The 57,671-nt window shown below is 64.2% G+C and carries 44 protein-coding genes (1 of these 44 running past the window's edge); 25 read left to right on the top strand and 19 right to left on the bottom strand.

Annotated elements, in window-relative coordinates:
* The 3 genes in view from AB0H75_RS37375 to AB0H75_RS37365 are tightly spaced (each overlapping or abutting the next) and all read left to right on the top strand, a layout consistent with a single transcriptional unit that may run on beyond the window.
* On the top strand, window positions 1–60 hold the 3' portion of the coding sequence (locus AB0H75_RS37375) for a TIGR02678 family protein (RefSeq protein WP_367804388.1). Its footprint begins 1,191 nt before the window's first position; only the last 60 of its 1,251 coding nucleotides appear in the window; its start codon lies beyond the left edge, outside the window; it ends in the stop codon at window positions 58–60.
* Window positions 57–4,259, top strand: coding sequence for a TIGR02680 family protein (locus tag AB0H75_RS37370; RefSeq protein ID WP_367804387.1), 4,203 nt, complete (start codon window positions 57–59; stop codon window positions 4,257–4,259). The genes AB0H75_RS37375 and AB0H75_RS37370 overlap by 4 nt, the downstream gene beginning before the upstream one ends.
* On the top strand, window positions 4,256–5,581 hold the full coding sequence (locus AB0H75_RS37365) for a TIGR02679 family protein (RefSeq protein ID WP_367804386.1): 1,326 nt from the start codon (window positions 4,256–4,258) through the stop codon (window positions 5,579–5,581). Before AB0H75_RS37370 ends, AB0H75_RS37365 begins: the two co-directional genes overlap by 4 nt.
* A gap of 550 nt (window positions 5,582–6,131) precedes the next feature.
* On the opposite strand, the gene AB0H75_RS37360 is transcribed toward AB0H75_RS37365, so the two are convergent.
* The gene (locus AB0H75_RS37360; RefSeq protein WP_367804385.1) at window positions 6,132–7,145 is read right to left on the bottom strand and encodes an HNH endonuclease; all 1,014 of its coding nucleotides are present in this window, start codon (window positions 7,143–7,145) and stop codon (window positions 6,132–6,134) included.
* A gap of 126 nt (window positions 7,146–7,271) precedes the next feature.
* On the opposite strand from AB0H75_RS37360, the gene AB0H75_RS37355 reads away from it, so the two are divergent.
* On the top strand, window positions 7,272–7,571 hold the full coding sequence (locus AB0H75_RS37355) for a phosphoribosyl-ATP pyrophosphohydrolase (protein ID WP_367804384.1): 300 nt from the start codon (window positions 7,272–7,274) through the stop codon (window positions 7,569–7,571).
* A 240-nt stretch (window positions 7,572–7,811) separates the two neighbouring features.
* Here the strand turns inward: AB0H75_RS37355 and AB0H75_RS37350 are convergent, their stop codons facing one another.
* On the bottom strand, window positions 7,812–8,357 hold the full coding sequence (locus tag AB0H75_RS37350; RefSeq protein ID WP_367804383.1) for a GIY-YIG nuclease family protein: 546 nt from the start codon (window positions 8,355–8,357) through the stop codon (window positions 7,812–7,814).
* Between the two features lie 107 nt (window positions 8,358–8,464).
* The gene (locus AB0H75_RS37345) at window positions 8,465–10,348 is read right to left on the bottom strand and encodes a DNA/RNA helicase domain-containing protein (protein ID WP_367804382.1); all 1,884 of its coding nucleotides are present in this window, start codon (window positions 10,346–10,348) and stop codon (window positions 8,465–8,467) included.
* A gap of 300 nt (window positions 10,349–10,648) precedes the next feature.
* Here AB0H75_RS37345 and AB0H75_RS37340 point away from each other — a divergent pair, with 300 nt between their 5' ends.
* From AB0H75_RS37340 to AB0H75_RS37320, 5 genes are all read left to right on the top strand, one after another.
* A complete protein-coding gene (locus tag AB0H75_RS37340) occupies window positions 10,649–11,032 on the top strand; it encodes a hypothetical protein (protein WP_367804381.1) in 384 nt (127 codons plus the stop codon).
* Window positions 11,029–13,086 carry a hypothetical protein gene (locus AB0H75_RS37335; protein ID WP_367804380.1) on the top strand — a complete coding sequence of 686 codons (2,058 nt, stop codon included), beginning with the start codon at window positions 11,029–11,031 and terminating at the stop codon, window positions 13,084–13,086. Before AB0H75_RS37340 ends, AB0H75_RS37335 begins: the two co-directional genes overlap by 4 nt.
* A 187-nt stretch (window positions 13,087–13,273) precedes the next feature.
* Window positions 13,274–13,669, top strand: a complete 396-nt coding sequence (locus tag AB0H75_RS37330) for a hypothetical protein (protein WP_367804379.1) — start codon at window positions 13,274–13,276, stop codon at window positions 13,667–13,669.
* Between the two features lie 227 nt (window positions 13,670–13,896).
* Entirely contained in the window at window positions 13,897–17,334 is a 3,438-nt protein-coding gene (locus AB0H75_RS37325) for an ADP-ribosylglycohydrolase family protein (RefSeq protein WP_367804378.1), read from the top strand.
* Window positions 17,327–18,109, top strand: coding sequence for a carbohydrate kinase family protein (locus AB0H75_RS37320; RefSeq protein WP_367804377.1), 783 nt, complete (start codon window positions 17,327–17,329; stop codon window positions 18,107–18,109). Before AB0H75_RS37325 ends, AB0H75_RS37320 begins: the two co-directional genes overlap by 8 nt.
* A gap of 785 nt (window positions 18,110–18,894) precedes the next feature.
* Here AB0H75_RS37320 and AB0H75_RS37315 read toward each other — a convergent pair.
* The 9 genes from AB0H75_RS37315 to AB0H75_RS37275 form a co-directional block, all read right to left on the bottom strand.
* Window positions 18,895–20,259: a tyrosine-type recombinase/integrase gene (locus AB0H75_RS37315; protein WP_367804376.1), complete on the bottom strand. Its 1,365-nt coding sequence runs from the start codon at window positions 20,257–20,259 to the stop codon at window positions 18,895–18,897.
* A complete protein-coding gene (locus AB0H75_RS37310) occupies window positions 20,256–20,447 on the bottom strand; it encodes a helix-turn-helix transcriptional regulator (RefSeq protein ID WP_367804375.1) in 192 nt (63 codons plus the stop codon). Before AB0H75_RS37310 ends, AB0H75_RS37315 begins: the two co-directional genes overlap by 4 nt.
* Window positions 20,444–21,775, bottom strand: coding sequence for a replication initiator (locus tag AB0H75_RS37305; RefSeq protein ID WP_367804374.1), 1,332 nt, complete (start codon window positions 21,773–21,775; stop codon window positions 20,444–20,446). Before AB0H75_RS37305 ends, AB0H75_RS37310 begins: the two co-directional genes overlap by 4 nt.
* Window positions 21,776–21,896: 121 nt before the next feature.
* The gene (locus AB0H75_RS37300; RefSeq protein WP_367804373.1) at window positions 21,897–22,049 is read right to left on the bottom strand and encodes a hypothetical protein; all 153 of its coding nucleotides are present in this window, start codon (window positions 22,047–22,049) and stop codon (window positions 21,897–21,899) included.
* Between the two features lie 2 nt (window positions 22,050–22,051).
* A complete protein-coding gene (locus AB0H75_RS37295) occupies window positions 22,052–22,213 on the bottom strand; it encodes a hypothetical protein (RefSeq protein ID WP_367804372.1) in 162 nt (53 codons plus the stop codon).
* A gap of 12 nt (window positions 22,214–22,225) precedes the next feature.
* A complete protein-coding gene (locus tag AB0H75_RS37290) occupies window positions 22,226–22,561 on the bottom strand; it encodes a hypothetical protein (RefSeq protein WP_367804371.1) in 336 nt (111 codons plus the stop codon).
* Between the two features lie 13 nt (window positions 22,562–22,574).
* The gene (locus tag AB0H75_RS37285; RefSeq protein ID WP_367804370.1) at window positions 22,575–23,273 is read right to left on the bottom strand and encodes a DUF2637 domain-containing protein; all 699 of its coding nucleotides are present in this window, start codon (window positions 23,271–23,273) and stop codon (window positions 22,575–22,577) included.
* A gap of 4 nt (window positions 23,274–23,277) precedes the next feature.
* A complete protein-coding gene (locus tag AB0H75_RS37280; protein WP_367804369.1) occupies window positions 23,278–24,648 on the bottom strand; it encodes an FtsK/SpoIIIE domain-containing protein in 1,371 nt (456 codons plus the stop codon).
* Window positions 24,641–24,973, bottom strand: coding sequence for a hypothetical protein (locus AB0H75_RS37275; protein ID WP_367804368.1), 333 nt, complete (start codon window positions 24,971–24,973; stop codon window positions 24,641–24,643). The genes AB0H75_RS37280 and AB0H75_RS37275 overlap by 8 nt, the downstream gene beginning before the upstream one ends.
* A 143-nt stretch (window positions 24,974–25,116) precedes the next feature.
* On the opposite strand from AB0H75_RS37275, the gene AB0H75_RS37270 reads away from it, so the two are divergent.
* The 3 genes from AB0H75_RS37270 (at window position 25,117) to AB0H75_RS37260 (ending at window position 27,884) form a co-directional block, all read left to right on the top strand.
* Window positions 25,117–25,500 (top strand): GntR family transcriptional regulator, encoded by a 384-nt coding sequence (locus AB0H75_RS37270; RefSeq protein ID WP_367804367.1) that lies wholly within the window; start codon window positions 25,117–25,119, stop codon window positions 25,498–25,500.
* Between the two features lie 1,593 nt (window positions 25,501–27,093).
* Window positions 27,094–27,399, top strand: coding sequence for a winged helix-turn-helix domain-containing protein (locus tag AB0H75_RS37265; protein WP_367804366.1), 306 nt, complete (start codon window positions 27,094–27,096; stop codon window positions 27,397–27,399).
* 11 nt (window positions 27,400–27,410) lie between these two features.
* On the top strand, window positions 27,411–27,884 hold the full coding sequence (locus tag AB0H75_RS37260) for an NUDIX domain-containing protein (RefSeq protein WP_367804365.1): 474 nt from the start codon (window positions 27,411–27,413) through the stop codon (window positions 27,882–27,884).
* 140 nt (window positions 27,885–28,024) lie between these two features.
* Here the strand turns inward: AB0H75_RS37260 and AB0H75_RS37255 are convergent, their stop codons facing one another.
* The gene (locus AB0H75_RS37255; protein ID WP_367804517.1) at window positions 28,025–29,830 is read right to left on the bottom strand and encodes an IS481 family transposase; all 1,806 of its coding nucleotides are present in this window, start codon (window positions 29,828–29,830) and stop codon (window positions 28,025–28,027) included.
* 559 nt (window positions 29,831–30,389) lie between these two features.
* Between AB0H75_RS37255 and AB0H75_RS37250 the strand changes: the two genes are divergently transcribed.
* The 3 genes from AB0H75_RS37250 to AB0H75_RS37240 all read left to right on the top strand — a co-directional run bounded on the left by AB0H75_RS37250 (window position 30,390) and on the right by AB0H75_RS37240 (window position 35,099).
* A complete protein-coding gene (locus AB0H75_RS37250; RefSeq protein WP_367804364.1) occupies window positions 30,390–31,628 on the top strand; it encodes a DUF262 domain-containing protein in 1,239 nt (412 codons plus the stop codon).
* Window positions 31,629–31,753: 125 nt separating this feature from the next.
* Window positions 31,754–32,338 (top strand): HEPN domain-containing protein, encoded by a 585-nt coding sequence (locus AB0H75_RS37245; protein WP_367804363.1) that lies wholly within the window; start codon window positions 31,754–31,756, stop codon window positions 32,336–32,338.
* A gap of 1,069 nt (window positions 32,339–33,407) precedes the next feature.
* Window positions 33,408–35,099 (top strand): exonuclease domain-containing protein, encoded by a 1,692-nt coding sequence (locus AB0H75_RS37240; RefSeq protein ID WP_367804362.1) that lies wholly within the window; start codon window positions 33,408–33,410, stop codon window positions 35,097–35,099.
* 175 nt (window positions 35,100–35,274) lie between these two features.
* On the opposite strand, the gene AB0H75_RS37235 is transcribed toward AB0H75_RS37240, so the two are convergent.
* The 4 genes from AB0H75_RS37235 to AB0H75_RS37220 all read right to left on the bottom strand — a co-directional run bounded on the left by AB0H75_RS37235 (window position 35,275) and on the right by AB0H75_RS37220 (window position 38,708).
* Window positions 35,275–36,627: a hypothetical protein gene (locus AB0H75_RS37235; RefSeq protein WP_367804361.1), complete on the bottom strand. Its 1,353-nt coding sequence runs from the start codon at window positions 36,625–36,627 to the stop codon at window positions 35,275–35,277.
* A gap of 73 nt (window positions 36,628–36,700) precedes the next feature.
* Window positions 36,701–37,573, bottom strand: coding sequence for an IS3 family transposase (locus AB0H75_RS37230; protein ID WP_367804360.1), 873 nt, complete (start codon window positions 37,571–37,573; stop codon window positions 36,701–36,703).
* Window positions 37,570–37,869, bottom strand: coding sequence for a transposase (locus tag AB0H75_RS37225; protein ID WP_367804359.1), 300 nt, complete (start codon window positions 37,867–37,869; stop codon window positions 37,570–37,572). Before AB0H75_RS37225 ends, AB0H75_RS37230 begins: the two co-directional genes overlap by 4 nt.
* Window positions 37,870–38,165: 296 nt before the next feature.
* Window positions 38,166–38,708 carry a GIY-YIG nuclease family protein gene (locus tag AB0H75_RS37220; RefSeq protein ID WP_367804358.1) on the bottom strand — a complete coding sequence of 181 codons (543 nt, stop codon included), beginning with the start codon at window positions 38,706–38,708 and terminating at the stop codon, window positions 38,166–38,168.
* A 284-nt stretch (window positions 38,709–38,992) separates the two neighbouring features.
* Here AB0H75_RS37220 and AB0H75_RS37215 point away from each other — a divergent pair, with 284 nt between their 5' ends.
* The 3 genes from AB0H75_RS37215 (at window position 38,993) to AB0H75_RS37205 (ending at window position 44,030) form a co-directional block, all read left to right on the top strand.
* On the top strand, window positions 38,993–39,988 hold the full coding sequence (locus tag AB0H75_RS37215) for a hypothetical protein (RefSeq protein ID WP_367804357.1): 996 nt from the start codon (window positions 38,993–38,995) through the stop codon (window positions 39,986–39,988).
* Window positions 39,989–40,229: 241 nt separating this feature from the next.
* Complete coding sequence (locus AB0H75_RS37210) at window positions 40,230–41,972, top strand: DNA/RNA helicase domain-containing protein (protein ID WP_367804356.1); 1,743 nt, start codon at window positions 40,230–40,232, stop codon at window positions 41,970–41,972.
* Between the two features lie 384 nt (window positions 41,973–42,356).
* Window positions 42,357–44,030, top strand: a complete 1,674-nt coding sequence (locus AB0H75_RS37205; protein WP_367804355.1) for a DNA/RNA helicase domain-containing protein — start codon at window positions 42,357–42,359, stop codon at window positions 44,028–44,030.
* Window positions 44,031–44,275: 245 nt separating this feature from the next.
* Here AB0H75_RS37205 and AB0H75_RS37200 read toward each other — a convergent pair whose 3' ends face one another.
* Entirely contained in the window at window positions 44,276–45,295 is a 1,020-nt protein-coding gene (locus AB0H75_RS37200) for an HNH endonuclease (RefSeq protein WP_367804354.1), read from the bottom strand.
* A 30-nt stretch (window positions 45,296–45,325) separates the two neighbouring features.
* Here AB0H75_RS37200 and AB0H75_RS37195 point away from each other — a divergent pair, with 30 nt between their 5' ends.
* The 4 genes from AB0H75_RS37195 to AB0H75_RS37180 all read left to right on the top strand — a co-directional run bounded on the left by AB0H75_RS37195 (window position 45,326) and on the right by AB0H75_RS37180 (window position 53,222).
* Window positions 45,326–45,667 carry a nucleoside triphosphate pyrophosphohydrolase gene (locus tag AB0H75_RS37195; RefSeq protein ID WP_367804353.1) on the top strand — a complete coding sequence of 114 codons (342 nt, stop codon included), beginning with the start codon at window positions 45,326–45,328 and terminating at the stop codon, window positions 45,665–45,667.
* A gap of 170 nt (window positions 45,668–45,837) precedes the next feature.
* Window positions 45,838–49,524: an AAA family ATPase gene (locus tag AB0H75_RS37190; protein WP_367804352.1), complete on the top strand. Its 3,687-nt coding sequence runs from the start codon at window positions 45,838–45,840 to the stop codon at window positions 49,522–49,524.
* 879 nt (window positions 49,525–50,403) lie between these two features.
* Complete coding sequence (locus AB0H75_RS37185) at window positions 50,404–51,300, top strand: hypothetical protein (protein WP_367804351.1); 897 nt, start codon at window positions 50,404–50,406, stop codon at window positions 51,298–51,300.
* Between the two features lie 161 nt (window positions 51,301–51,461).
* Window positions 51,462–53,222 (top strand): hypothetical protein, encoded by a 1,761-nt coding sequence (locus AB0H75_RS37180; protein ID WP_367804350.1) that lies wholly within the window; start codon window positions 51,462–51,464, stop codon window positions 53,220–53,222.
* Between the two features lie 132 nt (window positions 53,223–53,354).
* Here AB0H75_RS37180 and AB0H75_RS37175 read toward each other — a convergent pair whose 3' ends face one another.
* Window positions 53,355–54,590, bottom strand: coding sequence for an HNH endonuclease (locus AB0H75_RS37175; protein WP_367804349.1), 1,236 nt, complete (start codon window positions 54,588–54,590; stop codon window positions 53,355–53,357).
* Between the two features lie 378 nt (window positions 54,591–54,968).
* Here AB0H75_RS37175 and AB0H75_RS37170 point away from each other — a divergent pair, with 378 nt between their 5' ends.
* The 3 genes from AB0H75_RS37170 (at window position 54,969) to AB0H75_RS37160 (ending at window position 57,652) form a co-directional block, all read left to right on the top strand.
* Window positions 54,969–55,220 carry a transposase gene (locus AB0H75_RS37170; RefSeq protein ID WP_367804348.1) on the top strand — a complete coding sequence of 84 codons (252 nt, stop codon included), beginning with the start codon at window positions 54,969–54,971 and terminating at the stop codon, window positions 55,218–55,220.
* A 256-nt stretch (window positions 55,221–55,476) separates the two neighbouring features.
* A complete protein-coding gene (locus AB0H75_RS37165; protein ID WP_367804516.1) occupies window positions 55,477–56,823 on the top strand; it encodes an IS110 family transposase in 1,347 nt (448 codons plus the stop codon).
* 73 nt (window positions 56,824–56,896) lie between these two features.
* On the top strand, window positions 56,897–57,652 hold the full coding sequence (locus AB0H75_RS37160; RefSeq protein ID WP_367804347.1) for an IS3 family transposase: 756 nt from the start codon (window positions 56,897–56,899) through the stop codon (window positions 57,650–57,652).
* Window positions 57,653–57,671 lie beyond the last annotated feature (19 nt).

Raw genomic sequence — 57,671 nt, 5'->3', positions numbered from 1 at the left:
CAGCAGTTCCAGGCCCCCTTGTTCACGGACGGCACCGATGAAAACGGAGAACCCACATGACCCTGCTGTCCAGTGCCCAGGAAGGGCTCGCCGCCGTAGCGCAAACGCCCCAGCACCATCCGCTCCGGTGGCGACTGCACCGCGCGGGCATGGTCAACGTCTGGTACTACTACGACACCGAGTTCGCCTTCTCCGGCGGACGATTGGTGCTGCGCGGCACCAACGGCTCGGGGAAGTCCCGGGCGCTGGAGATGCTGCTGCCCTTTCTCCTTGATGCCGACCGCCGCAAAATGGACGCCACAGGGTCGGGCCGGGTCCGTCTGGAAGACCTCATGCGAGCTGGAGGTGAGGAGCAGCCGAACAGGCTGGGCTACCTCTGGCTGGAGCTCATCCAGTACGGGGACGGCGTGAAGAGCCCGGACAACGCTGTCCGGCCCGAGTTCCTGACCCTGGGCGCGATGGTGCGTTTCGCCAAATCCACCGGCGAGGCGAAGGCCTGGTACTTCACCACACCGCAGCGTGTGGGCCAAGACCTCGTCCTGCTCGGAGAGGATCGAACACCCCTGTCGCGCGAAAGGCTGGCCGAAGCGATCGGCGCGGACCACGTCACCGACTCACCCGAAACCCACCGCGAACGCGTACGCGCCGCGGTCTTCGGGCTGACGGGCGACTCGGGCAAAGAACGTTTCGCCGGCCTCCTTCAACTGCTTCGAACGCTCAGGTCCCCCGATGTCGGCAACCGGATCGAGGAGGGCAGGCTCCCGCAGATCCTCTCCGACGCGCTGCCCCCACCGAGCGAAGCCGCACTCTCCCAGGCAGGCGAGCAACTCGATGGCCTCTTGGAGACACGCACCGCTCAGCAGCGGCTGGAGACGGCGCACAAAGTGGTCTCCGGCTTCCTCGACACCTACCGGCGCTACGCCGTGGGCGTCCTGGTCGAGACGGCCGAGGCCGCCCGAGCCGCCGCCGTCATCGCTGAAGACGCCGTACGGGAGGCCGGTGAGCTGGGCGAGAGGCACCTGCGGCTGGCCGACGAGCACGCCAGGACCGACGCCCAGGTGGCGGAGCTGACGATCAGCGAACAGGAACTGCGCAGGTCCGTTGACGGCATTCGCGGCTCCAAGGCGTACAGCGCCATGCGGGAGCTGCACGACCGCGAGGTCACGGTCCGCGCCCTGGAGAGTGCGGCGCTCTCCGCACTTGGCACGGCGAAGGCCGCCAGGGACGGCGAAACCAGCAGAGTACGTGCAGCCGACGAGCGCGCCGAAGAGGTGACGGACACCATCCGGGAGGTCATTTCCGCCGTGACGGAAGCCCATGACCTGCTGGCACAGGCCGGCGTACACGCGACCCTGCCGCAGGTCAGCTACGTACGTGAGGACGGCGATACGGGCGGCGCGGAGGTGGTCCGGCGGTCGTTGCACGCCGAACCCGAACCACTGATCCGCCCGGCGCCGACCCGCCTCGACGTGATGCCCCCGGACCTGTCCGATGCGATCGACCGGGTGGTCCGCGCCGAGCACGCCGCGAAGCAGCGCGATGTGCACGCGATCTCCCGTCGCGAACAGGCTCTTCGGCTCGACCAGCAGGCGCGCGAGGTGGAGGCGGCCGACAAACGAGCGTCGCGGGAGGAGCAACGGCTGGCGGATGCCACACGGGAGGCCGAGGAGGAAGAGAAGGCTCTTGACGAGGCTGCCCTCGCCCTGGCCCGCGACTGGTCGGCCTGGATTGCCCACGAGACGACGCAGAGGTTGCTGGGCGAGGTCGACTGGCGCTCCACCGCTCTGCATCCGGTGCTCGACGACGCCGGCACGCTGGCAGGCGACGACCTGGCCGGGCTACTCCCCGAGCTCGACCATGTCGCCTCGCATGCCGCCACAGCGGTGCGGGACCGGCTGTCCCTCACCCTCGCCGGCCTGATCAGCCAACAGGAGTCGGACGACGAACAGCGCGGGCATCTGGAGACGGAGCGGGACGAGCTTCTCGCCGCGCACGATCCCGATCCCCCGCGATCGCACTGGACACACCCCGCGTCCGGCGACCAGGTGCCCTTGTGGCGGGTCATTGACTTCCGCCCACATCTCGACGAGCGGCAACGCGCCGGCCTAGAGGGAGCCCTGCTGGCCTCTGGCCTGCTGACCGCGACGATCGACGCGACCGGCGGCCTCGTCGCGCCGGACGGCCACCTGTTGGTGCACCCCATCGGTCCGGTGGCCGCACACTCGCTGAACGAGGCAATCGTCGTCGAAGCCGGCTCACCTCTGCCGGCGGAGGTCGTCCAGAATGTGCTCGCGCGGATCTCCTGGGGCGATCAGAGCCATCCGACCTGGGTGGACCACGACGGCGCCTGGGGGAATGGCCCGTTGACCGGCCGTCACCGCACGACGGCGGCCCGGCACATCGGCGCCGCAGCCCGAGCCGCAGCCCGAGCGGCGCGGCTCGCCGAGATTGACGCGGCGCTCGCCGTTCTTGCCGAGGCGGCCACGACTCGTGCCGCCCGGCGGCAGGCTCTGCTCGACGAGCGCCGGACGCTTGACACGCACGTCCGCTCAGCCCCGCGCAGCCAGCCGGTGCAGACCGCACGTGTCGTGCTGACGGGAGCGGTCAAGCGGGTGGAGAAGGCCGAAACAGAGTCCCGCAAGGCCCGGGGAGAGGCCGTCAAGCTGCGCCGCGAATGGACGACAGCGCTCACTGCCCACCGTGAGGCTTGCGCGGCATTCGGCCTGCCCACCACCGTCGACGAACTCGACACAGTACGCGACCAGCTCAGGAAGGCCGGACGGCGATGTGAGAGCACGCGTCAGTTCATCGCTGAGCTACGACACCGTGTGGACCTCCACGGCAGAGCCGTGGCGGAGGCCCATGCGGCTCGCGAACAACGGCACAACGCTGAGGTCACGGCCGAGCGGCAGTGGGCCACCTGGCACGGGGAGGCCTCCGAACTTGCCGCGCTGAAGGCCAATGTCGGGGCGGCGGCCGACAGGGTGCGTGCGGAGCTGAAAGCCGCCGAGTCCTCACTCGAAGCGTGCAGTGGGCAGTTGACCGATCTCCGTCGCCGCATCGCCAAGCTGGCGGAGGAGAAGGGCACGGCCGAGGCCGAGGCGCGTACGGCACGTGACCGTGCCGCCCGCGAACGACGGTCGCTCACTGACGCGGTGGACCGGCTCGCGCACCGGCTGGCTCTGCCCGGCGTGGCGGCCGCGGCGATTGGACAGCCAGGACCGCAGGTGCCCCAGTCCGACGCCGACCCCGCCACTGTCAGGACCGCCCTGCAAGGTCTGCTGGCGGCGCTCGACCGACGCGGCGCGGCCGTCGACGAGAACGCGCTGATCCGGGCGCAGCAAACCGTGGAACGTGAGCTCTCCGGGGGCTTCGACGTGATCCCGACCGTGGACGGCGGTGTCCGGTTGATCGTGATCGTCGACGGCACCGGTCAGCGCTCGCTGCCGGAGGCCGCCGCCGAGCTCGGCCGTCAGTGCGAAGAGGGACGGCACGCGCTGAGCGAGCGCGAGAGGCGGGTCTTCACCGAGTTCGTTCTCGGGGGCGTCGCCGAAGAGCTCCGGCAACGGCTCTTGCAGGCCGGGGCCTTGATCAAGGCGATGAACACGAGCCTGAGCGGCATCAGCACCAGCCACGGGATCGGGGTGCGGCTGCGCTGGAACCTCGCCGACCACGTCGGACCCGCCGTCGCGAGGATCCGCACGCTCGTGTCCACCGCGGACGACGTCCGCTCCCCCGAGCAGACCAGAGAGCTGACCGACCTGCTCAACGCGCGCGTCAACGAGGAGTTCGCGACGGACCCCACTGCCGGGTACGCGACGCATCTGAGGTCCGCACTGGACTATCGAGCGTGGCACGAGGTGGAAGTCATCATCACCGGGCCCGAGCCAGGGCGCGAGCGGAAGATCAGCCGGCGGGCCAAACTGAGCCAAGGAGAGACGCGGTTCGTGTCGTATGTGACGCTGTTCGCCGCCGCCGACGCTTACCTGTCCGGTCTGCCGGACACGGCGAGGGCGCTGCGCCTCATCCTGCTCGACGACGCCTTCGCCAAGGTCGACGACCCCACGATCGGCGAATTGCTGGGGCTGCTCGTCCGGCTCGACCTGGACTTCGCCATGACAGGCCACGCTCTCTGGGGCTTCTTCGCCCAGGTGCCGGCGTTGGATTGCTACGAGATCAGGCGCGGGGAAGGCACGGCCGCGGTCACCACCCACATCCATTGGGACGGCCGCAACCGGCACCTGCGAGCGGCCCGATGAGCCCGTCCACCCCTCACCCGCTTCCTGAGCGCACTCGCCGCTACCTCGCCGATCCCTGCTTGACTCCCCTGTGGGCGGCCGCACGTACAAAGCTGGAAAGGGGCAGGCTGGCCGTCACCGGGACGGTCACCGTGACGCTGGACGAGGACGGCGCCGGCAAGCTCGCGGGCCTGCTCGGCAAGCCGGTCACCGCGGGCCGGGCGCGCGTCTCCCTCACCACGCTCGACCAGGCACTGCGGAAATCGGCCGCAGCGGCTGGCCTGGTCACGGTCGTGGAGCAGCTCACAGGCGGCGAACTCGTCGATCGCGCAGCAGCCCGGGAAAAGACCCGCGCCTCGTGGGCCGGCATCTGGCAACAACTCGATGCGGCCCTCGGGGCGGCCGGTCTTGCCGGCGCGGACTGGACCCCGGTCTTCGTCGAGGGGGTACGTCGCTCGGGAATGTTGACCAGAGCCGGCGTCGATGCCGCTACCACGGTAGTTCCTCAGTTCGCGGCCGTACTCCGGGAATGCGCAGCGGCCGGCGCCTTCGAAGCCACCGTCGTTCCCCATGCCGACTGGGAACTCGCTGAACTGGCCGGGCGGTGTCTTGGCGACGCGCACGGCCTGGACGACGGCAAACTCACCGCTTCGCTTCTGCTCCGTGCGGCCGCGGCGGCATTCGGCATCGCCACACCCGAGACAGCCGAGGAGCGATGTAACCTGTGGACCCGGTTAGGAGTGACCCCGGATCTGGTGTCCGGCACTGCCCTCGTCCTCAACCTCAGTCCGCCCGGGCCCGGCCCTTGGCCGGAAATGATGCGCGCCCGTACCGACATGGGTCTGATGACGCACCTGACTCTGCACGAACTGCGCGGAGCGGCGACCGGCGTACGACTGGCCACACCCGGAACTCAGGTGTTCGCCTGCGAGAATCCGCAAGTTCTGCAAGCGGCGGCGAGAGCGGGAGTATCCGTCCCCATGCTGTGCCTCGCCGGCAACCCGTCCCTTGCGGGATGGCAGACCTTGCGACGGCTCGTGCATGACGGCGCCCGGGTTCTTTATCACGGTGATTTCGACTGGCCGGGAGTGGCAATCGCTACACGCCTGTTCGCGGTCGGCGCGGAGCCGTGGCGTATGCGAACCGGCGACTACCTGGCGGCCGTAGCGACCTTGCCGCCGGACTCGGTTCTTACCCTCACTGGTACTCCAGCGCCGACCCCATGGGAACCGAACCTCACGGAAGCTATGCGCCGACAAAACCTCGCCATCCACGAGGAGACGCTCATGCCGATCCTGCTCACCGATCTAAGCGTCAACGAGACAGCGTGGAGCCTTCCATGAATTGTAGAAGCAGTGGCGCCAGGGGATACGAACCCTCAAGAAGACCCGCATCCGAAGAGCGGTAACGCGTCGCAGGGTTCTCCCTGCAAATACCGACTTGACCAGCACAAACGCCCGTCAATCGATGGACGATGGGAGGCCCTTGTCGAGGAGTTGGTGAACACTCGAGTACAACCGTATATCGCCCATCGGGTGGACATGTTGGACTCGAAACGACTGGAGCTCTCCTAAAGCGGGTGCCGCAGGTTCGAATCCTGCCGGGGGCACTCATCTCGACCAGGCATTTTGGCCTCTGACCTGCGGTTTCTCAGCCGCAGGTTTTTTGCTTTCCAGAGCCTCGGCATGCCGTTGAGGGTAGCCGAATGCAGCCGTAGGACAGCGCTCTGGGGACATACGGGGGATGATCTTGGCGGGTATCCCGCCTCACCCCTGCCTGGCTCATTCACAGCCGAGCTGTACCGAGCGTCCTGCTCCACTGCGTAGCTGACGAACTCTAGCGAACGCCCCGAGCAGGGGAGCAACAGCGAGTTCCCCGCCCATTCTCGCGCCGCTACTGGAACTGGTTACGCACTCCCTCGATGAAGTCCCACCAGTCGCCGACCCGTCCGCCTGAATAGCCGTGCCTCTTCAGCGTCAGATGGAGGGTTCGCTTCAGCGGATGCGGTGACTGCATGATCGCCTCGTTCCGCAGAGCCAGACGGGTGAGCTCGCCCCGCGAGGGCGGCCGGTTGCTCTTCTGGCCGTTGCAGGGTCTGTGCGCAGGGGCAAGGTTCCAGATGGCGTCCAAGTCGAGCTTCGTACCGCTCAGAAGCCGCTTGAAGGAGTATGGAAAGACGTGGTCGACCGCGATCTCATCGACGCCGGGAATGAGTGGCTGAGCACAGATGATGCACCGGCCATGCTGAAACCCGATCACTGCCTCAGTGACGCCAGCTACTGAGCGCCGACGTTCTTTGTCGGTGATCCGCAGCGTCGTCATATCGACCGCGACGCCCTCCTCCATCAGGCTTCGGCCAATGCCAGCGGCGAAGGAGGTCTCGACGATGCTCCATCTCGCGACCAACTCGGCCTGCAAGGTCGGTTTCTGCTCCGACAGGGCCACCTCACGGAGATGCTCTGCCAGCCTCACCACCCGTTCCCGAGAGCTGCCGGTCACCTCGTAGAAGCGATGAGGTACCTCAGCGCCGCCGTCGCCACGCAGATTGTGGAACTTCTGCATGACCATCTTCGGCATCGACTCCATGGCGGCAGCAAGCAGCCTCTCGGTGGGCGAGCCAAGCTGTATGGACTCCGCGGCTTCCTCCTGGGCCACAGTCAGGAAGTCCGTTCCGCCGGCAACACTCCTGGATGAGGCCTGCGGCGCCTGCGCCAAGTGCTTCACCAGACTCATGGCATACGGGCTCGCCAGGTCTCGTAGAGGGAGGTCGGTGCGTCCTTCGGCAGCGGCGCCCAGCAACGCCTCTCCCAAGGCGAACTTGTAGGTACGCGTGTTGGCCCCCATGAGCACAGCCAACCTCCATGAGGAGCGAGCGGCCGGCTCTTCGCGAAAGAACTCCACAGTCATCCGTACATACCAGCCTTGATCGCGTTTCGACCGGTTCAGGGTAGTTCGCGATCAGACGAATGTCACCGGGGCTCGATAGGCTCCGGAGCATTGCAGGTAGACGACCTAAAGGGAAGGGCATGGAGCATGGGAAAACTAGTTCGAGACAAGATTCCGGACATTATTCGCCGGAGCGGTAAAGAGCCGGCTGTTACCGCTCTGGACGACAGCGACTATCGCAAGGCTCTACTGACCAAACTGTTTGAGGAGGTCGAAGAACTCCGCGAAGCCTCCCCCTCCGAGGTCGCGGAAGAAATTGCCGACGTCTACGAAGTGCTGCGCGCGCTAGCCACGGTGCAGGGGCACGACTGGAGCGTGATCGAGAAGATCGCAGCCGACAAGCGCGAGGAGCGCGGAGCGTTCCACCATCGCCTCTACCTGGAGTGAAGCTACAGGCACCCTATGACAGCGTGCCCGATCTGCGACTACAGATCTGATGGGTATACCTGGTCAGCCTGCTATCCCAAGCAAATCAGAAGTCCTGCCTACCATCAGACCTCATGGTCCAGCGAATATCGAACCCACCACTGGGATTTGTTATCTCCCATACGACCTTCCTGACTTACGTCGATGTGCTTGAACTCATGAGCAAGAGATGCAAGCCCCTGACATCGACACTGCAGGATCTCAAGAACCGATGGGAAGGCTACGGGCCTGGGCACGAGCCGAAGCGCGGAGACCGCTCAAGTACGCATGAAAAGCGTGACGGCGGTTCTGATCCAGGTTGAGGGGGAGATCCAGCTGAGCGATCAGTACGGACTCTCCCGCCCAAGGCTCGTCATGAGGGACCCAGCACACACGAGCGTGCTCAGCCATCCACTCCGTGAGTTCCTTCTCGCCGGCCTTGCCGAAGGTCATCCGTTTTCCGCTGCCCACCCGTCGAAGCTCGAGCCCGAGCAGGCAACCGAGGCTGAGACGCAACGTGGAGCCTTCCGCGTTGCCGCGGAAGTGATACCGCACCCTGGTCCGGAGATTCTGCCTGCTGGCGCGGGTCGCCATGCGGCGGGGAGCGATTCCCACGTAGAGGAGACGGTCAGCAGGCAGGCTCGGGTGCGGAGGCCGGGTGAAGTACCACCCATAGATGCCCGCAGCGTCCGGAACCGGACTTGGGCGGGCGAGGACTTCGGCTGCTTCCCACAACTTGACCGGACTCAGCAATCCAGCAGCGTCCATCCTTGCCCTCCCGTCTTCTCTGTGTGGGGAAGGCTAGAGCACGTCACTGACACTGCGCACAAAGGCGGTGCAGCGGTTCCGGGCGGAATCGAACTCTGCCCAGTTGCTCATGCCTGCCCTTCCAGCAGTCCCGCGAGAAACTCTTGCGTCTCGGGATCGACCGAGTAGAGGGCGGTGCCCATCATGCCGCGGGTCAGCAGCACCTTGTAGGTGTTGCGGATCAATTGGTCCGCTTGTTCGTCACTGACGCCCTTACGCGTCAGCGCCGGGTCCTTGCTGGCGCTGCGTACGGTGACCAGCCTGCCGTCGCGGTAGACGAGATCCGGGCCGAAGATCACGCCGTTCCAGTCGTACTCGAAGCCCTGGGCCGTGTAGACACACCCGACCTGCTCGAAACCACCAGGCGCGGAGGCCCACAGGGCGCTGGCCGGCGCGTTCCCCACAGCGCGGTCGCCCTTGACGTTCCACGGCCGTGCCCAGTCGCCGATCCGGACGTCGGCGACGAGGCTGTCGTCGCCGTTCGGGTTGCTCCAGGGCCAGCAGAACCCCGCGGTGATCCGTGCCGAGTAGCCGGCCTCGAGCCGGGCCCGCAGCAGGGCCTCCAGTTCGTACAGGGACTCGGTGAGGGAGAGGGCGAAGTGATCGTCTCCCTTCCACACCTCTGGGGCCTCGCCGTTCAAGCCCAGCAGGCGGAGCACCCATTCCTCGTACGTGCGGCTCCCGCCACACCGGAATTGCGCGTCCAGATCGACCTGGTGCACGGCAAGGCCGAGGGAATGAGCGTGAGCGGTGATGTCGGCGACGCGCCCCATCTCACCCGGTCGTACGACCTGATGCTCGTCCAGCAGGAAGACCGGCACTCTCGCTGCGTGGATGAGCTCGTCCACCTGTGGCCGGCCCGTTCGCTGAGTCGACCTGGTGAACCTGTTCTCCGAGGTCTCGCGAATGCGGTGTGCCTCGTCGCAGATGAGGACGTCCAGATCGTTGGGCTTGGCGGCCATGAAGTTGTTGAAGTACTTGAACATGGCCTTCATCCGGGTCGACCCCTTGGCGACGACTCGCCTCATCGTCTCGGTGAAGGAGCGTGAACCGGTGGCGTGCAGGACCGAGTAGCCACGGTTGGAGACCTCGCCGAGCAGGGACAGCGCGATGACGCTCTTGCCGGAGCCAGGTCCGCCCGTGATGATCACGACCTGCTTGGAATTGCTCGCATGGGCCTTCTCCACCGCGTGCATGACCATCTCGAAGGCCAAGCGCTGCTCTGCCAGCAGGACGAACTGGTCGCGATTCTTGATCTCCCCGGCGGCGGCCTTGAGCAGTTGCTTGGACGGCCGGATGGAGCTGGAGAGCAGGCGATCGGCCGCGTCGGCTCCGGGCTCGGGCGCGAACTGCGCCTTGAGGTAGTCCACGAACTGACCACGGCGTGTCTTGCTGAAGAGCCGGGTGCGTTCGTCCTCGACGTGATCGTAGAGATCGTGGATGTCCAGGTCGTTGGCGTTGTGCAGGTAGGCCACCCCGCGTACCGCGTTTCGGTGCTGGTCCAGGGCCCCGACGAAGTCGGCGAGGTATTCGCAGTAGCCGCGTACCTGCACGACCGGGTGAAGCTTGGGCCGCTCGCCCATGCCCGGCACCAGGACTAGCTCGGCGTCGTCCTCGTACAGTTCGGCCTGGCTCCACTGCTTGAGCTCGACGATCAGGTAGGAGTCGGCACCCGTACGCCGGTCGCGTCCGGCCAGGATGACATCCGCCCGCTTGCTGGTTAACGGCAGCTGGTACTCGATGAGCATCTCGACGCCGCCCAACCCGGCCGCGACCAGATCTCGGGCCAGGATCGGGAGGCTCCGGTCCCAGGACCGGCGCTCCCCTCTGCCCGGATTGATGCCTTGGGTGGCGCGCAGGTTCTCAGCGATCACCTCGCTGAGAACACGCTCGGGCACCGACTCAGACACCAGCTGGACCAGGCTTTCCGCCGAATGCCGGAAAACGGCCACGGATGTACCCCCAGGCAGCACGAAAGACTCGTGCGGTATGGGGGCGTGTCCGCCACCAAGGCGGAAGCCCGTCGGGCCGCATCACCGATACGCCCAGAAGATTACCTAGATCTTCGTCGCTGCGCTGGGCCAAGGAGTTCGCGAAGCAGATCGTCTGGACTCCGAGGCCGTCACCAGGCTCTTCTCCCTGGTGATCGCCTGCAGACGATGTCAAGCCCCGGTCGGTCGCTACGCCGTCCTCTGGCGCGACAGAAACCTGCGGACTGCGGCTGGCCGGTCGTAACCGATGGCATGGCGTTCGTGGCCGAGCGTTTCTCCTTGTACGCAAGGCATTCGCTCCTTGGGTCAAATGCATTGGGAGGAATCACAAGAAAGTTGGTTACCGGGGCATTTGACCCGTGCGGGGTTATCGTCAGCTGGGGCCCTTGTCAGCTGCACGAGGAGATCGGCATGCCTGGTCCTGATCGCGAGCTCATGCAGGCGGCAGCGCAACGCATCCAGAAGCTGTCCGACGACAACTGGTGGGCTCTGCATGACTCCTGCCAGCTCATGGAAGCCGAAGCATGGGTGGGTCCGACGGGCAACCGCTTCGGACAGTCGGTGCACGACTGCCAGCGCGAGCTGCGCGCGATGCTTGCCCAGGCCGTCGCCATGTCCAGGGACGAGCTGGTGAAGACGAGATGAGCTTCAGCGGAGTCAAGCTGCCGGAGTTCGACACCCTCGTCACCCGACACACGGCGGCGGCCAGACAAATGGAAGAGCTCGCCTCGCGGTTATACGGGGAGCTTACGAGCGCCGGCCTCGACACCACCCCTGCGGAGCGGATCAGGAAACTCGCCGCACAGGTCGGTCAGGAAGCCGAAGACCTCCGCAACCGGCAGCGCATCGTCCGCGAGATAGAACGTCACAAGATCAATCTCGGAGCATCCGTAGCGACAGGATCTCTCATCGCGGTTCCGGACTCGCTCCGACAGGCCCAGGGACAGCTTGACGGCGCGCTGGCCGCCAAAGCGGCGATCGCCGCAGGCCGCGGTGACGCGAAGGCGATGGCGGAACTGCAGAGGTACGCGGGTCGCGTCAATGATCCGGACTTCGTGAAAACCTTCCTCGCCAAGCTGGGCGCCAAGGGCATGACCGAGCTCTCGGCCGCGCTCGGTTTACAGGTTCGCGCCAACGTGACCTCGAAACGCGACCCTCAGCAGGTGAAGCAGGTCCAGCAGGTCATGAAACTGCTGGCCACCGCACTGGCGAAGGGCACCGATCCTGAAGACCAGGCCTTTATGGGAGACACCTTCCTGGACCAGTTGAAGAAGGAAGGGCGGGCGGAGCACAAGGCCCTCGAAGTGACCTACGTCGGCTATCAGGCGCAGGCACTGATCTGGAGAGCTAGCGACGGCAAGCCACCCTTCTCCAAACGGTTCATGGAAGTGGTCGGCAGAGACGCCATCGTGCACCAGAAGGAGCTGTCCGACTCGCGCATCCCGTACGCCAACAGCATGGACCTGGCCACAGTGCTCGGAATAAGTGACTCCATGCAGCCGGGCGGGCCGCGAATGGGGCAGCCGGGAGAGCCGATCAAAGCGAGCGTCATCGATGACCTGGCCCAGGCGGCACAGTATTCACAGCCGGCTGCGCAGGCGTTGCTCTTCCACACCCCGAAGGGGTGGGACAAGTCGATCATGAAATACCTGCTCACCGATCGACTGGACGGCTTCAACATGACGGGCAACTACGCCCCGTTCGCGGGATTACTGCGAACGGCGCTGAGCGGCAAGGACAAGGAGTCACTCAAGTACGCGAACGAGGCGCTGACTATTCTGAAAGACGAGCTCAAGGGCGTCTTCGAACTCGGTGGTGACGGCAAGCTTCAGATTGCCAAACAGGATCAGCTGAAGCGCCTGTCATTCCTGGCCGGCCCGATCGGATCGATCATGGCGGCGCACATCGACCAGGTTTTCGGTGTTCTCGAGGATGGCGAACCAGGGCTGCGGGGAGTCCGCGCAGACGAGATGGATCGACTGCTGGCCTTTGTCGGATCCGACGCCGCTGCCACGAAAGCACTGGTGGAGGCCGAGATGCAGCGGATGCTGAGCATGATGCACGAGTCCTACAGACGGGACGGCGGGGAGCAGATCAACGAAGTACTACTACCGGAGGCGCGCTTCATGGGGCACATCCTCGAAACCCGACGACTGTACTTGTTGGCCCAAGCCAAGAGCGACGAGCAGGCCAGGGAGGAGATGAAAAGCCTGATCAACAGCGCGCTGAGCGAGTTGACCGGACCAACAGGTAAATTGGCCGCTCGCTTCGGGCTACTCGGCGAGAAGGCAAACGAGAAGCTCACCCCGATGGCATTCGAAAAACTGTCTGCGCTATTAGTCGACAGGATGCTCCAGGAGGGCATGACGACGGGGTCGGCCCTGCAGCAGGCGAGCAATGAACGCATGATGACCATGTCGATGATCAAAACAATGGTTCTCGGCACTCGTATCGCACGCGGTCAATGGAGCGCCGAGGCTCGCGCCGACCTCAAAGGAAAGTCCTTCGCCACAGACAGCCAGCCTCCCGCACTCAAACCGCTCGACGAAATCAGGGCGGATCCGGTCATGTTCGATGATTTCATCGCGTGGGCACGCTGGCACACTAAGGTCGAGAGCACTTTGCAGACAGTGAAAGAGGCGATGGACAACAGCGCCGGTGTCGATGTCCACGAAAGCTTCAAAGTCGAGACGTACTGATATGCGCACCGCTACTATGGCTGCCGCCCTCGGGGCTCTGCTCACCGTGGCGCTGATCCCCGCCTGTAGCAAGCAGAACGATCCTCCGCCTCCACCCCCCGCGACGACGGACCCGCGCCCAGTAAGCGACTCAGGCCCTTACTGGTGTGATGTCATCCCGCAGCAAGCAGTACGTCTGATCAGCGGCTTGTCCATACCGCTGAAGGAGAGCAAAGACGGCGTGCCGACCACTCACGGCGGCTGCTTGCTGAGGAATGAGTACGCCCGCTTCTCCCTCAACTGGTCCATCCGTGGCGGCGACGACGCGCTTGATCTCGCCCAGGAGAACTTCGGCCGCCGCCGACTGGCTGATCTGCCACCTGATCTCGGAAAGGGACTGGTCGCCTACACCGAGGACGAGCCTAGAACGCGTCCTTACGTCGCTTTCATGCTGTTCCGATGCGGAGACAAGCGCCCTTGGATGGGCATCGACTTCTCAGAAATAGCCAAGAATCGGAACGCAGTAACCGACCTGATCGCGTTGCTCCGCATAGCCCGCGACCGCTATGGCGAAGTGCATCAATGCACCCCCAAAGCGACCTAAATCAAGAGACCGGTCAAACATCCGCGTAACGATGGTACGACCGCTCGGATACGGAGGGCAGGAGCATCAACCTAGTGGCAGTGATTCATTACTCGGTGTAGAACCAATCGGAGCAGCGACACGGATCGGACGAGCAAGGAAGGTCCTGATTCATGCAACGCTGTTGATTCACTCGTCTACCCGGGACGGGACACCACATTGCTACCCACATACGCACAGGGCTGACCATGCCGATCTTCCAAGAAGGCACAGCCCGTTCAATCGTCGCGCACGACCGCTCGCTCGACCTGTTCGCCAACCGCTTCGAGCTGACCCGCCACGTCGTCACCCTCATCAACGACGACCCACCCCCGGAGCGGATCCTCTACCTTCACGGCCTCGGCGGCAACGGCAAGTCGCTGCTCCTCCGCCACCTGGAGAAACGCTCCTGCCTTCGCACAGACCGCTGGGCGGACCTCCGCGACACCCCCGACACCGAACTGCTCGACCGCCTGGCCGAGCACGGCCGCCAGGTGCCGGTGGCCAGGATCGACTTCGGCGCCCGGCCGGCGGGCGAGAACCGGCCGCAGGAGGCGTTCTCCGCGCTGTTCATGCTCAAGCGCCAGCTCGCCCACTACCGCATCACCACCCCGCGCTTCGACTTCGCCGCCATCACATACCTGCACAAACTGGGCTTCGACGTCGCCCACCGCATCCCCGAGCTGTTCCCCCGTACTGAGGTGGACATCGCGCTCGACATCGCCGACGCCATCCTGACGCTGCCGATCCTGCGCGTCGGGCACCAGCTCCTGCAACTGCTCAACGCGCGCATGGACGGGACCTTCACCCGCCGGCGCATGCGTCGCCGCCTCTCCCCCGAGGACGCCGAGCACATCCTGACCCTGGTCCCCGAGCCGGACCTCCTGCATGAGCTGCCGCGGTTGTTCGCCAAAGACCTCAACGACGCCGCTGCGGACCAGGCCCGGATCGTGCTGCTCTTCGACACCCACGAGGCGTTCTTCGGCGAGGCCATCGGCGATACCGACAGCCTCATCCACGCCGACAAGCTGATGCGCGACGAGTGGCTACGCTGCCTGCTCGGTCATCTCGACCTACGCGCCGGGATCGTCGCCATCGTGGCAGGCCGCACCCGCCCGCCGTGGTCGTCCGCGCCCGTCTTCCCCATCCCCGACCAGTACATCGACCACCGCCTGGTCGGCCCCCTCACCACCGCCGACGCGACGCAGTACCTCACCCTCGCCGGCGTCGCCGACCCCGCCATACGGACGACGCTCGTCGCCTACGCCTCCACCGCCCCGGACGAGGTGCACCCCTACTTCCTCGGCCTGTGCGCGGACGTGGCGCTGGTCGCCGGCCCCCGCCTCGACCCCGGCGACTTCGCGACGCTGATCGACAAGGAACGCGACCTGGCCCGCCGGCTGCTCCAATGGACGCCGGCCGAAGCCGAGTACGGCATCCTGGCCGCCAGCGCCTGCCGCGCCTTCACCGCCGAGACCTTCCACCACCTCGGCCAAGCGCTCGACTTCCCGTGCGACCGCAGCGCCTTCGGCAAGCTGACGGCCTTCTCCTTCATCTCGCCGCTACGAGGCGGCACGGCCAGCGGCGCCGGCGCGTACACCATGCACTCCATCCTGCGGCGGTCGCTGCAGCGCGTCCGCCCGGACGAGGTGCGCAAGGCTCACGAGGTGCTGGCGAGATACTACGGGGCACGCCAGGAGTTCACCGCCGAGTTGGAGGCCGCCTACCACCTGAGCCATCTCGACTCCGGCCAAGGAGTGGCGGCCTGGGTCGCGCTCATGGACCGCAGCCTCGCCACCGGCCGCTTCGACCGCTGCCGGGCCCTGGCCAACTTGCTCAGTGACCTGCGCATCGACCGCGACGAGGACAAAGGCCGCTGCCTGTACCGGGTGGCCCGCGCCCATCTCGGCCTCGGCAACTGGGCCCAGGCCGAAGCCCTGATCGACGGGCTTCCCTTCAGTTCCGCACACGCCGTCCTGGTACGCGCGGAGGTCGCCTTCTGCCGGGGCGACTTCGACCACGCCGAACACCTGGCACACGCGGCCCTGGCCCTCACTGGCGAGGACGCCCGCGAGGGCTTCCTGTTCCGGCTGGCCGAGATCGAGCTGTACCGAGGGCGATTCGCGGCCGGCCGCAAGAACGCCACCGAGGGCATGAACACCTCCTCCGACCAGGCACCGTGGCTCAAGCTCCTGGGGGAGATCGAATACTTCTCCGGCAACGTCGAACGAGCGGACGCCCTCATCAGCCAAGCTCTCCAGGACGTCGCCGCCCGCCCCGCCCACCAGCGCGACCAGGCCCTGTACGCCGGCCTGCTGCAGGACGCGGCGCTCGTCGCCGAGGCCACCGGCGCCTGGGAGACCGCGCTCAACAGCCAGACCGAGGCCCTCGCCATCCGCAAGGCATCGGAGGACGCCCGCGGCATCGCCCAGTCCCTGCACGGCCTCGGCAAGGCCCGATGCGGCCTCAACCGGATGCGGGAAGCCGCGCGAACCCTCGCCGAAGCCGGCCGCATGGCTCGCGACCTCGGCGACGGCCTGCTCGCGGCGAAGGTCACCCACAGCGAAGCCGACGTCCGCCGCGCCGACGGCGACCACGCGGGTGCTTGGGAGCTGACCGTTCAGGCGTTGCGGGAGTTCGAGCACCACGGCACCCCTTACGACGTGGCCTCCGCCTGTCTCTCCCTGGCCCGCCTCGCCCCGCGGGGCCGCGAACGCGTCCAGTACGCCGACCGCGGACGCCGCGCCATCGCTTGGGGCGGCTTCGGCGTTCTCACCCAGCTCTTCCCGGACCAGGCGATCCCGCCCGCGCGGCGCGTCCTCAACGGGCTCACCGGCTTCTGCTGCGGAGATGCCCTCGGCGTTCCCTGGGAGGGCAAACCGCCCCAGGACATCCACCTCACCGATACACTCCCCGCCCGAGGAGACTGGCCGCTCGGCAGCACGTCCGACGACACCGAACAACTCATCCTGCTCGCCCGGAACCTCATCGACACGGGCGGCTCAGAGGTGGCCTTCCTCCAAGCTCTGGCAGCAGCCCTGCCGACCATGCGCGGCGCCGGCCCCACCACGCGCGGAGCGGTGGAGCGCTTCGCGGCCACCGGAGCGCCGGCAGCCGAGGGCGGAGCGACCAACGGCGCCATGATGCGTGTGCTCCCCATCGGCTGGGCCGTGCCCGCCACGGAAGCCGACCGTCGCCGCGAGCTGGCCGTACGCATGACGAGAACCACCCACGCCGACCCGCGTGCCATCGCCACCGCCTGCGCCGTGGCGGCCATGGGTTCGTGGGCTCTGGAAGGTTGCCCCGCCGAAGATCTCATCGCCGTAGCCCGCGAGGAGCTGGATCATTTCGCGATCCCCGTCCCCACAGGCTGGGTTCCCAGCCCAGACGGGGTGTCGCTGGACGTCATGGACACCTTGGGTGCGATCCTCCACGTACTACATCTTCACGACGAACCGGTTGAAGCCATGCGGTACGCGGTCGGTCTCGGCGGGGACACTGACACCGTGGCTGCGATCGTCGGAGGCATCCTGAACTGCCGCCAGGACACGGCGGACATCCCCTGGGCACCGCAAGTCGCGCTCCCGCCGGAGCTGGACACCCTCGCCGAAGGGCTGCGCGCCATGCGGCAGGCGGCGTATGGCTGACTTCTGGATCATCGGCCCCATCGCCTGGGACCTGGCCCTCTACGTCGATCACATCCCACCGAGCGGTCACTTCGCCCAGGCCGGCGAGAGCATCGAACGCCCCGGCGGCACCGGTGCCAACGTCGCCGTCGCGCTGAGCCAGGCCGGGGGCCGCGTCCACATGGTGGGCTACGTCGCCGACGACGCCGCCGGCCGCGACATGACCACGACGCTCACCGCAGCCGGGGTCAATGTCGATCATGTCCAGGTCCTGCCAGGACACACGTCCTCAGTGATCCTGCTCATCGAACCCGACGGCGAACGCACCATCATCGGCATCCACCCCGACCTGCTGCACACCATCACGATCCCCGTAGAGGCCGTCGCCCCCGGAGACATCGTCTACTTCGCCGCCTGGCATGCCCCGTTCACCGTCCCGGCCCAGACGATGGCCGCCGCGGGAGCCCTCGTCATCAGCGTTCCCCCGGGCACGACCCCCGCCATGCGCTACCTGATCGGGTCCCGCAACGACTTCTCCACGATCCCCGAGGACACCACCGCCATCGTGACCGAAGGCGCCGGAGGCGTCACCGTTCACTCACCAGGCCAGCGCGACCACTATCCGGCCATCCCCGCGAAAGCGGTGGACGTCACGGGAGCCGGCGACGCCTTCGCCGCCGGCTTCCTCTGGGAACTAGCCCAGGGAAGAATCCTCGCGGAAGGCGTGAAACTGGGTCTCACCTGGGCCGCGAGCACGGTGCAGACGAAGTCGTCCATGCCGAACACGGGTCCTTAGCCGCCCAAGAGCAGGTGGCACGCCTGGTTACGGATCCGCTGATCAGGGCGGGACGGCGGGAACAGTTCCTCGCACCAATCGACGTACGGTGAGATGTTCCGCGGCTCACGATGAACGTGCCGGCGTTTCTCCGCACGCTTGGGACGAGGCACCGGTTCCTTGCGTTCGACATGACTGCTCGCGGGAGGCGGGATCGGGCGCGGGCGCGGGTGCGGCGCAGCCGGAGTTGCTCGTCGCCGGCGCTTCCTGTCGTTGTCCGCGACCTTGGGCCGCTGCTTGGGCTTCGCCGAGGCCGGCGGCGTTCGTGGCGTCCGGCTGGGCGGCGAGGAGGTCGGGGACGCGGACGGCGAGGGCAGCGTGACGGGCCCCTCAGCCTGGGGCGTCGGCATCGCGGCGGGCGTCGTTCGAGGTGAGGAGCTGTCGGCCTGCCACGAGAGCGACCAGACGCCGGCGCTGATGCATCCCAGCAACCCAGCGATGATCAGAAACCGCGGCAGTCGAAGACGCCGGCCACGAGGAGCGGGCGGGATCGGGGTGGCGTACCGTCTCCAGCCGAACGAGTCGAGCGCGGCGACGGATCGGCGCCGGTCCCGCATCGGCAGACCGTACGGCGGGCGCCCCACTCGGCGCGGCTCTTCGGAGAGGTTCTGATCGCTGTTCATGGTCCTCCTCTCGCTGCCCGTGCCTGTCAGGGTGGCGCAACGTGGCGGGCTCTGGCGGGAATGACGCGGGTGTCGAAGGGCAAGGCCCCGGCCGGGCCGGGGCCAAACCCGCCGAGAACGGGATCAGCCGTCCAAAGCGTCGTTGATCTTGCCGTTGATCTGGTCCTGCTGCCCGTCCATGCACTTGGCGTAGACCCGCAGGAGGACATCGACGCTGTGACCGGCGCGCTTGGCGACCTCGACGGCCGGGACGCCCGCGTTGAGCCAGAGCGAGACGGCCGCGTGGCGCAGGTCGTACGGGCGGGCGGCGAGCGACGAGGCGACCTGTTCCGGGGTGAGGGCGAGCCTCCGTGCCTCCTGCCAGACGTAGGAGTGCGCCGAGCTGGAGTAGGTGCCGCCGGTGCTCGTACGGAAGACGCGACCGTCCTCGGCGCTGCCGTACGTGGCGATGTGCTCCCGCAGCAGCTCGACCAGGACCGGCGGGATCGGGATCTCTCGGGTCTCCTTGTCGGCGCGGTGCTTGAGGCTGCGTGACTCGTGGGTCTCGCCGGAGTTGGTCCATCGCTTCGTGCCCTGCGGCCGGGCCTTCTCCAGGACGATCAGCCCCCATCCGTCCTCAGGCAGCGTGCAGTTCCGCAGCCGCAGGTCGGCCGCCTCCTCCGGCCGGAGCGCCGCGTAGTACATGCAGGCGAACAGCGCTTTGAGCCGCGGACCTCGCTTGCGTCCGACCTTGGGCACCGCGTCCAGGAGCAGCCGGGCCTGGGCGGGATTGACGACGGTACGGGGATCGACGGACGTGACCGCCTTCGGCACCGCCCACTTGATGCCGTCCAGCGGGTTGCTGGCGAACACCTTCTGCTCGACCGCGTGCTCCAGAAGGTGATGCAGGACAGCACGCTTGCGACGCACGGTGTTCGCCCCTGCCGGAGCGCCTGCGAACGTGGCCGAGATGGCGTCGAGCGCCGTGCGCAGCACGTCCGCCTCCCCCAGCGCTGACAAAGGCAGCGACGCTCCCTCCAGCCAGCGCAACACCGCGGCTTGCGACGAGTTCAGCGCAGCGCGCCTGCCCTCCGGCAGGAGAGCGTGAATCCGCAGCACCTCACGCAGTTCCTCGGCGGTAGGGCGGCGAGGAGCGTCCGCGACCAGGGCGGGGATCAGCGTGAGGAGCGCGTACGCGTCCGTCTCGCGGGTCCGGGCCGCCGAGGAGTTCCACCGCCGCACGACGTAAGCCTGCGCGAACTCCAGGAACGACGGTCCCGCCTGCTCAGCCGCCACCATCGAGACCGGAAGGCCGGTGGCGACGTCGAACTCCTCCCCCGCCTTCGCCGCCTGCCGCAGGTCCGACAGGAACGCGTTGGCCAGTCCCTTCGTACGGAAGCTCTTGGACTTCTGTTTGCCGGCCACCCGCCAGCGGGCGACGAACGCGTTGGTGGCGCGGTCGGTGCGCTGCTGCACCTGGCCGAGCTTCACGTCGTACGTGGTCTTCACTTGCCCTCCCGCCGCGCGTCGAGCCAGGTCATGAGGTCGCTCCGCCAGACACGGAGTTCGAGGTTGGGAAGCTGGACGCACGCCGGCGCCCGGCCCAGCTCCCGCCAGCGGTAGAAGGTGCGGCGGGAGACTCCGCCCAGTTCGGCGCAGACCTCCGGAACGGTCATCAGCCGGTCGTTCCTGGTCATCGAGGGCCACCGCCGGCACTCGGGAGGGGGACGCCGGTCAGCGCCGCGGCGAGGAGCTGTTCTCCGAGGGACAGCCCCTGTCCGGCGTACTGCCAGTGCGCGACGACCAGGACGGTGTCCTCGTCGAAGAGCGGCAGGCGCCCGGTGGCGATCTCTTCGGTACGCCGATGCTCCTCGCGGGTGGCCCGCAGAGCGCCCAGGGTGGTGGAGTAGCGGCGGCTCTTGGTGGAGAAGTGACCTCGGAAGCCCAGCATGTGAGCCCAGTGGATGAGCCGGAGGTCGGCCAACCCGGGCTCGCGTCCCAGGCGCATGCAGGCGGCGATCAGGCGGCGAGCGTGATCACGGACGGGAAGGGCCTCCAGATCGTCGAGAGGTTGGATGCGGCGGTCCAGGGTTCCGACGCATTCGGCGGCCTTGGTCGCGTACTTGGCGATGTAGGCGGCCACGGCCTGTTCGGTGAGATCGCCGTCCAGGGTGATACGGCGGACGTCGAGCTGCGTGCCCCAGCGGAAGGTCCGGCCCAGCGGCTTGACCTCCGCCGTCACGACGGCTGCCGCGTGGCGGACGGCCTCTTCAAGAGCGTCTGCCCTCGCCCAGGCGGGCGGCGGTGAGCCGGGCCCGTCCGGGCCGTCGAGGCGGATGACGGCGTGGAAGTGCACGACGCCGCGACGCTGGTACTCGGCGACCTTGGCGAACGCGATGCTGACGTGCTCGCGCAGCGCCTTGACGGTCAGCCCGTTGAGCCGGGCGAACCTGCGGCGCAGGGCGAGCGTGAAACGCCGCCACAGCTCGGGACTGATCGCGTTGAACAAGACCGAGCCGGCGTAGTCATAGCAGTCCGGGCAGAGCGGCTCGCCCACGCAGGGATCGTCGGCGCGGTGCCGGACCGTGCAGGACATCGTCCACCCGTGCGGGCAGACCTCGGCGTCGCGGCGCGCGTGGCAGGGCAGGACCTTGCCGCCCTTCTCCCGCCGCGCGTGGACGGCTCCGAAGGACGGCGCGGTCAGGGTGACGAACAGGCACGGATGCGCGCTGACCGTCTCCGGCACGCCCTTGCCGCCGACCAGGCCGGCCCGGATGAGCTGGTACGTGTCCGCCCGGTAGACCTCGGCGCAGGCCGGGCAGCGGGAGGCGCGGCGGGTCTTGCAAGCCACCCGCAGGACGCCGTTCGGCTCGCGCAGGGTGCTGTAGCGGTGCAGGAGACGGCCGGTGGCCTGGTCGTAGTGCTCGACCTTGCCGCGCAGGTGGATGGGTTGACGGCAACCGCCGGCGCGCTTGATCTGGCAGGCCCAGCGGTCGTATTCGGGGTCGTGAAGTCGGGCGATCATCCCGGCTATGGCGTGTGGGTGGTGCAAGATGGATCCGTCCTGTCCGGAGGAGATCTGGAGTGGATGGCCCCTCACCTGGCGCGGAACTTGGCGGTTGTGTGGCCAGGTGAGGGGGTCTCGGCTACGCGCCGTGGTTGTCGATTCCGGTGCCGTCGCAGTCGCGGCAGGTGTCGCCGTCCCCGTCGAGGCCCGTGCCGTTGCAGGTGCAGCAGCGGCCGTGGGCGAACGGCGCGACGCCGAGGAGTTCGAGCCCTGCGGCCCTTCCGATCCTCATGGTCAGCGGCTCCTACGCGGTGTGATCTTGAGGTAGATCCGGTAGTGCCGCGGGTGGTGCCGGTCGGGGAAGGCCCGCGACATGGACGTGATGGTGAAGAGCCGCCGCAGGTGGATCATGCCGAGAGTGATCTCCGCGCGGTTGCCTTCGAGGCGGATGCGCATGGTGTGGACCTCCTAGAGGTTGTCGATCTGGACGGAGTCGCGGTAGCTGTCCGCGGCGGCGTGACGGGCGCGGGCGGCGGCGAGGATCGCGATGAACTCGTAGCGGACCGGCCCGAACTCGATGGCGGTCAGGTAGTGGTCGTAGGGCAGGTGGTGGGAGTCGAGTGCCGTACCGAGCAGGGCGGCCACCCGATCCACCTCGGCGCGCATCTCGTCGTCGGTGCCGTTGGCGGCGAAGGCCCGGATAATGACGGAGGCCAGGGGCACCGGCACCTGGGGGTTGGCCTTGAAGAGGCCGGCCAGGGCGACGAGTCCGGCGATCACGGCGTCTCGGTCGTTGTTCCGCATGATTGATGACCTTTCAGTTCGTTTCCGTGGTGGCGGTCAGCAGGGTGTGGAGGAGGTCGGCGGCGAGCTGGTCCGATACGCCGAGGCGGTTGCGGAGGGCATCGCGGGTGATCGGCTCGCCGTGCTTGGCCTGGTGCTCGTCGGCCACGCGGCGGGCGTAACCGACGAGGTCCGGGGACGGGCCTGGTCGCTCGTTCTGACCATCGTGGGCAGGGGCGAGGGCCGGGCGATCGGCCGCCGGAACGGCTACGGGTTCGTCAGGACGAGGACGGGTCACGGGCATGTCGGCCGGGGACGGCTCCGGAACGTCCTCGCAGGTGTCGGGACGAGGGCCGGACGTCCGGCGTTCGAGCATGGAGACCGCGACGAGGAAGGCGGCGGCCGGGGTGGCGGCGGTGATCCAACCCCAGACGGTCGAGTCGGCTTGTTGCAGATTCGCGGCCAGGGACAGGACGACCCCGCCGGCCAGGACGAGCACGGGCCACGAGATCAGGCCGCGCCGCCGGCGGCCGGTCTTCTTGTCGCGCTGGCGCTCCCGGGCGGCCATGACGCAGGTCAGATCGATGCAGATGGCGACGGCCCAGGCCATCCAGCCGGACTGTCCGTGTTCGCGGGCGGTGTCGCGGATGTGGGTGAAGGACCCGGCTCCGGCGATGAGGGCCAGGACGAGGACAGGGCCGGTGTCGAGCAGCCAGCGGGCGAGGCGTCGCATCGGGTCAGGCCTTCCGAGGGTCCGGGATCGAGTCGAGGAACTCGGCAAGGTCGGCGTCGGTCATGGGCCCGGCGTGCCCGGCGACTAGATCAGCCCAGACCGGGGTCCGGTCGGCGTAGGTGGCGGCGGCGTACTCGGCGGCTTGCTCGTTGACATAGAAGGAGCGGGCGCGATACCACTGGCCATCCTGTGAGGCGACGATGGCGACGCCGGGTGTCTCGGCAGGGATGGCGCGCGCCGAGGCGAGGGCGGCCGGGTCGAGGTCGCCGAGGGTCATGGTGGCGGTCTCGGGATCGTTGACGCGGTGGCAGATCCGTCCGGAGCACTGGGCGCGGAGCGCGGTGACGCCGGGGCCGAGGTCGGAGCCGATCCGCTGGCCGCAGCAGAACAGGTAGATGCCGAACGCCCGCCCGAGCTGCGCGACCCTGAGCAGCGCGGTCGAGGTCCTGGCGATCTCGTCCTTCTCGCTCTTGTCGGCCATCAGGTACAACTCGGCCAGCTCGTCGACGAGGACGACGATCGGCGTCGGCCGCTGCTCGTCCGGCAGCTGCCAGATGTTGCGGGCGCCGGCCGCGCGGCAGGCGGCCATGCGGTTGGTCATCAGGTTGACGAGGTCGTCCAGGACGGCGACGCACTCGCCTCGCGTGGTCCCCAGCGCTGAGAGCCGCGGGCTGTACGGGGTGAACTCCACGCCGCCCTTGAGGTCGAAGCCGACCAGGGCGACCGGTTGCGGAGCGAGCCCCTGGACCAGGGCGTTGGCCAGGTTGGACTTGCCCGACTGCGTCGCCCCGGCGTTGAGCCAGTGCGGGACGGTCCTGAAGTCGATGATCCACGGACCGCCGGTCTCCAGTCGTCCCACGACGACCTTGAGCAGCCCCGGCGAGGTCGGGAGGGTCTCGACCCGGACAAGCGGATCGCGCACGGTGGCGGACAGGACCACCCGCCCGGGACGAGGCGACGAGACGCGAACCGCGTGCACGCCCCAGGAGTGGGCGAGCCGTTCGGCGGCGTCGGCGTAGTCGGCGGGGATCTGTCCCTCAAGGGTGTGCAGGGTGACCCGCCAGCCGTAGCGGGTGGGCTTGGGCAGCCACATGAACGGCCTGGTGTCGACGGCGACGCGCTGGAACCTGCGCCTGACCCGTACGACACCGGTCGAGGCGACCAGCCCCGGGACGGTGGTGAACCAGAAGCGCTGCCGCTTCTTGGTCAGGTTGCAGCCGAGAGCCACCTTGCGCCAGGTCGCCCTCACGCTGATCGCGGTCAGCGGGAAACCGATGAGGAGCCAGAAGGAGCGGTAGTGGAGGCGGCGCCAGGCCCAGAGCCCGGCCGCCGAAGCGGCCAGGACTCCGAGCACCAGGAGCGTGGTGTCAGGCACGGAGCGGCTCCGTGTCCACTGGCAGGAGCGCGGCGGCGCGGTAGGAGATGCCCCACCGGCCGGCGATCTCCCAGACGTAGCCGACCAGGCCGGCCGGGTTGACCTGCTGACCGGCGGCGATCGGGGGCTCCCCCGAGGTGCCGATCTTGACGAGTTCGATCCGGCCGTACTCGTCCTCGACGGAGACGGTGACCTCGTAAACGGTGTTGCCGTTCTTGTCGGTCTTGATCTCGCCGGTGTCCTTGTTGAGCAGGCGCGGCTTGGGCGCCTTCACGCAGGTGATCACGAGCTTGGTGGTGTCGACGGGAATCGGGATGGTTCGCATGAGAGCTGGTCTCCTTCGAGGCGATGTACTGCTTATCAAGATACCTAGATATCTAGTTTTGTAAACCAAGATAGCTGACTCGGATCGAGATTGCTTATCGGTTGCCCAGAGACCTAGGCATCTAGAACCGCTAATGTGGAGGTATGGCAACCACTGACCGGCGCCGGCCGTACCTGCGGATTGCCGAGGACATACGCCGCGACATCGCATCAGGCCGGTACGCAGTGGGGGAACGCCTCCCGGTGGCCCGCGAGCTGGCGGACCGGTACGGCGTGGCCATGATGACCATCGGCAACGCCCTGGCCGTCCTCCGCGACGAGGGCCTGATCGAGACCCGCCAGGGAGCCGGCAGCTTCGTCAGCCGGACCCCCGACGACGAGATCGCCGAGCCCGCCCCTGGCGAGCACAGCGAGGAGTTCCGCATCATCTCCGAGCAGCTCGCCGAGATCCGCCGGCACATGGAGAAGCTGACGATCAGGCTGGACGAGCTGGACGCTCGGACCCGGCCAGATCAAGCCGAGCGCTGATCACGCCTACGCGCCGCTGGAGTTCGACCAGGTCGAGCGAGATCTTCGCCAGTTCGCGCAGGAGAACCTGCCGTTCGATGTCCTTGAGAGCCATGAGTACTACCCCATTCGGTCAGGCAGAACGCCGAAGCGCCCCCGGGTTACCTTGACGGTGGGGAACCAATGTGCGCGAAAGGCCCACGGTTCTTGCGTTCAGCGGGACACAGCCGACTCGGGCCGCGTCCCGCCGGGCGAGTGAAGACCGGCAGCCGCCACGGCCGCCATGCATGCTCAGCAGTCCGAGCGGCCCATGGCCCGCCCCTTCACATTGGTGGGCACTCGCGAGCGCGGCGCTTCCACGCCGGCTTCGCCCTGCGTACACCGCCGCGACGACGGCCCGGCGTCCCTGCAGAGGACGACGCAGTGCGCCAACCGGACGGCGCTGTCTCGCGTTGTCCCTGACCTTGCACCCAGTAGAGCGGGCCCAGCGATCGACAGCGGCGCCGGCCCTGCCGGCGGAACCTCAGCTGTCTCGACCCGTGGCGAGGGAGACATTATCGGGCGACCTTGGAGCCGCCTCGGCTCACCCGAACGGGCGTCGAGGGCGTGCACGGCGTCGTCGCTGAGTGACCGTGAACTTTCAGCCCAAAGCACGGAGCCAGGGCTGCAGAGTCGGAGGGGGTAGTGCCTTGTAGGGCCAATCGCAACTCCTGTATGGAACTTGTGGACTTGCGAGAGTAACGGACCAGCTACGCACCGCGTTCCCGAGTTTCGCAGCTCAGCCGTCCAAGCCCGCACCTAAAGCAAGTAAGGGGCTTCGTCAATATCGCCTCAGGCTGGAATAATTGCGGCATTCCCCTCCAGCGTTCTCACATGACAAAAGCCGCTCATCGCTATAAAGCACCGCCGCCTCACCAGGCAAATGTGATCCGTGTCGCATTCATCATGCTCAGCAGCGCGTGCGTCTACGGGCGGCAGCCAGTACCGCGACACCTACGGCTGCTTGGCTTGCCGCCGTACGGCGTCATCTCGCCTCGCCGTTCATGATCTGCCGCCAGAGGGTCTCGGCCTCGCCGACTCTCACCCATGGGCTCTCGGCCACGACCGGCGGGGACACCGAGCGGTCATACCGTCGAACGAATCCCTGTCCCGCGGCTACGCACTGCTCGAAGACCAGAAGCAGGCATTCACAGGAGTGAGCACGCACGCGGACCCGTTCCGCGCGCTTCCGACTGCGCGTCCATCTGACGGGCAGCGCATCAGGTCGGGGCGGTCGTGGGTGCAGGCTGTGAAACTCGTCCGACGCAGCCATGGGAATCACTGCCCTTCGTCCGGTACGAGCACCAGTCCGTGCCCGGTAACGCCGGGCCGGACCGATGCGGCGATCAGGCGTTGGTGAGCGAGCAACGGACGTCAGCCGCGCCTGCATGCGATCACGGGCTCTCGCGTCCGTGTGCACATACGAAGCCCCACCCGGAGGGGCTTCAGGCCCTCGCCCACCAACGCCACGCCTCGACGCTAGCAATCCTGTAAGCCCCTGTCTACTCCATGGAGTTTCATGAAACGCCACGATCTGGAGTGAAGGGCCGCGAAACGCCCTCCTATTCTCAGAAGGTGGCCAGATATGTCGAGCACACGCGGACCTGGGAGTTCGACGAGGACCGCTCCCGCTGGGAACAGATCCTCGAAGTTCTCACCGCCCGAATCGACTCGGCCGAGTGGGGACCGAAGTACAAGATCTCCGAGGTCAAGCTCATGGAAGAGTTCGGAGTCTCCCGCCCCACCATACGTAAGGCGATGCAGCGCCTCAGAGCGGCGGGCAAGATCTACACCGTCCCCAACCTCGGCAGCTTCGTCAACGCCGGCCCCGAGGCGAGCGCCCCAGCCAACGGTCTCAAGGACAAGGCGTCGGCCGAGTAAGCTCCCCAGACGTGAGCCGACGGATCGACTACTACGACGACCCAAGCGCGCCGGCCGCGAACAGCTTGGTTCCCTCGGTGAATGTCGTCGTCACAAACGAGGCCGGCGAACTGCTGCTGATCCGCCGCTCTGACAACGACAACTGGGCCCTGCCGGGCGGCGCGATCGACCTCGGCGAGTCCATCCCTCAGGCCGCCATCAGGGAGACCTTCGAAGAGACCGGAGTCACCTGCGAGATCACCGGCTTGGTAGGCACCTACAGCGACCCCCGCCACGTCATCCACTACACGAGCAACGACGAGGTCCGCCAGGAGTTCTCCCTCGTCCTCACGGCCCGAGCCACAGGCGGACAGCTGACGCCCAGCACGGAATCCCGTGAGGTGCGCTGGGTGCCGCAGCATGAACTCAACGACTACGGGATGCACCGCTCCATGCGACTGAGGATCGGACACTATCTCCGCGGGAACGGCCCGCACATCGGCTGACTGGAGCAGCAGAGCCAAGCATCAACCGTGACCACAGACACGACGGTTCAGGCAAAAGCCCAGGTCGCGCGCATGATCGCTCGTGTCTAGTCCCATGAGATGCCTGACGTTTCTGTCCCACGACATGAGCGACAGGTGATCTAGGAAACATGGCCGACCTTGTTGTACGGCCGATGAGCTTTGACGTTGCGGACCGGCAGATCGGTGGTGCGATGCACCGTGCGCGGCCCCTCGTCCAGATCGATGGTCAGCGTGGTGTCGCTGACGTGCACGGTGACCACCCGGCCGACATACAACCGGCCGAGGGAGACCCTCTGCCGGGTCACCATGATCACACCGAAGGTGTTCGCGCGGCGCTGCACCGTCACCGGCGACCGCTCCGGCACCGGCGGCGGCCCGGCCGGCCGAGCGCCGCGCAACTGCAGGCACTTGGCCCAGATCAGCGGGTTCGGCCGGACCCGCAGCAGCTGCCGGGACTCAGCGTCGAGGAACATCAGCGTGTTCTCCTCGATCCGGATGGTGACCCGGCGCCCGCCCAGGATCTCCGCCGCCAGCAGATACCGGCCGGCCAGGCTGACCATGCCAGACTTGGTCACCGTCCGCTCCACCTCCACCACCGCATCGTTTTCCGCCTGCGGCAGCGGCGACGGCCCCGCCGACCGGCCACCCTCGGCGAACAGCCGGACCAGATCGCTGGTCGACAGATGCGAGCGCAGGCTCTTCAACCGCACCCCGCCCACCAGCAGATGGATCACGTTCACGTCCGCCCAGAACGTGATCACCTGACCGGCGCGGGCCGGACCCAGCCAGAACTGCTTGCCCGCCACCCCCAGGTTGCCGCTGGCCGGCACCACCCGCTCGAACTCGACCGGCCCACCCGGCCACGACACCGCTGGAGCCGCCGGCTGCCCGGCCACGGGCATGTCCTCGTCGCTGCTCTTTCGCTTGGGCGTGGCAGCAGCGGCGTCGGCAGCAGGAGCCGGATCCGGCGCGGCGGTCAGGATCGCCGGCAGGCGCAGCGGCAGCAGCTCCCGCTCCGCGGCATCCACCGGCGTGAACCGGTCGGCGGGAACCGCCATGTCCAGGCTCTGATGCGGCCGGGCGGTGTTGTAATGCTCCACCCACGCATCGAGTGCTGCCTGGAAGGCGGCCAGGTCCTCGAACGGGCCGGCGTCCTCCAGCAGCTCGCGGCGCATCGTCTGGTGGAAGCGCTCCACCTTGCCCGTCGTGGTCGGCGAGCGTGGCTGAGTCAGCCGGTGCACGATGGCGTTGTCCCGGCAGATCCGGTCGAACAACACCTCCCCGCCATGGCCGAACCGCGCGGTGAACTGCTTGCCGTTGTCCGTTAGCACCTCACCCGGCGCCCCGAACGCCCGCAGCGCCTCGGTGAAGGCCAGGCACACGGCCCGGCCGGTGGCCCGCACCACCGCCTTGGCGATCACACAAAACCGCGAATGGTCATCGACGCCGGTGACCACCTTCACCTCACGCCCATCGGCCAGGAACACCCCGCCGATGATGTCCAGCTGCCATAACTCCATCGGCGCCTCCCGCTGCCAGCGCCGATAGACCCGCTTACGCCGCCCCGCACCGGGCTCGATCAGCCCATGACGCACCAGCGCCCGATACACCCCCATCCGAGACGGCGGCGGATCCACACCCCGGCGGCCGGCCTCGTGCGCCAGCCGGACCGGACCCCACCACGGATGCCGGCGCCGCAACTCACACACCAGCACCTCCACCTCCGCCGCCATCTGCGACGGAGACGAATGCGGCCGCCGCGAGCGATCCACCAGAGCGCCCAGCCCCGACTCCCGATAACGCGACACCCAGCCCGACAACGTCTGCCGCGCTACCCCGACCTCGCGGGCGACCTCGGTCACCGGACCGCCGGCCAGCACCGCCAGCACAGCCCGATACCGCTGCTCCACCACGGACATATCCACCAGGGCCAATCCCGGCCTCCTGACGCACGACGCCGCAACGACGCACGCCAGACTGGCCGAAAACAGCACCTGTCGCCCATGTCCTGGGACTCATCCGTCAAGCATGTCCCGGGACAGCACAAGCGCATGATCGCTCGACTGGATGAGACTTTTCTCTACGTCTATCAAGGCGGGCCGGTCGGCCAGCCGGCCGGGCTGCGGCTCTTCGGCCGGTCCCGGCCGCCGCCGCCCGCGCGCCCCAAGGACGGGGAAGGCGCCACTTAAGGCCGTAACGATCGCTCACTTCGGTTCTCATCAGATGTAGTCGGGGCGATCGGCTGCCGCGCGGCTTCCGGTGCTCGGGCCTAGCGGCCCTGCGCTCCGGGTCCGCTTGCCATCGGTCACCGTCGTCCCATGCCGTTTAAGTCCCCGGAAACTCGCGACTTGCCGCTTGGTGCCCCTTAGATCCCCTTGGCTGCTCCCCACAAACTCGATAGCCTCCAGCGTAGGTTCCATGTACCTCTGGCCAGCGAGCGAACTTGTCGCACGTGGGCCGGCACGCAATCTGAGAGATACGAGGATGAAGAAGCAGATGTCATCTGATCAATTTGAGACAGAGAGTGATGAACTTAACGTCGAAGAGGAAACTGATCTTGAAGATGGAGTCGAAGACGAAATAGAAGACGAAGAAGGCCCCGAAATATATCAAAATGGCGCGTCCATTTTTGAGGACATCAGCACGTATACGCTGGACTGGTCCGTTAGCAGCGTAATGGAACGTCTCGAAAGAGGCTTTATTGACGTTTCACCACCATATCAACGCAGGCCTGTATGGAACCAAGCAAAGAACTGGCGATTTCTTGAATCCCTAATGCTTGCCATTCCGGTGCCGCAACTGGTTCTCGCTACAAAAAAAGGGGCCAAGGGAAAGTTCATCGTCCTAGACGGAAAGCAGCGTCTACTCGCTCTGAAATTTGCACTTGAGCTGGAAAAGGAGATTAGTCGTCGACGATTCTCTGGAATGGAGATTCTGAAATCGCTAAATGGGAAAACTCTCAGAAAAATCAGAGAGGATGACGATCTATCCGGCTACTGGGACAGCCTTCTTGTCCAGCCGATTCGAACCGTCGTGGTACAAAATTATGCAGATGAGTCGGTCCTCCATACAATATTCCACAGGCTGAACCAGAACAGCGTCAGTCTCTCACCACAGGAACTTCGCCGAGCACTAATGCATGGCGATTTTATGGAGTGGCTCGACAGGATCTCGGCAGAGTCTCAGCAAGTGCAAAGAGCAAGGAGGCTAAAGAAGCCGGACTTCCGAATGCGTGACGCTGAGATGGTGCTCAGGTTTTTCGCGTTGGCGAGAAGATTCGATAGCTATAACGGAAACCTTCGCGTCTTTCTGGACGAAGAGGCGAGATATGCGACCAGGCGCTGGTCCACCGTTCATGGGGAATACGAGAATCTGGCGGCCGAGCTCGATGTAGCCATCGAGGCGGCATTCGACATCTTCGGCGACAACGTCTTCTTTCGATATGACGGTAAGCGCTTTATCGGGCGATTCAACGCCCCTCTATTCGAAGTACTCACTCTCACACTGAGATATGAGGATATCAGAAATGCTTGCCTCGACGCACCGGCCGGACGGCTGGAAGAGGTTCTGAAACAACTCAGCATATCCGAACCGTTTAAAGAGCATATAACTTCGACCACAAAATCGATTATCGCCACACAGGGGCGTATGCAAATTTGGATAGAGAGCGCCCTGGAGCGTGAGGTTGGTCTAACGGGCATACGCAGCCGCTTTGGATTGTGATAGTGGCAAGTATATCCAGACGCCTAAAGCGGTTACGAGCACGCGAAAGCGCCTTGCGCCATCATCTTTTGGGGCCTTCGAAGTCATGGGGTGCGCCGCCCACGGACGTGGAGTCAGATCGTGCGATGGGATATCGGGTGCTCATGCATGCAGAGGTGGAACGCTATTTTGAGGAAGTAGCGCTTTGCTCACTGCGAAGCGGCCAGAACCTTTATAAAAATCGGGGTACCATCCAAGCAAGTGCCGCAGCCGCAATCTCTCACTATCAATCACACTTATTTCTGAAGAAGGAGTCCAAACTCAGGACGACACGGCTACTGGACGGAGCCACCATCGCCACCTTGATGCCAGACATACTTGACGAAACATGCGACTGGTTCGAAAGATCCATAGTCGCAAACAACAACGGTATTAAACCGGAGAACCTAGTTCGTCTAGTCGGGTACTTAGGCATCGATCAAGGAGATATCGATCCCACTCTATTCGACGCCTTGAAGACCTTCGGCAATGAGCGTGGAGACGCTGCTCACTTGAGCCGTCGCGAGATAAGGCGAAGATACCAGGGGAAGTCTAGGAATGCGCCGAGAATTCGACGCCTACCGTCACCTTCGGACGAAGTGATTGCAGTAGATGCCGTTTTGGCACTACTTCCGAGCCTAGATCGTCTCGTTCATGCGGTAAGTAGAACCATAATCTGGCCATTGAACTGATGTCGATACTCCAAAGGGTAGGGAGACGTCCTAGAGTTTGTCTGCCGCCGGCTCGGAGATGCCATCTGACCTTGTGCCACCTTCGCGGACCGACAGGCCGTGGAGGTAACCAGCTTGAGTGAGGTGACCTCATGCCGGGCTACCTTCCGAGACGGCCCTTTGCCAAGCGGTTAGACGTAGCGAGGTAACCGTCGGACGCGTCATGAAGGAGCCGCGCCGACACACCCACACCACCGTCCGCACGCGCCTGAGCATGGCCTCCATCAGCCGAGCAGGGCCATTGCTTCGCCTGAAAAGCGGAAGGCCGGCGGTGCCCCCTGACCATAATATTCGACCAGTAAAGAAGCCTCGGAGCGGAGATCGATCCGAGGATGGAGTGATGAAAGCAACGCTGACAGCGTCACTGTAGCCATATGGAGTACGCTCCGAGCGGTTTATCTGGCGTTGGATTGATCGTTAGCTGATCTTGTTGGCCTGCGCTGCTAGCCCGAACAGTACACCGACTGTCAGCCTGACCACTTCTTGCGCCTCTGATGGCATTTGATCAAAAACATGCTAGTGCGTCTGCTCTGGTGCTGTGACCGGAGTGCGGTCGAACCCCGTACCATTCGAACGCGATCATCGCTGCTACTTCCTCGTTGGGCAGCCCGAACAATTCGGCGATCTGGGGAACAGCCTGGGGCGCTGGAGGTTGGCAGGCCTTCTCCTTGATCAAGGCATGCCACCAGGCTGACGAGCGTGCCCCGCGGCTTCCAGCGGCCATGTCCTTGTACGAGTAGCCTTTAGACCGGACCTTGCGCGCTTCGTCGGTGAAAGGTCTAGTCTCCATGATGCGATGTTAGACTCATATTACGGACCGTTCAAATGATGAAATGGCGGGAGGCCCTCCCCTAGTGTGCTACCGCCAGGTCTAATAGATCTTCCACGCGCTGTGGACCACGCCGGGAGTGACGCGGCGGTCTTCGGTAGCCGCGCCGTCGGAGCCAAGCGCCTTGGCTGCAGAGGACCGACACAGGGCCACATAGTGTCCGGGTTTTAGCCGCTTTGCCCCTGCGTCAGAACAACGAGCTTGCTGCAATTCCGCAAGATGCATTGCGTCATCTGGCAAGAGATGTCATTCTGCTCGCTCGCAGGGCGATTCTCTGGAGGTTCCGTCATGTTCGTTCATGGGCAACTCACACGGAACCAAGGAATCGATCCGCGGAACCTCGCGTTCGCCTCGATCGACCTCGAAACCACCGGTCTCTACCCGAACAAGGGATCACGCGTCTGCGAGATCGGGATCGTACGCATGCGCGGCGACGGCGTCGTCCTCGACGAGTACTCCACCCTCGTCGACCCGGGGATACGCATCATCAACGACGAATATCACGGCATCACGAACGCCGTCGTCAAGGGTGCCCCAACCTTCCAGCAGATCGCCGGCGACGTACTCGCATATCTAAGCAACGCAATCGTAGTCAGCCATAACCTCGACTACGAGGACAGGTTCCTCACCGCAGAATTTGGGCGGCTAGGCATCAACCTGCGCGACATCCCTGGCCTGTGCACGCTCGTCATGACGAGAACCCAACTGGATCGGTACGGCTATCGCCTCGACGATGTCGCCAACCTGATCACCGGTGAGTGGCCCGCCGCATCTCATTCTGCATTGGGCGACGCCCGCACACTGGCCAACATGCTCGCCAAGGTCATCACCCAAGCTCCGCAGCGCCTGTCCTGGAGAGGACCGACGCCGGTGGCATTACCGCCATATCCTCGCACCGGAGTGATGGCTCCACGCGCTGCGGGCCTGCGTAAAGGAACAGAAGGTTGGCTGGCCTCACTCACAGCCCGGCTTCCACTGATGGCACAACCACCTGCACCTCAGCCCCAGGGTGTCACCGACTACCAGGCGATGCTGGGGCACGCTCTTGCCGATGGCCGCATCGTCGGAGAAGAGGCTCAGCAACTGGCCCTTCTAGCTGCTCGTGCCGGTCTCACGCAGCTGACTGCTCGTCAGGTCCATGAAAGCTTCCTGGCGAACGTCCGGGCGAAGGCAGAAGCCGATGGTGTTGTCACCACCGCCGAACTAAAGGAACTTCAGCGCGCCGCCCGGGAGCTAGCGGCGACGCATTTGATCGGAGACCTCGAGCAGGCCGCTGCAGCCGATCGCGCACGCAGAAACGGACCGCTCAAAGGTTGGCGACTGCTTCCGGTAGGAGACGCCCCAGGAGTTGCGGAGGTCATGGACTTCGCCTCTACTCACGGCGCCACTGTGGCGGCGAACGTGATCAAGACCGTACGCCTAGTGGTAGCTGACTCGCCTGCTGGTGACGACCCTCGCCTCCAGAAGGCGACAGCCGCCGGGATAACGATCCTCTCGTCCGGCGAAGCGATGCAGCTCCTTGAGAAGGAAGTCGAGACGGCCCACGCTGGCCTGTTCGCTAACGCGCGTGGTCAGGAGCTGGCCGAGCAGCTAAGCGCAGAGCAACGTCAACAGGCGTTGAGGCAGCGCCCGGAGTGGCATGAGGCTTGGCGACCCCGAGAGCTCAGCACGGCCGAATATCGAGCTCTGTTCGTCGATCGCTACCTAGACTGGGACGAATCCCGGCGTACCGATCACACCACTCGCGTCACGCTCCAGCCTCATAGCTCGGCTTCTGCTCGACAGCCACATCGGGCCGCTTCCAAGCGAACCAGTGGCTGTGCTGGTGCTTTGGTTGTGCTGGCAAGTGGGGCCGCCGTGCTCACTGAGGCGGTTCGACAGCTCCTTGCCTGACCAAGGCAGGACACAAAGGGAGCCGCGGCAACTGCACCAGTTTGCTGCCGAACGCGTACCCTTAGCGAGGTCGCCTACCTTCAGTACTCCTCCTAGTAGAGGGAAGGGCCTCTGCCAATCCCCGACGGGTTCATCCGCGACTCGGGATCATTCTGCAGCGGGAACGAAGTGCACCTCACTTCTTCAGGCGTGTGACCTCTTGCTCCAAGCCCGGCCACGCGAGGCGTATACCGGCCCTCTGGCACAGTGCGACCCAGCGATCGTCGGATGGTTCCCGCTCGATCCACAGGATCCCCAGAACCCTTTCGGCGCGGTGTCCTAGTTGGTCGACATAGTCGAGGACCTGACCAAGGCCTAGCCTTAGCTGGTTGATCTCATTGGCGCGTGTCAGCGACTTGATCTCGCACACCGTGAGGCAGTCGGCGTCGGAGCGCCAAGCAAGGTCGAAATCGGGATCAGCTGGCCCCGGGGATAGTGGCTCTATGCCACGAGCCCGTAGTTCGGACGCAAGTAAGTTCTGCAGTCGTCGGTGTGCGCGAAGGTTACGGCCGTTGAGCTCAGTGTTGGGCGCCGGCGTAGTGGGCACGGGCACGACATCTTCATCTGCTTCGCGGTACCCAACGCCTACAGGCACTTCCGGGCGCAAGACTGGAGCGCCGGTGCGCAGCATGTGGAAGCGGATGACCTGACGTTCAGGGCCGCCGCCTGTTTCGGGAGCTCGTCCATACGACCATGGTGTGGTCGGATCAAGTACGAACTCACCCACATAGCGAACCTCTCCTCGTGACCCTTCGAACAGTCGTAGAGCGCGCCCGTCCTGGGCATGGTCGCGAATGGCCTTGTTTCCGCGGGTGAAGCTCTGGTCGCCAGTCTGTCCCTCTCCCGTGTAGTGGAAGGTGCCGTCCTCAGCCCACTCGTCGTAGTACCCGTGCTCATGGCCAGAGCTAGGGTCCGTGAAGATGAGGATGTTGGGGGTGCTGCGAGAGGGTGAGATGCCACCTTGTCCGCTCCCCCCATAGCGTTCGTGCAGCTGAACGCGCCGGATCTTTTGGCCTGGCTCCAGCTGCCATCCGCCTGAGTCCTGCATTGCGAGAGGCTGTCTGGATTGGGTCACCAAGGTCACGAGACGGTGCCACTGAGTCTCAGATAGGCGATGCGGGTTGGAGGCAAACGGTTGGGTGAGCAGCGTAGCGCCGGCTAGCAGACTGTCGCCCCTGACCGTATCGCGCGGCAGAACAGGCTCTACCCAGGTCGTGATGAGAATGGGAACGACCCATCGCTGTCCAGTGGGGGGATCAGCCCAGTAGTCAGCATCAGCCGAGTCGTTTGCTTCGTATGTGGCGCCTGCGATCTCTCCGATGGCGGCGATCCCTCCGGAGGAGCCTGTCAGCCACAGCGCGAAGGGGTCTCCTGGAGAGATCTCGCCGCGGTACCGGCCGATCGTCCAGTCCTGAGGCTTCTTGCCATCTCTTCGCATGCCCAGAAGATCAAACTTCGCCGAGTTACACACCAATACCCATGCAGGCATCCTGTTCCGCCTCTCTAGCAGTTGATCTCGCACTGAGCTTGTTCCGCTTTGACGGACACCATCGTTGTGGTGTTCAGGCTGCTGCGGCAGCCTCGTAGTCGGCAGGGCTACGGTAACCCAGGCTGCTGTGCAAGCGGTGCAGGTTGTACCAGCCCTCGATGAACTCGAAGATCGCGCTGCGGGCAGCAGCGCGGGTGGGCCAGGGCTGGGTGTCGAGGAGCTCGCCCTTGATGGTCGCGAAGAACGACTCGGCCAGAGCGTTGTCCCAGCATTGGCCGGTGCGTCCGACCGACAGCCGCACCCCGAGCCGTTCGGCCAGGGCGGCGTAGGCGGTGCTGGTGTACTGGCAGCCCTTGTCCGAGTGAAAGATCACCGGCCCTACGGGGTGGCGGCGTGCACATGCCTGGCGCAGGGACTCGGCGACCAAATCGGTGCGCAGGTGATCGGCCGTCGCCCAGCCCACCACCCGGCGGGAGGCGATGTCGATGACGGTGGCCAGAAACAGCCAGCCCTCCTGCGTCGGCACGTACGTGATGTCGCCGCACCAGCGGGTATCGACGGCGGCCGCATCGGGTGTGAAGTCACGGCCAATGAGATCCGGCCGGCTGCCGGCGTTCGGGTCGACGACAGTGGTCTGCCGCCGGCGGCGCCGATATCGTCCGGCCAGGCCCAGCGCGCGCATCAACCGGGCCACCCGCCGCCTCCCGCACCGCTGCCCATCGCGCTGCAACTGCGCATGCACGCGCAGCGCGCCATAACCGCCTCGTGAGCGCGCGTGCACCTCGGCGATGCGCTCGGCCAGCTCCCCGTCGCGCATCGCGCGGGGCCCGGGCACGCCACTGCGGCGGGCATAGAAGGCGGAACGGGAGACTCCCAGCAGCTCACACGCCCGCTTGACGCTGTGGCCGCCCTGCTTCTCCGCCTCGATGAACGGATCCACGCTCACCGGGTCTCCCTCACGAAGAAAGCCGTCGCCCGCTTGAGCACGTCGACATCCTCACGCAGCCGCCGGTTCTCCCGGCGCAACGCCTCCAGCTCCTGACGCTCGCTGCTGGTCAGCCCGTCCCGCTGCCCGGCGTCGACCTCGGCCTGACGGATCCACTGACGCACCGCGGTCTCGGTCAGGTCGAAGTCCTTGGCCACCTGCCCGACCGAGCGGTCACCGCGCTGACACAGCTCAACGATCTCGGCTTTGAACTCCGGCGTGAACGAGCGGCGAGGACGCGGCTTCTTCTTCCCCATGCTCTCCATCATGGACATCCTTCCGGGGACCAGCCCCTGATCTCGGATGTCCGTCAAACCGGATCAAGCCCACACCATATCTATCGGCCCCACTGTCGCAAGGGCGTGAGGTGTTCGGGTGGAGCGGGATTCATTGGGACAGGTCACATCGCGACTGCCTCGACATCCCGTATGGCCGGCACGAGTACCGCAACCGGACCCGACTGGTTGCCTGGGGCGAGGCTCCTCCCCGGTATGACGGGCGAGGACAAGCGAATGCCGCCACGGAGGTGTAGTGCGACGGCCACGCTTTGGTATCAGGCGACAGGCAGACTCCGGGCTTGCGCCCGCGCGGAGGATCGAAGACTCCTCAGATACGGATAGAAGGTGTGGTGTCGGTTCTGATCAAGATTGAGAGGCAGATCTAGCTGGGCAATCAGCTCTGATTCTGCTGCCCACGGCTCGTCGTGCTGCATCCAGCACACCCGGGCATACTCCGCCATCCATGCAGTGAGCTCTCGCTCGCCGACTAGCCCGAATGTCAGCCGCTTGCCGCTGCCAACTCGTCGCAGCTCTAGCCCCAGCAGACAGCCCAAGGTGAGCCGCAAGGTCGACCCCTCGGCGTTGCCGCGGTAGTGATAGCGCACCCTACTGCGAAGGTTCTGCCTGCTGGCCCGGGCCGTCATACGACGAGGGGCCATGCCAACGTAAAGCAGCTGGTTGCAGGGCAGACGTGGGTCAGGCGCTTGCTCGAAGTACCAGCCGTAAACGCCAGGCGCCGCCGGCACCGGACTTGGCTGCGTTAGCACCTCAGAGGCTCGCCACAACGTGGTGGGCTCTAACAGTTCAACGGCGTTCATCGCTGCCTCCGGCGCTGCAGCTCATAGGTAACGGCCTCCATCGCGACTCGTTTGTCATCCAGAGCGGGCATCGCTCTGCTGGCGAAAGGCAGCTCTAACAGTCCAGCTACTCCCCCAGCTCTGCACTTCGGTACGCGGTGTACGCCCTCGTGTCATGCCTTGAGTCATCAGCGATGCTACGCATCGCTTGAGGATGCTTTGCACCCTTCAGTTTGATCGCTAAGATTCGAGCACCATTTCACGTGTGCACCTTATGTCCAGTTTGTGCATAGAAAGCAGGATGTATGCGAGTCATGATGCAGCCAGCCAGCTTAGCGACAGCCTCCGTACGCCGGCACTACGAAGACACCATCCAGCGCCCTGTCGATCTCGCTACCTACAGCTCCCTGCTTGGTTCGAACCTGGACCTCCTTCTTTCCCTCTACCCCACCGGCGTTGCTCCCATGTGGGGTGTCACTCCGGGCAAGAGAAACGTGAATGTCGGCAAATACAGCAAGCTACAGCCCGGCGACTACGTGTTCTTCTACGGCCAGAAGCGCCTTTATCTCGGTGGACTAATAACCCACCTCTTTCGTAACGCACAACTGGCCAGTCTGCTGTGGGGAGTTGACGACGAGGGGCAAACGTGGGAGTACATGTACTCTCTCGACGACCTCAAAGGATGCCATATTTCAATCGAAGAGGTGAGAGATTGCGTCACCGCTCTTGGGCCGAAATTTTTCGTCCAGAACCCCTACATTGTCGAAGGCGCAGACGCTGAAAGACTCATTGATATTGCTCAGGTAGATATCGGGGATGTACCTGTAAACGGTAGCCTAGAGCATACAGATCTAGCGCCAGAGGGGATACCGTTCACCGGCGAGCTGGACCGAATGGTTTCTAGCGCTAGTCGTCGTGAGCAAGCGAAGCTCAAGCAGCTGCTACTCCCTGGCCTGACTGGTGAATGCGCTCTCTGCGGACGGACGTTCGAAAGGCGCCTTCTGGTCGCTGCACACATCAAGAAGCGCGCTGCATGCTCAGAAGAAGAGCGGCGGGACTTTGAAAATATCGCAATGCTTAACTGCATCCTCGGATGTGACGCCCTGTACGAACATGGGTACGTCACTGTGAGCCCAGGCGGAGATATCTGGATCAGCAAGGCGGCGCTCAACGGCCAGAGCGTTAAAGAGCACGTTGAACGGCATCTAAAAGGCCGCGTCGCCACTTGGTGGAACGAAAAGCGTGAGCGCTACTACTCCTGGCATAGATCCCACGCGTACCGAGGCGACCTACCCGCTTAGCAGCGGAACGGGTTTTGTCTCCTGCACGCCAGTCACATACTCCACTGCTTAGGCTCTTACCTCTTAAACGAGGGCAAGTTGAATGACTTCTCAATGCTTGTATCAGGGGACCGCCGGTCATATCGCTGGCCTCATAGCCACCAATCAGCTCATACAGGAGCTCACAGGACGCTTCAGAGATCTGTTTGGCGGCGAACCTAGCGACAGCGAAGTCCGTTCATGGCGGAATAGTATACCTAATGTGATCAGCCTTCTAGTCGAAGCGAACCTGGCCGACGTTCAGGTTCTAATCGAATTCAAGGCGCCCATCACAGATGTACGAATGGACCTTCTGCTGGTCGGCTCCTATCCAAAGAGCGGCCAAATGTCGATAGTGGTAGTAGAAAACAAGCAGTGGTCACATATCTATCGCGACAAGTACTCCGACATGGTAAACGTGACCGGCGCGCCGGGCTCCAATCCGCGATTACATCCAATCACTCAAGCCTGGGGCTATCGCCAGGTCTTGCTCGACTACATCTCTCTAGTAGCCCAATCAGCCCAGGTTCATTCCATAGTGAATATGCACGAGGCTTCCACTGAAACCCTCTATGCAGTAAGGCCCTCCCTCCTCAACATTTCCTACGATCAGAGCTACATCCGTTGGTACGGAGCAGAACACCGAACGGCATTCAAAAGAGACCTGCATAGAATCTTAACTCCCGAGCGGGCTGACATATACGCCCATGAGCTCCTTGCAGCTCCGGTAAGTCCAACCGGAGGACTAATGGCAGTGGTGAGCGAAAGCGTATGTCTTCGCTCTGTATTCACTTTGTTAGACGAGCAGCGCGAAGCTTACGACTACGTACGCAGGGCAGTGGCAGCGAGTAAACAAGGCGCCCCTAAGGAGGTCGTCCTAATTGTAGGTGGACCTGGAACTGGAAAGAGTGTAATAGCAGTGGAGCTGCTCGGCGCTCTCAACCGACAGGGAGTACGCGCAGTTCACGCCACCGGCAGTAGGTCCTTCACGCAGACGCTGCGTGACAACGTTGAGCGGATGGATCGGAGGGCCCGCCATAGCTTCTCCTACTTCAACAGCTACACCCATGCCACACCTAACGATATAGATGTATTGATTTGCGATGAAGCGCACAGAATCCGCCACACATCCCGTAAAAGAAGCTCCTACGACGAGACTCAAGCTCGGCCGGCAGATAGACCGCAGGTAACGGAACTGATCAACGCGGCGCACGTCCCGGTTTTCCTGTTAGACGAACATCAGGTTGTACGCCGAGGGGAAGTAGGATCAATAGAGCTGATCAAAAAGGCAGCTCAATACATGAAACTAAACGTACATCAGATCGACCTTCGACATCAATTTCGATGCGGCGGTTGCCCCGAATACGTCGCCTGGATCGAGCAACTCCTCGGTCTAGGTACCGACGAGGGGCCTCAACGCTGGAATCCGCTCGACACCTTTGAATTATATGTTGCCCGTACTCCCGATGCGATGGAGAAATACCTACGGCGTAAGATTGCCGCAGGCAAGAGCGCAAGGATTGCGGCTGGCTACTGCTGGCCATGGAGCAAGCCACGTTCGGATGGGACTCTAGTCAACGACATCAAGATCGGCTCATGGAGTCGGCCTTGGAATTCCTCAGCTGAACGCAAAGTTAACGGCATCCCACCTTCGAGTCTATGGGCCACCGATCCTGCAGGATTCGACCAGATCGGCTGTATTTACACTGCGCAGGGATTCGAGTACGAATACGCCGGTGTGATCTTTGGCCGAGATCTGACTTGGACTTCGCAGGGCTGGATAGTCGATGACCAGGCCAATCAAGATCCCGCGGTCAACCGCGCTCCGCATTTTGAGAAACTAGTCCGCAATACTTACAGGGTGCTCGCTACACGTGGCATGCGCGGAGCTGTCCTCTTCTCTGAGGACCTCAATACCAACCGCCTATTCGCCAAGCTAGGTGTACCTCTACTGCCCGACGAGTAGAGGCATGGCTAGGATCATCAGGTGCACGTCCGGTCATGAGTGCAGCTTCTTCAGTCGTGGTTGTATTGCGGTAACCTCTTCACGACCTTCTGTTGCGGCCCGACGGGCTTCCGCATCCACTGGCGAAGCGTCAGGACGGATACGCCCCCACCCGCACGACCTGTCTCGCGTCGTGCTGCCTGGGGGAAGCCTATGACAGCGTTACGGCTATCGGTTGAGAGCCTGCTGACCTCACCCAACGAAACTGTGTTGGCTGAGGTGATCGCCGAACATGTGCGGATGAGCACTGGGCGAGGGCCCTCCCCGTCCGAGATACGAGCGTGGGAACGTAGCCTGCCGGCCCTTGCCCGCGATCTAGTCGACGCCGGTCTGACGAGAGTCGAGATGCTGGTCGAGTACAAGCTGCCACTAACCAGCAAGCGGGTGGACGTAGTACTAGCCGGCATCCATCCAAAGACCGGTGACGACTCGTACGTGGTCGTGGAGCTCAAGCAGTGGAGCCGTGCCGAGCCATCCGAGCAGGGCGAGCACCTCGTCCTCGTCGAGGGTATGGCGGGCCGTGAGATTCTCCACCCCGCGGAGCAGGTTCGCCGGTACTGCGAGTACATGTGCGACTTCCTCGGCGTGCTCCGCGATAAGCCACTGGCTGTCCATGGCGTCGCCTACCTGCACAACGCCATGGAACTCGACATAGATGGCCTACGTGACCACATGCCCGGCGAACACGGCCGGCTCTTCACCAAGCAGCGCCGTGGCGACTTTCGTCGATACCTGCGTGAGCGGCTGGCTGACAAGCCAGGCGCTGAAGCCGCCGATCGGCTCTTGGAGAGTGCAGTCGCACCAAGCAAGCAGCTCATGGCGCACGCGGCCAGCGAGATCCGGGAGCGAGAGCAGTTCACTCTGCTGGACGAGCAGCAGGTTGCCTACGAACTCGTCATGCGTGCGGTCGAGAAGGCCCGCAGGTCCGACTTCAAGCAGGTGGTCATCATCACGGGTGGCCCGGGTAGCGGCAAGAGCGTGATCGCCCTTTCTCTACTGGGCGAGCTCTACCGCCAAGGCAGAACTGCACTGCACGCGACCGGTTCCCAATCCTTCACTCAGACCATGCGCCGCTACCCCGGACGTGGGAGTACGCGGATCAAGAACCTCTTCATGTACTTCAACAGCTTCACCGAGGCTGAGCGAAATGGCCTTGACGTGCTGATCTGTGACGAGGCGCACCGGATCCGCGCAAATTCGACCAACCGCTTCACCCCGGCAGCCAAGCGCACCGGCCGCAGCCAGTTGGACGAACTCATGGCAGCCGCACGCGTCCCAGTCTTCCTCCTCGACGAGCATCAGGTCGTACGACCCGGCGAAATCGGGACAGTCCACGACATCGAGACCTATGCTCGATCGCAGGGCTATGGGGTCAGCCGGGTGTCTCTGGACGAGCAGTTCAGATGCGGCGGCAGCCGCACCTACGAGCAATGGGTTCTTCGCCTACTCGGTCTTACAGACGGCGGCCCCACACCGTGGGGCGGCGACGACGACTTCGACGTACAGCTCGTGCACTCACCCCAGGAGCTCGAGACCGCCTTGCGCGCCAAGCCAGGGACAGCCCGCATGACCGCCGGCTACTGTTGGCCCTGGAGCGATCCGCGTCCCGACGACTCCCTAGTAGACGACGTCGCCATCGGCGATTGGTCGCGGCCATGGAACGTCAAGAAGGACCGCGCCGTCGGAGACGCCCCGCCCAGCATGTTGTGGGCCACGGAGCCAAACGGCTTCGATCAGGTCGGATGCGTTTACACCGCTCAAGGATTCGAGTACGACTGGTCCGGCGTAATCCTCGGTCCAGACCTCAGTGTTCAGGACGGACGACTGGTCACGGTGCGCAAGTACAACCGGGATCCCGCGTTCAAGAGCAAGCGGACTGTGTCGGACGAAGACTTCGATCAGCTAGTCCGCAACGTGTACAAGGTCCTGCTCACTCGTGGCATGCGGGGGACCATGCTCTACGCGGTAGACCCCGAGCTCCGCGAGTTCCTCTCGGCCCTAATCCCCAATGAGACCTAGCGTTGCCGTCGAACAGTGATGTACTCGCCACCCGCGTGGTAGCGAGCCTGCCGTCCGCGGCCTCATGCCTGTCGTGGATTCGCTACCGAGCGGCCTGCGCGCTGCTTACGAGCGGAAGCGTGCTGCCCACATCGACCACTCGGCCAATGCAGAACATGGCCGGTATCTGCAGCGGCACACAGCCAGGTAGATCATCAGCAGGCCGGACCGCAAGGTGGATCACTTGAGCTGCGTGTGGGCAGGGCTTACGCGATGCGGACGCCTGCTGGTGGCATCCAAACAGCCGGAAGTAGTTCTGTCGCCCTTTGATACGCGAGCTTGAAGGTGGCGTGTCGGGCGGCCGCGGTTTCGCCAGTCTGAGCCATGAGTACTTCGCGCAGCGGATGACGCGATTCAATGAGGTCGTTGTTGCGCTGTTCCAGCCACGGCATCCACGTTTCGTGGGGTGCTCGGTCCCGCTTCTCCTGATTGCAGGGCCAGCATGACAGAACAAGATTCCAGATAGCGTCGACGTCGGGGCCGTTCCAACGGCGGGTAAGCAGCTTCCAGGGCAGAACGTGCTCAACAATCGGCCCGGTACTTAAGCCCCCCTGCGCCATGACCTGGTTGCAGTAGGCGCATCGGCCGTCTTGATATCCGCTGAGAGCGGCGACAACCCCAGTGACACTCCTACGGCGCTGCTTGGACTGGAGTACCAAGTGCTGGGTCTCAGAGTCGTAGACCAGGGAGGGAGCGAGTACGGCGTCGGATATGCCGGTCGCCCATGCCGTCTCCACCAGCCGCCAGCGGGCAGTGGTCTCGGCGTCGAGGTGCTGAGCGTGTACCGAGCTGGCGAGCTCGAGCAGCTCGTCACGCAGCACAAGGCCTGGGGCGGCGGAGTTCTTGCGCTGGTCTTCGTAGTAGCACACCGGTGCCTGGTCGCCACCGAGTTGGGGGAACGCGTCGATAACGTTGTTAAATCCGAGCTGGACGGTTCGCCGGTGTAGCGCGTCACGGTCGAGCTCGCCGGCGTTGAATGCGCGGCAGGCGTCCAGGAACTTGCTGCGTGCGGCGGTACCTTGCCGGGGTTGGCGTTGAAGGGCCTGGCACAGCAGTTCCGCGTACCGTGGCGCGAGCTCTTCGAGCATGACATGGTTACGATCTGTGGCGGCGACTTCCAGCAGCGTCACACCGAAGGCGAACTTGTAGGTCGCCGAGTTGGCGCCGTACAAAACGATGGCGCGCCATACGCTTTCACCGGTGACCACGCCGCGTCGGTAATCCATACAAGCAGTATTGACCAGGAGGGCGACATCTTGGGCCACCAACAGACGATCACCTATGGCAAGCTGGTCCGGGATCGGATCCCGGAGATCATCGAGGCAGAAGGCCGGACGGCCAAAGCTCGCGTCCTTGATGAGTCGGAGCTGGTCCCCGCTCTGACAGCCAAGCTTGCGGAAGAGGCCAAAGAGCTTCGTGAAGCAGGCCCAGGTGATCGTCTAGGGGAATTGGCTGACATCTACGAGGTGCTGGCGACCCTCACCAGAACACTTGGATTCTCCGACGAGCAGGTCCGGGAGGCGGCACGTCACAAGCGGGACAGGCGCGGCGGGTTCAGCCGTCGGCTGTGGCTTGACGCGGTGACGTCAGCTCAGTGACTGCTGTCTGAAGTGCAGCAACCTGCCCGCGCACCATCTAGGCCTAACAGAGCACTTTGATTGCTCCGCCTGCCGGCCGGGATCGTTTATCCACTGCCACAACAGCTGGGCTTCGGTATCAGGCTTGACGTGCAGGCGGGGCTCCGCCACGTTGCATATGCGGGACAGCAGTGGAGGACACCGTGGGTGCGAAATCACGTACGCGGCTGGAGGTACGATCCCTCCTCCTGGGGCTGGTCTTCGGTTTTGGCACAAACTTGGTCACCGCCAATCCGGAAACTTGGCCGGAGCCCTTACCTCTCATCGATCGCTATGCGCCTGTATGGCTGGTCCTAGGCGTTTCTGCTGCTCTTGCCCATGAGGCAATCGGGCGCCTGCGGGAGAAACGGCGCATCCTGTGGCAAGGACCTGGCAGTCCATATGCCGGCCTTTCCCCTTTCGCGGCCGATCGCGCCAAGGTATTCTTCGGCCGCGACACCGAGGTTGCCCGCATCGTCGCGAGACTCACCAAATCAGGCGTGAATCCGTCGCTGCGCTTCATACCGGTGGTGGGTCCTTCCGGCAGCGGAAAGTCTTCCCTGATCCATGCGGGCCTCATACCGAGGCTTTCATCCCGTTGGTCCGTCCTCGGGTCGATCCGCCCCGGTTCCAGCCCGTTCACGGCGCTCGCCGAATGCCTGACGCGAAGAGAGCCCCCGTCCGGACTTTCCCACGCCCAGGTCGTCGCCCGTACGGCCCGGCTACTGCGCGAAGAGGCGAGCCGACTTGACGACAAGCGGACGGCCGAGCCCTCGCTCGACGCTCTTCTCTCCGCCCTCGCGGCCTCCCGCGGCGGGGGTGATCGGACCCTCCTTGTGATCGACCAGTTCGAAGAGCTGGTGACGCTCACCTCCCCGCCAGAACGAAGCCTGTTCTTGAGCCTGCTCCATGCGGCCTTGTCTTCCGACCCGGCACTTCACATCGTGGCAGCCCTCAGGCCGGAGGCGCTCTCGGAATTCGACCAGCACGAGCACGGCCCTCTCTTCGCCAGGCCCTTCAGCATCAATCCACTGGATGATCAGAAGCTTCGCGACATCGTCGTCAAGCCCGCCGCCGCGGCCGGATTGGTGATCGAGGATGAGGTGCTCGATCAGATGCTCGCTGAGGCCACGGTCGGCGACGCCCTGCCGCTGCTGAGCCATCTTCTTGAGCGCCTCCATACAGATTTCGGGCAGGACGGCGTCATCACGGCCGATGCGTTCAACCGAGCCGGACGAGTGGTCGGCGCCATCACCAGGCACGCCGAAGAGGTGCACCAAGGACTTCGTGTCGTCTACAGCGACGAGGAGATAAACAGGACGTTGCTTCGCTTCGTCATCTGGGGCGACCGCGAGCCTGTACGCCAGTCGGTGGCACGCCAAGACCTCAGCGAGACATCCCAGACCGTGGCAGAGGAGTTCCGCGCTGCCCGCCTGATCGTGGACGTCGACAACGGCAACCGCCTCGAGCTGGCGCACGATGCCCTTATCCGGCAGTGGGACCGTTTCCAGCGCCTCATCGCAGATTCCGCCGACGAGCTGCGACGCTTGAAGATCCTCAGACTCCGAGCAGAAGAGTGGGCGGCGTCAGGAAGATCGCAGGACGATCTCCTCCGCGGACAAGTGCTGCGCGAGGCTACCGAGCTCCTGAGCATCTTTCCCGAGTCGGAAACGGTCCAGGCATACCTCGAAGCCTCACATGACGACGCGAAGATCGACGTATCTCTGCAGGCGACCGCCGTCGCCGAACGAGCTCAGAGCATTCGGGACCAGGACCGCCCGCTCGCCATCGCACTGGCCAAGGCAGCCGTGGAGGAGTTGTCCCGGTCGGAGGAAGCAGTGCTGGCCTTGTGGGGCCTGATGGCCCGCCCCGCCCTCACCCGTTTCCCGATCGGCCACAGCGACCGCATTCTCTCGCTCGCATGGCTCCCTGACGGATCAGGGTTGATGTCCATTTCTCGCGACGCATCCATATGCTCATGGGACCTTCACGGAAACCTCATCAAGTACGAAACACTTCCGCACGACAAAGCGGGCGGGCGGCTCCAAGACGCCAAATTGTCCATCAACGGTTCACGGGCCATCACCGAGAATAGGGACAGTTCTTCGTCGCTCTGGGACATGGAGAACACCCGCGAACTCGGTCATAGCGCTCCAGACCCACTCACGTCGATGGACTTGGAAAAGTGCGAGTGGTCCCCTGACGGGAATCTCCTCGCCGGTCAAGTCGGGCACAAGGACATCCTCATATGGACTCTCCGCACCACCGCCTCCGAAGACGGCAAGCTACCGGGTCGGACCATCCCGGTTCCATACGCCCAGCGCCTCTCCTGGGCTCCAGACCAGTCAAGACTCGCCGTTCTCGGCGACGAGCAGCTTCTGGTGATCGATCTCTCTGCCGATCAGGGGACGCTGAGCATCAGCGTGGACCGGCACTGCGACATCGTCGCATGGAGCCCGGACAGCCGATCACTTCTCGTGGCGGAGCGCCCCAAGAGACGCCGCAACATGCGCATCAGGATCATCAAGGCGGACACCGGCCACGACGTCCACTCATGGTGGTCCAAACCGGCGAGCGCTGTCGCCTGGTCACCTGACGGCCGCTTCCTCGCAGTCGCCATACAGCCACGCCACTTGAACCTGTCGATGGCGGAATTCGAGCACATGTCCGACGACGACACCGGTCGGCTCATGGAAGGCCTTATTGAGCTCTGGGACGACCAAGGCAACGTCCTCCGGCGCAAGCCCATGGAAGATGAGCATTTCACGTCTCTCTCTTGGTCTCCCAATAGTCGTTTTCTTGCTTTCTGCGCAGAATTTGGAAGCAAGGCATTCATCTGGGATATCGACAATGACGAGATCTTCCCCACCTTGAGCACCCGTATAAGGGCAGCGTCATGGTCGCCCGACCACTCCCGAGCAATCGTCGCCTGGGGATTCGACCCAGGCCAGGTCTACCTAGCACTCGGCTCTCCCGGCCAAGAGTCCCTGGATGTGCGGCAACTCGCCGGCGACGAGGGTGTCGACCACCGACAGGTAACCTGGGCCTCCGACTCCCAGCGGGTGGCGCTGGCCCGAGACAGCGTCGAGATCTGGAACAGCTACACCGCGCTCTGCGAGCGCCGCCTGCACTATGAGCAGTCGATGTTGAGCGAAATGGCCTGGTCGCCTGATGGACGCTACTTAGCGACCTCGAGTCATGACTGGTGGATGGCGGAAGACAGTCAGCTCCTGGTCTGGGACGTGGACACGGGGCGTCCTGCGGCAACGATGGCGCGGATCGACCCCCATTCCGGCCCGATCGCCTGGTCACCGGATGGCTCAAAGATCGCAGCCAGCGACGGCGCCGATACCATGCGCATCTGGGCCGCCCATACAGGCGACATCGCACTATCGATCGAATGCCCTCGGCAGCACACAACCGCCCTGGCATGGTCGCCAGCCGGCGGGCTCCTCGCCGTCGGCACCGAAGACGGGCAGGTCCGCCTCTGGGATACGCAGACCGGCGACCTCACGCACAGCTGCCTCGGTCACGAATCCGCCGTACAACTGCTCGCCTGGTCATCCACAGGCACCTTTCTTGCCTCCGCCGCCGACAACACCGTCCGTCTGTGGTCTCCGGTCACGGGAAAGGCGTTGGCGGTCTTGGACGCCACCGACAGTAGCCTTCTCGATCTCACCTGGTCCCCCGACGAACGACAACTCACCCTCATCGCCGGAGACAACACCATCCGCACATGGACATTGCCCGATGATGCTGAGCCGCTTATGGATGAAGTCAGCGGTTTCCCCTTGCCACCGCTCACCCCTCAAGACCGCAGTCGCTACGGCCTTCCGTGACTATCGCTTTCTCATACTTCGCGGGAGTTCCAACTCAATAGCCAGCACCCCTCTTACCTCCTCGGCTGACCCTCTTCATCCCTTAGTTGGTGATACTCCTTGGGCAGCTGGACTTCGTCGGTTCTGCCGGATGGGGCGCCGTTACTCTCCTGGCAACCCATGATGCGACCCGACCGGCATTCCACACTCGTTTGGCTTGCACGGGAGCGGATCGGCCCCCTCCACGAGGTGTCTCGTGCGGGGAGCCGATCGGTGACGACGCTGCGGCTACCTGTCGCGGAAAGGGACAGGCGTTTACTTGGACCTTTTGCCGGACGCGAGCCGGCGGCAGTTCCATCGCTGCATAGCGGCCAATAGTCGAAGTGTGAACTCCTGCCTCCCTGGGACGAGTGGGCCGATCAGCAACGCCGGGGAGAGGACGACGACCAGGAGTAGTAGCGGTAGCGTCTCGATGACAACAACGATCGCCATGGAGGGAAGGTCGAGACGGTCGGACCTAGCGGGGAAGAACATACAAGTACTCCGTTTCTGATGAGGCTCCGCCGTCATGGGCGGCGCGATGGACCAAGTGGAGCACCAGGCGTTTCCCACGTTCCCGTCAAGCTCGGGGGGTTCAATCTCTACCCTGACCACATGCCACGTACCCCGCCTTCCTCAGCCGACCGCGAGCTCGTCAACCACGCCGCCGCCCAAGGAGTTACCGTGTCTGCCCGCCAATTGGAACGCTGGCGGGCCGATGGACTCCTGCAGCCAAATGAGGTGCGTACGCTGGGCCGGGGTCGTGGAAGGACGTCCGCGCCCTCGCCAGGTGCGCATGAGATGGTGGTCTGGCTTGGCCAGCACGCTGGCCCAGGTAAGCGGCCTGGTGATCTGGCGCTCATGGCATTCGGTGAGGGACTGCCGGTGCCAGAGGCAGTTGTCCGGAAGGCGTTCGCTGAAGCCGTTAAGCTTCCATCTCCCGAGAACGTCCTACCTGGAGGGTCCACGGAGGACGTAGCGGATGCCTATGCAGCTAAACACGATCGTAGCGATCCCGTACCAGCGCGAATTAGGCGCATCGACGCCGCTCTAACGGCGTTCTTGGAGACTGCTGGAGTCAGCGTCGACGAAGTGACACAGGCCGTTCTCGCTCAGTTCGACCGCCAGGCCCCTCTCATGCAGGCGGAGCGCGTGACGCGGCGGGATTGGGTGCACGCCAGCACGATAGCGGCGATCGACGGCGCCGAGAGTCTGGACGTGGGCTATATGGGGACGTTGGCTCGGAGTCTGGCTCCCCTGGGGGTGCTAGCACCGGTCGCGGAAGACTTGGAGCTCTGCTGGCCAGGCAGCGAGCAGGAGGCAGCACAGCTGTTGACGCCTGAGAATGGTCTCGCTTTCCTCCCTGCCGGTAGCTTGAACGAGATCTTTCTTCAACTCGCAGAGGCGACATCTCTCCCCGATCTTCTCCAAGCATGGCAGATCGCCGCTCATCTGCCTGTATGGGCAGTGGACCTGTGCGACCGTGTCGAAGCTGCTCTAGCCGCACGCAATTCTGTGGAGACGCTGAACGAGTGGGTCCAGACTATGTTGGGGCCTACCCGAGGTCTGCTGGTGACCGCAGCCCGTAACGCCGGACAGAGCCCGCGAAAGACTGCCATCGATGCTTTGATACTGCTGTTCCAGCGGGAAGCTCTTCGACGGGTCTTGGCAGCGGTCCCTGATGCTGAGGTGCAGAACCTGGAGCAGCCGTGGGTATTCCCTACCTTTATGACCGATTTCATGATGACCAGCACCTAGGGGAGAGATGTACCGGCAAAGCCCCTCAGAAGGCTGCGGCCGGATCCTCTACTTGGGATCCGCGACTACAGACTCCGTGGCTGCCCGATAGGTGCTTGTTGGCGAACGGATGTGCAGACTGAATGCATACAGCGCATCAGTGTTGAGGTGGGTGATGGCAGTTGCGCAAGGACGACACCAGCGATGCCTCGCGTCCGGATGGACGGGTATCCAGTCCCGAGACACTCCATCTGCGCGCCGCCACTCGCGCCCTTCGATTGCACCTCGACAAGCTACCGGTCGATTTTCACTTCTGGGGACCCGGCGACCAGTTCCTTGCGGAATGCGCGTTCCCGTTTGCACGGCAGCGGTACGACTGCGCTGAGTCAATGATCGGTGCCGGATTCGGTGGAACCGTACTCGGCTCCCTTGCACGTAGCCTTTTCGACGACGGGTTGCGGTGGCTCTGGATCGGTGACGATCCAGCGAATAGGCGCTCCGCTCTGCTAGGCAGCATGCTCGAAGAGCGCAACCGCGTGTGCATGACGCTCGAGTGGAACCACGCTTCTTGCCCCATCCTGCCACGCTGGTTCGCGCCGATACTTGGCGTAACAGATTTGACCGGTTCATCCGAGATGTGGCTTCGCGCGCCTGCCGTTCCGGACCCGGCAACGCTTCTAAATGCCTTCCTCAGCGGTGTCCACCTCATCCATGTGGCTCCGGACGAACTACTGGACGCGGCTCGCGGCCTTCTCGACCTCGCCGGATTGCGTGGAGCCGTCATGGTCCTCGCGCATGCCGGCCATGGCAATCTCCTCGGCACGCAGAGCAGCTTCACGGAAAGAGGCGGCATAGGTCACGATCTACGTCCTGACCACGAAGCACTCTACCTGCAGGTTGCAGCCGTTGGGGTCACGCTTACGTTGATAGGGGTCAGCCGAGCTATACCCGAGAGCTGGCCAGATGAGGTGCCACAACGCTCCTTCCTTGTGGAGACCTTGCGGTTAACCACCGAAATCGTCAATGCGGCTACCGTCATTCATGGTCTGCGTGCCCCCAAAAAGCCCAGGGCAGCGGCGCGCCGCCAAAGTAGCAGCCCACGGCCTACCCCTCTTCTTCGGCCCACCGCCTTGCTGTCTCCCGACGATCTTCTACCCGACGTCAACTCAGCTGACAAGGTGATCGAGGCAGCGGAAGAGTACTACGATGCAGCGAGAAGCTGGGCAGCCGACCCATGGCAAGAGGACCGACCAGTTAACGTGGCCAGCATCCTAACCTATGGTGGTGCTCACTCCTCACTGCAAGCGGTCATGTCGACATACAACCAGCCAGGGAGCGCAGTAATCGCGGTCTTCGCCGCACGCATGCTCCTGGAAGAGGCCGCACGATTCAAATGGATGATCGAAGGTAGGACAGAGGACGAAATCAGGCACCGCTTCTCCCAATTCTTCGAGGAGCAACGGGCCAGACGCAAGAAGGTTCTTGATGAGCTCTCCGGGGACGGTGTCGCACGCGCTAAAGCCGAGAGGCTTCTAGCCCTCCCGTCCAACGTCACCGTACTCACTCCGTACGACAGCATCTCCAGAGGCCGCAAGCCGATGCCTCCCATCGAGAAGATGCTAGAGATCATGGGGGAGCCCTATCCCGAGCCAGGCTGGCTGAACGTGGCGTACTCACTGTTGAGCCAAGTCACGCACAGTACGCCGATTGGCCACCTCCACATGGCCCGCTTCCGGGGAGGTACTCTTCACGCAAATGAGATCTCCCCCGAGATGCTGGGGCTGGCTCTTGACGCGGCTTGCCTGGGCAGCGCCCATCTCATCGGGATCTCAGCCACCTTCTTGTCTGCCGGCAGCCAGGAGGCCCGTGATCATTCGCTCTCGCTCCATCGGCTTGCCTACGACGTCCATATTCGCGCGCGCCTGGTTCACGGACTCGACTGATCCGGGAGATCCACAGGTCTCACGGAGTCGATCAAGTCGTCACGCCGAGACACGAGGACGCCGCCTCGGTGGCCATGACCATGTGGTCCGCTCCACTAGTAATAGATGGTGTCTGATAGTAGCCAAGAACCACTACTGGTCTGACAGCCACATAAGGTGACGTTGATGAGCGATGATTCGTAGCTTCTCCCGAAGCGCACCTCGATTTCGCCCCCGTGTCTTAACTGCATGACAGTTGGGACAGAGGGCAATCATCGTTTCCGGATGATCTCTACCTCCTTTTGCGTGATCATCAATATGGTCAACCTCAAGGATTGGCCCGCCGCCGATTGCTGGTTCAGAAGGAGCTCCGGGATTCTCACAGTCCACATTTTCGCACTTACCCTGACAGCGCAGGAGGACTGCACTCTTCGCAGCAGCACTTCTGGGACGTTTGGACGGATCTATAAATCCCTGCTTTTCCAGAGACTCTGCATCCTTGCATAGGTGACGATACTGGGCACGCTCGCTTCGTCGTTGGAAGTGCTCTCGGCCCAGCCGGACAGGTAGATGGATGGGTGCATTCGGATCCAACATAAATGGATCCATGGGCGAAGTGAAATTGAGTTTTTCCGTCAGGCTAGAATCAGCTATCTGCTTGACCCTATTCATAACGGCCAGACACTCATTCAGTGCCGTTGGCGTCGCTATCACGAAGCGCTGCCGGCCGCCACCCTCGCCATCACAGCGCCAGTACAAGTCCCAGGTTTGAGCGTCTTCTAGCTCGATACCTTTTGCTATTCTTCCCCATCTTCTAAAAAGTCGGTTTTGATGCTCCTCAAGTAACTGTATTTCCGTACTTAAAGCGAGCGCAGTGTGCATGCCCCAGCCAATACGCAGAGGACGATTCTGGCGCTTGCTATCCCAAATCACTAGCTCGAAAAGTTTTTCAGCGATATCTGCGAAGCTTAAGCCTATAACTGTTCGGCACGGACAGTGCAACTGTTCATCGAGTAAGGTTTGGTCATTGCCGGTTGTTACGGCTACATCGACCACGCGACCACAGCATTGAGAAGCCTTAATCGCAACATAGGCGACTGACGATCCAAAGGCCAATATTTCCCGAGCCCAAAGGATTGCTTCGTGGCGAATATAGTTTGACATCCCCCAGAAGGTCTTTAGTGCATCCCTCCTTTCATAGAGCGGGATATGCAGATATCCGTTATTTGCCTCATGTGGCCAAGTCAGCCACGCCTTGGGGACTATTCTAATGCCAGACCAGGTTTTCCCGACAATCAACTCATCTAGCGTTGCTAAATCTACCGGTTGGTCGCCTGGCAGATAGGACAACAGATTTACCAGACTTGACCCATAGAGGACGAGCGACATGCGTACAGCTCCTAGTATCTAGTACGATAACCGCCATTTGCTGTGTCAGCTGGAATGACAGTTCAGGGGTCGATGCGGCACCCCTCGCTTGGCGAATAGGGTCGCTGAGCACATCTTGCAACGATCGGCCCTTCTTTGACTAGGTGACCAGCTGACGTTCACGAGCATTCCAAGCCCAAGCTATACCCCTTAGGGGTATATGGTATGCTACGCTGACGATGGGCATGATGCAACTTGAATGACTTTAAGCACTCTTGTCCTTCTCTGACCTGCGGAAACTTCCTTCTCGTAACAGGGGACCGTAGTGAGTGTGAGGTGCCTCAAAGATTCCGGACAGCCGGCTACGTAAGCTGACAGCAGTCTGGAAGAGGTAGGTACGTGACGAGGCGTCGCAGGCAGTTCTCGCCGGAGTTCAAGGAAGAAGCCGTCCGGATGGTGCTGGAGGGCGAGCGGACGGTCGCGTCGGTGGCGCGCGAGTTCCGATCAACGCCAGCACCCTTGGCAGTTGGGTACACCGGCATCGGATCGTGCAGGACGAGGCAGGGCAGCCGATCTCAGGGCCGGAACGGGCCCGGATCCGGGAGTTGGAGCGGGAGAATGCCGAGCTGCGGGAGAAGCTGGCGTTCTTGAAAAAAGTCCCCCTGACCCCTTCCGGGACGCCACACCTGGCGTGAAAATCGGGGCGGGCTGCTCGCCGACGCCGACGCCGCATGAGACGGCTTTGATCTCGCAAAAAAGTCTGGCGCCGGGGGCTCGACCTGAAGGGTCACGCACTGTTGCCTTCGAGCACGCCGGTCAGAATCTTCGGTTCCCGACCGAGGCCCCGCGAGCAGCCCGTCCACCGTCTGGTACGTGATCTGCTCGAGGAGCGTGGTCGGTTGTGGTGATGCAGGAACCGGAGGAGATTGCCGAGGAGGAGCACGAACGGATCACGGAACGGGTGGCCGCGATCGATGTGGCCAAGGCGTCCGGCAAGGTGTGCACGCGCACCCCGCATCCGCACGACGGCGTGCGCCGGGTGACCAAGGTATGGGAGGTCACCGCCACCCTGGCCGCGGTGGAGGAACTGGGCGACCACCTGATGGACGAGCAGATTCAGGTGGTGACGCTGGAGTCGACCGGGGATTACTGGCGGATCTGGTTCTACGTGCTGGAAGAGCGCGGGCTGCGGGTGCAGCTGGTCAACGCCCGCGCTGTCAAGCACGCGCCGGGGCGGCCAAAGACCGACCGGCTGGATGCGGTCTGGCTGGCCAAGCTGACCGAGAAGGGTCTGGTCCGGCCGTCGTTCGTGCCGCCGCAGGAGATCCGGGTGTTGCGCGATTACACCCGGACGCGGATCGACCTCATCCACGAGCGCACGCGTTACTGGCAGCGGCTGGAGAAGCTGCTGGAGGACGCCCTGATCAAGATTTCCTCGGTGTCCAGCACGCTGAACACCCTGTCGACCCGCGCCATGCTGCAGGCGATGATCGCCGGGGAACGTGATCCGCGGGTGCTGGCCGAGCTGGCCAAGGGACGCCTGCGGGTGAAGATCCCCGCCCTGATCGAGGCGCTGAACGGACGCTTCGACAACCATCACGGCGAGCTTGCCGGTCTCTTGCTGGCCCAGATCGACGGCCTGGACGCGCAGATCGCCCGGCTGGCCGCCCGGATCGAGACCTTGCTCGCGCAGATGCCCGACGTCCGTCCCGCCGAGGCAGAGGTCGAGTCCGATGCCCATCGGGCCGAAACCGCCTCTTCGGCCATGGACACGGTGGTCCGCCTGGATGAGATCCCCGGGATCAGCCCGGAGGTCGCGCAGATCATCATCGCCGAGATCGGGCTGGACATGACCCGCTTCCCCACTGCTGAGCACCTCGCATCCTGGGCGAAACTGTCTCCGCAGACCGTCCAGTCCGGCACCCGCAGCCGCGGCGCCGCTGTCGGCAAGGGCAATCCCTACCTCAAGGGCGTGCTCGGCACGGCCGCAGTCGTGGCCGGCCGCACCGACACCTTCCTCGGCGAACGCTACCGGCGCATCGCCAAACGGCGTGGCCGGCTGCGCGCGGTGGTCGCCGTCGGCCGCTCCATCATGGTCATCATCTGGCACCTGCTGTCCGACCCGAACGCCCGCTACCGCGATCTGGGAGCCGACTACTTCCTCACCAAGATCGACCGGGAAAAGAAGGCTCGCACCCACATCCGCCAGCTCCAGGCGCTAGGTTTCGCCGTCGCGCTGGCCCCAGCCACCTGACCACACCCGTCCCAGTCAGCCCCACCCGTCGATCAGGGGCCGGGGTTCGCTGCCGCCTGCCCGGCTAAGGTGGGTGGATTTTCCGGTCAGCGGCCGCCTTCTTCGCCTCCGAGACTCGATGACGCTCGCCAAGTACGAGCTCATCGACGCGGAGAAGGCATTCCATGCGATCGCGCGGATGTGCGCCTGGCTGGGTGTGTCCCGCTCGGGCTACTACGAGTGGCGTGAGCGGCCGGCCTCGGCCACCGCGCAACGCCGGGCGCTGCTGGCCGCGCTGGTCGCCGAGATCTTCGCCGGCTCGCACGAGACCTACGGCTACCGGCGGGTGCACGCCGCCCTGGCCCGCCGCGGCGAGCACTGCTCGGCCGAGCTGGTCCGCGCCTTGATGCGCGAGCAGGGCCTGGTCCCTGCTCAGGTGCGGGCGTTCCGTCCGGCCACCACGGTGCAGGGTGACTTCCGTGGCATCCCCGACCTGGTCGGCCGCGACTACACCGCCTTCCGGCCGGGCATCAAGCTGGTCGGCGACGTCACCTACATCCGCACCTGGGAGGGCTTCCTGTATCTGGCCACGGTGATCGACTGTCACAGCAAGGCGGTGCTGGGCTGGGCGATGGCCGACCACTACCGCACCGAGCTGGTCAAGGACGCGATCCGCATGGCCGACGGCACCGGCCTGCTCCAGCCCGGCGCCGTGTTCCACACCGACCGCGGCTCGAACTACACCAGTGATCAGGGGCTCAACAGATTCCGGACTGCGCTTCCCCTCGTAGCGTGGAGACCGAACCGGGAGAGGTTTGGTCGTGGCAGCAGTCACGCGGCGGCGCTTTGATCCGGAGTTTCGGACCGGG

It is taken from the genome of Nonomuraea sp. NPDC050783, from assembly GCF_040802095.1.
Lineage (GTDB): Bacteria > Actinomycetota > Actinomycetes > Streptosporangiales > Streptosporangiaceae > Nonomuraea.
This window is presented reverse-complemented; position numbering and strand designations above follow the sequence as displayed.

What these genes read in the sequence shown, in the direction of transcription:
- AB0H75_RS37370 (WP_367804387.1), top strand. Translation starts at nt 57, where the DNA reads ATGACCCTGCTGTCCAGTGCCCAGGAAGGGCTCGCCGCCGTAGCGCAA.
- AB0H75_RS37365 (WP_367804386.1), top strand. Translation starts at nt 4,256, where the DNA reads ATGAGCCCGTCCACCCCTCACCCGCTTCCTGAGCGCACTCGCCGCTAC.
- AB0H75_RS37360 (WP_367804385.1), bottom strand. Translation starts at nt 7,145, where the DNA reads ATGACTGTGGAGTTCTTTCGCGAAGAGCCGGCCGCTCGCTCCTCATGG.
- AB0H75_RS37355 (WP_367804384.1), top strand. Translation starts at nt 7,272, where the DNA reads ATGGGAAAACTAGTTCGAGACAAGATTCCGGACATTATTCGCCGGAGC.
- AB0H75_RS37350 (WP_367804383.1), bottom strand. Translation starts at nt 8,357, where the DNA reads ATGGACGCTGCTGGATTGCTGAGTCCGGTCAAGTTGTGGGAAGCAGCC.
- AB0H75_RS37335 (WP_367804380.1), top strand. Translation starts at nt 11,029, where the DNA reads ATGAGCTTCAGCGGAGTCAAGCTGCCGGAGTTCGACACCCTCGTCACC.
- AB0H75_RS37325 (WP_367804378.1), top strand. Translation starts at nt 13,897, where the DNA reads ATGCCGATCTTCCAAGAAGGCACAGCCCGTTCAATCGTCGCGCACGAC.
- AB0H75_RS37320 (WP_367804377.1), top strand. Translation starts at nt 17,327, where the DNA reads ATGGCTGACTTCTGGATCATCGGCCCCATCGCCTGGGACCTGGCCCTC.
- AB0H75_RS37310 (WP_367804375.1), bottom strand. Translation starts at nt 20,447, where the DNA reads ATGACCAGGAACGACCGGCTGATGACCGTTCCGGAGGTCTGCGCCGAA.
- AB0H75_RS37305 (WP_367804374.1), bottom strand. Translation starts at nt 21,775, where the DNA reads ATGATCGCCCGACTTCACGACCCCGAATACGACCGCTGGGCCTGCCAG.
- AB0H75_RS37300 (WP_367804373.1), bottom strand. Translation starts at nt 22,049, where the DNA reads ATGAGGATCGGAAGGGCCGCAGGGCTCGAACTCCTCGGCGTCGCGCCG.
- AB0H75_RS37295 (WP_367804372.1), bottom strand. Translation starts at nt 22,213, where the DNA reads ATGCGCATCCGCCTCGAAGGCAACCGCGCGGAGATCACTCTCGGCATG.
- AB0H75_RS37290 (WP_367804371.1), bottom strand. Translation starts at nt 22,561, where the DNA reads ATGCGGAACAACGACCGAGACGCCGTGATCGCCGGACTCGTCGCCCTG.
- AB0H75_RS37285 (WP_367804370.1), bottom strand. Translation starts at nt 23,273, where the DNA reads ATGCGACGCCTCGCCCGCTGGCTGCTCGACACCGGCCCTGTCCTCGTC.
- AB0H75_RS37275 (WP_367804368.1), bottom strand. Translation starts at nt 24,973, where the DNA reads ATGCGAACCATCCCGATTCCCGTCGACACCACCAAGCTCGTGATCACC.
- AB0H75_RS37270 (WP_367804367.1), top strand. Translation starts at nt 25,117, where the DNA reads ATGGCAACCACTGACCGGCGCCGGCCGTACCTGCGGATTGCCGAGGAC.
- AB0H75_RS37250 (WP_367804364.1), top strand. Translation starts at nt 30,390, where the DNA reads ATGAAGAAGCAGATGTCATCTGATCAATTTGAGACAGAGAGTGATGAA.
- AB0H75_RS37245 (WP_367804363.1), top strand. Translation starts at nt 31,754, where the DNA reads ATGGGATATCGGGTGCTCATGCATGCAGAGGTGGAACGCTATTTTGAG.
- AB0H75_RS37235 (WP_367804361.1), bottom strand. Translation starts at nt 36,627, where the DNA reads ATGCCTGCATGGGTATTGGTGTGTAACTCGGCGAAGTTTGATCTTCTG.
- AB0H75_RS37225 (WP_367804359.1), bottom strand. Translation starts at nt 37,869, where the DNA reads ATGGGGAAGAAGAAGCCGCGTCCTCGCCGCTCGTTCACGCCGGAGTTC.
- AB0H75_RS37220 (WP_367804358.1), bottom strand. Translation starts at nt 38,708, where the DNA reads ATGAACGCCGTTGAACTGTTAGAGCCCACCACGTTGTGGCGAGCCTCT.
- AB0H75_RS37215 (WP_367804357.1), top strand. Translation starts at nt 38,993, where the DNA reads ATGCGAGTCATGATGCAGCCAGCCAGCTTAGCGACAGCCTCCGTACGC.
- AB0H75_RS37205 (WP_367804355.1), top strand. Translation starts at nt 42,357, where the DNA reads ATGCTGGTCGAGTACAAGCTGCCACTAACCAGCAAGCGGGTGGACGTA.
- AB0H75_RS37200 (WP_367804354.1), bottom strand. Translation starts at nt 45,295, where the DNA reads ATGGATTACCGACGCGGCGTGGTCACCGGTGAAAGCGTATGGCGCGCC.
- AB0H75_RS37185 (WP_367804351.1), top strand. Translation starts at nt 50,404, where the DNA reads ATGGCATTCGGTGAGGGACTGCCGGTGCCAGAGGCAGTTGTCCGGAAG.
- AB0H75_RS37175 (WP_367804349.1), bottom strand. Translation starts at nt 54,590, where the DNA reads ATGTCGCTCGTCCTCTATGGGTCAAGTCTGGTAAATCTGTTGTCCTAT.
- AB0H75_RS37165 (WP_367804516.1), top strand. Translation starts at nt 55,477, where the DNA reads ATGCAGGAACCGGAGGAGATTGCCGAGGAGGAGCACGAACGGATCACG.